Here is a 56,466-nt window from a genome sequence, read left to right on the forward strand (position 1 = left end):
ACTTCTTCCTCACCACGTTCGCCACCCAGCGGGGCAAGGACGAGTGGATGGACCAGGCGCCGGAGTACAGCCCCCACCTCGTCGGCGACATCTGGACCGCCCTCGCGCCCCGGAGCGTCCTCGACCGGCTCCGGCTGAGGATCGGCGGCGACCTCCACCTCAAGGACCACAGGGTCAAGAGCCCCGGATGAGCCCGGGCGCTATCCGGCCTGCAGGGCCTCCTCCCGGCCCTCCGACAGCCGGGCGGCCGTGCGCTCCGCCGTACGCCGGGCCCAGCGGCCGGTGGTCAGAACGGCGAGACACAGGACGAGCAGGCCGTACGCGGCGGTGATCCAGTGCCCGGTGCGTGCGGCCGGCACGAAGCGCGCGCCGGAGGCGGCGGCCACGACGGCTCCGGCGATGGCCACACCCAGCGACTGGCCGACCTGGCGGCTGGTCGAGGCGACCGCGGAGGCCACTCCCGCCTGCTCCAGCGGCATCCCGGAGACCGCGGTGTTGGTGATCGGCGGGTTCAGCATGCCGAACCCCACGCCGAAGACGACGTAGATCCCGAGCAGCAGGGGGAGGGGCGTGGTGAGCGTCACCTGGGCGAGCAGCGCCCCGGCGGCGGCCAGGCAGACGCCCCCGGCGACCAGCGGCGCGCGCGGGCCGCGCGTGCCCACGAGCCGGCCGGACAGCGGGCCGACGATCATCGTGCTCACCGCCACGGGCAGCGTGCACAGCCCGGCGTCGAGCGCGGAAAGGCCGCGGTGCCCCTGCAGATAGAGCGTGTTGAGGAAGAGGAACGCGCCCAGGGCGGCGAAGCCGGAGACCGCCATGAGGGCCGCTCCGGAGAACGGCGCGCTGCCGAAGAACCGCATGTCGATGAGTGGTTCGGGCCGGCGCAGTTCGTAGGCGACCAGCCCGGCCAGGGCCGCGACCGCGACCGCGAAGCAGACGGCGCTGAGCGCGGCGCCCGCCGACGGGCCCTCGATGATCCCGTACGTGAGCGTGCCGAGCAGGACGACGACGAGCACCTGCCCGACCGGGTCGATCCGGCGTGCCGCGGGGGCCTTCGACTCGGGCACGTACCGCCAGGTCAGGAACACCGCGAGCAGGCCGATGGGCACGTTGATCCAGAAAATCGCCCGCCAGCCCACGCTGTCGGTGAGCAGGCCGCCGACCACCGGGCCGAGCGCCATGCTGATCCCCACGACCCCGCCCCACACGCCGATCGCCTGGGCCCGCTCCCTGCGGTCGGTGAACGTGTTCGTGATGATCGACATGGCGACCGGGTTCATCATCGACCCGCCGACGGCCTGGAGGACCCGGGAGGCGACCAGCCAGGCGAGACTCGGCGCGAGGCTGCACAGCAGCGACCCGGCCGAGAAGATCACCAGCCCGGTCTGGAAGGTGCGCCGGCGGCCCACGCGGTCCGCCGTGGAGCCCGCGAGCATGAGCAGCCCGGCGAGCGTCAGCGTGTAGGCGTCGACCGTCCACTGCAGGCCGGAGATCGGCGCGTGCAGGTCCCGCCCGAGGGCGGGCAGCGCGACGTTCACGATCGTGTTGTCCAGCGACACGATCAGCAGGCTCATGCAGCAGATCAGGAGAACAAGAATCCGCCTTCGGCGGGTCATTTACGACACCCCACCACGCAACCGTACAGAAGCGGTCAAAAGCGGGCTGAGGTGGGTCGGGAGGCCGCCCCCCGGCGGCCTCCTCGCGACATCACCGGCGACTCTCGCGAGGTCAGATCTCCAGTCTGTCCTCGATCGAGCGGAGCTGGTGCCGGGCCAGCGCCAGGTTGGCCCGGCCGCGGTCCAGGGCGAGGTAGAGGAAGAGGCCCTTGCCGCCGCGGCCGGTGAGCGGCCGGATGAGGTGATACTGCGAGCCCAGCGTGATGAGGATGTCCTCGATCGTCTCGTTCAGCTGGAGCGCCTCGATCGCCCGCAGCTTGGCCCTGACCACCTCGGTGTTGGCCGCCGCGGCGACCTGGAGGTCGAGGTCCTTCGACCCGCCGAGCGCGCCCAGCGCCATCCCGCTTCCGTAGTCGGCCACCACCGCGCCGACCGCGCCGTCGATGGTCAGCATCTCCTTGAGGGAGACATCCATGTTCGCCATGCGTTCCTCTCCTGGTTCCTGTCGTGTACGCGGGCGCCGGTCGGCGCTATCCGCGTCCGGCGATGGCGGCGATCCTGTCCGCCGCCCTGCGTCCCTCGATCCGGAGCAGGCCGAGGTTCGCCCCCGGGCCTGCGAGAACGGTGAGGACGAGCGTGGGTCCCGCGGCGTAGCACGCGGTGTGCCCCTGGGCCGCGGAGATCAGCGTCTCCTCCAGCCGGCCGATCCGGGCGAGATCGGTCATCTGGCGGCTCAGCGACAGCAGCGCCGACGTGAGCGCCGCCGTCTGCTCGGTGCTGCTGATGGCGAGGTCCGTCGTCACGAGCAGGCCGTCGACCGTGCACGTGAGCGCACCGGTGATCTCGGGCGCCCGCTCGCGCAGGACGACCAGCTCCCGATGAATGTCGTGGCGTAGATCCACCGAAACATCCCTCCCGGCCCGCCTGAGCCACCCGATCACTACAGCGCCTCCAGCGCGTCACGCACTCTGAGCAGCAGCTTCACGTCGGTCACCGCGTCCGCGACCGGCGCCGTCGGCGGCCGGGGCGTGCGCCGGGGCAACGCGGCCTGCTGCTCGCCGAGCTGCTTGTCCGGCTGCTTGTCCGGCTGCTCGTGCGGCTGTTCGTCCGGTGCCGTCCGTGCCGCCGCGGGTGCCGTCGCCAGCAGGCCCGCCGCCGCGAGCTCCCGTACGGCCAGCAGCGTGGAGTAGGCCGGGTGCCCGAGGCGGCGGGCCAGCTCGACCGGCGTGGCGGCGGAGTCGGCGGCCAGCAGCAGCTCCCACTGCAACCGGGTGAGCAGCGCGTGCGTGCCGGGAATCCGCCGCAGGGGCGTCACCGGCCGCGCGTCCAGCTCGGCCGACGGCCACGCCCGCTCCAGCCGCGCCCGGCGCCTGGCGCACTCGCGCAGCAGCCCCGGCACGTCGAAGAACCAGTGGACCCCGAGCCAGTGGGCGTCGCCCGCCCTGAACCTGGTGCGGAGCGTCCTCGGGGTGAGCAGGAAGAACGCCGCGTCCAGCGTGGCCGAAAGCACGCAGAACTCCAGCTCGCCCCGGCTGAGCACGCCCCTGCTCACGAGCAGCGCGCCGCCGTCCCCGCCCGGCCCGGCCTCCTGCCGCGCGTGCCGGATCCCGGCGGCGCCGATCCGGCCCGACCCGCAGAGCAGCTCCTCCACCCCGGGCGTGGCCGCGCAGTCCACGTACGACACCCGGCCGCGTACGAGGTAGACCGTGCCCTCCTTGCCCACCCGCAGCGAGCCGGTGGCCTCGTCCTGGGCGAGGCCGGTGAGCACGGTGTCCAGAGCCGGAGCCGACACGGGCCGGGTTCCCATCAGGAGGCGACCAGCTCGTTCGTGATGGCGCGCAGCCGCAGCCGGGCCAGGGCGAGGTTCGCCCGCTCCACGTCCAGCCGTACGCACAGCAGCAGCGGGCCGTCGAACATCATCTCCATCGGCCGTACGAGGTGGTAGGACGTGCCGGTGGTCACGATCACGTCCTCGACCCGGAGGCTGGTCTCCTCGGACGCCGTCGCGACGCCGTCGAGCGTGGCGCGGTAGGCCCCGCTGAGCCCGGCGGCGGCCCGGCCGGGATCGGCGATCCCCTTCGCCGCCACGGGCATGCCGCTGGTGTGGTCGACCAGAATCGCGCCGAGCGCGCCAGGAATCGACATGGCCTCCGAGAGGCAGTCCTCTATCCCGATCAACCCGTCACTCCTCGTCGCTTCTCGTCGCTTCTCGTCGCTTCTGTCGCCTCGCCGGTGCAGCGCGGCCAACACTAGAGGAGCAGGTGGACGGGCCACCCGAGCCGGAAAGGGGCTGGGATGAATTGATTAGTCCAGAAGAATAAGAATTGTTCTCCCCGGAATGGTAATCCCGGTTTTCGTGAAATTTCCTCGTATCGAGGAGAGTCGAGGGGAGGGTACGGGGTGGTGCCGTACGGCGGCCAGAATGGGAGGCGTGGAGCGCATTCTGGTCAGCGCCTGCCTGCTCGGCCGCCGGGTGCGGTACGACGGCGGCGCCAAGACGAGCGACGACGACCTGCTCGCCCGGTGGCGCGCGGAGGGGCGGCTCGTGCCGTTCTGCCCCGAGGTCGAGGGCGGGCTGCCCGTCCCCCGCCCGCCGGCCGAGATCGAGGGCGGGGCGGGCGGCGCGGCGGTGCTGGCCGGGGAGGCCCGGATCCTGACGCCGGACGGCGCCGACGTGACCGAGGCGTTCCTGTCCGGCGCGCGGCAGGCCCTCGCCGCCGCACGATCCTCCGGCGTACGGGTAGCGGTCCTCAAGGAGGGCAGCCCGTCGTGCGGATCGCTGCGGATCTACGACGGCGCCCACCGCGGCAGGACCGTCCCGGGGCAGGGCGTGACGACCGCGCTGCTGGAGCTGAACGGCATCCGCGTCTTCGGCGAGGACCGCGTCCCCGACGCCGCCCGCTACCTCGAAGGCCTCAGGGGGACAGGGGATCCGCGGTGACGATGACAGCCTTCTCGTCCGGCTTGTACACCAGGACGTTGTCCACGTAGGACCGCACCGCCGCGTCGAGGCCGACGTCCTTGCCCGCCGCCTCCGACATGTACCAGCGGTGGTCGAGCACCTCGTGGAAGAGCTGGGCGGGCTCCAGCTTGCGCCGCAGGGCGGCCGGGACCGCGGTCACCACCGCCTGGAACACCTCGGCCAGCCACCGGTGGGCCACGATCGCCTCGTCCTCGTGCCGCAGCCCGTTCGACACGCGGAACGCGTCGAGGTCGTTGAGCAGCCGCCTGGCCTGGTTCTCCTCCACGTCGAGGCCGGTCAGGCGGAGCAGCCGGCGCTGGTGGTGCCCGGCGTCCACGACCTTCGGCCGTACGATCAGCCGGGACGTGCCGGCCTTGCGGCGCACCATCATCTCGGCGACGTCGAAACCGAGGGAGTTGAGCCGGCGGACCCGCTGGTCGACCCGATGCCAGTCGACCTCCTCGATGATCTCGTCCTCGGTCAGCTCGTCCCACAGCCGGTGATAACGCTCGACCAGCTGGTCGGCGAAGACCAGCGGGTCGATGGTCGGGTGGAGCAGCCCGCCGGCCTCCAGGTCGAGCATCTCGCCGTAGATGTTCACGTGCGCGACGTCGATGTCGTGGGCCCGCTGGCCCTCGCTGATCGCGGGGTGGAGGTCGCCCGTCTCGGCGTCCACGAGATAGGCGGCGAACGCGCCGGCGTCCCGGCGGAACAACGTGTTCGACAGCGAGCAGTCACCCCAGTAGAAGCCGCTCAGGTGGAGCCGTACGAGCAGGACGGCGAGCGCGTCGAGCAGGCGGGTCAGCGTGTCGGGCCGCACCGAGCCCGACAGCACGGCGCGGTACGGCAGGGAGAACTGCAGGTGCCGGGTGATCAGAGCCGAGTCGAGCTCCGAGCCGTCCGCGGCGGTGCGCCCGGTCACGACGGCCACCGGCTCGACCGCGGGCGCGTCGTGCCGGGCCAGATCCCACAGCAGGCGATACTCCCGCTTGGCGTACCGGGTGCTGATCTCCTTGATCGCGTAGACCCGGCCGGACAGCCGGGCGAAGCGCACGACGTGCCGGGAGATGCCGCGCGGCAGCGTCACCAGGTGGTGGACGGGCCATTCTTCGAGGGGGACGTCCCAGGGCAGGCGGATCAGGTCGGGGTCGCTGGGGGCTCCGGTGATCTGCAGGGGCACCGATTGCTCCTTATCTGGGTTGCTCCCTATCTGAGGGGCTTCCACACAAGTGTCGCGGATAGAGTCGGGCGCTATGACGCTGGTGGACGAGTTCATCGATTGGTACCTGGCCGAGAACCCGGTCATGGCCGCTCTGCTGGGGGCCGACGGGTACGACCGCACGCTGGGCGACTTCAGCGAGGCCGCCTTCACGGGACGTGAGCGGGCGGTCGAGGAATGGCTGCGCAAGCTGTCGGAGGCGGCTCCCGGCGACCCGGAGGACGAGATCGACCGCGACCTGGTCGCCGCCCATCTGCGCGGGGCCGTGGCGCTGGCCCGCTGGCCGGAGTGGCGGCGGGACCCGGCCGCCTACCTCGGACTGGTCTTCGCCTCGATGTTCACGCCGTTCCAGCAGCGCCTCAAGCCGGAGGCCGAGCTGGTCGACGCCGCCGTCGCGCGCCTCGCCGAGGTGCCGGCCGTGCTCGCCGCCTGCCGGGCGAACCTGGACCCCGACATCGCCGCCGACCTGCTGGTCCGGCGCGGCCTCGACCAGGCGCGTACGGGACGCCGGTTCCTGACCGAGACGCTGCCCGCCCAGGTCGGCGACCCGGAGCTGCGGGCGCGCCTCGCCCGGGCCGCCGAGCCCGCCGCCGACGCCTTCGACGGGCTGGTCGGCTTCCTGGAGGACTTCCGGCCCCGGGGCAGCTGGCGGATGGGCGAGGAGCTCTACTCGGCCCTGCTGCGCGAGCGGGAGATGCTCGGCTACGGCGCCCCCGAACTGCACGAGAAGGGCAGGCAGGCCTGGGCCGAGATCGACGGGCGGATGACCGAGGTCGCGTCCCGCCTCGGGCCGGGCACCTGGCGGGAGGTGATGGAGTCGCTCATGGACGACCACCCGCCGACCCTGGAGGCCATGCGGGCGGAGTACGAGGCCGAGACGCTGCGGGCTCGCGACTTCGTCCGCGAGCGGGGCCTGGTGACCTTCCCGGAGGGGGAGGAGTGCCGGGTCGAGCCGTCTCCGGAGTTCCAGCGGCCCATCATCGCCGTGGCCAGCTACCTCGCCCCGCCGCCGCTGTCGGCCTCGCGGGACGGGATCTTCTTCGTGCCGTACACGCCCGACGGCTTCACCGAGGAGCAGGTGCGGCAGCGGCTGCGGACCAACTCGCGGGCGCAGATGCCCTCGATCAGCGTCCACGAGGCCTACCCCGGCCACCACTGGCACCTCGGGTGGATGGCCGGCAATCCGCGCCGGGCCCGCAAGATCTTCCGTACGCCGTACTTCGTGGAGGGCTGGGCGCTCTACGTCGAGAAGGTGATGCACGAGCAGGGCTACTTCGACACCCCGGAGACCGAGCTCGCCCACCTCGACTGCCGCATCTGGCGGGCCGCCCGCATCGTGGTGGACACCGCGCTGCACTGCGACGACATGACGCCGGAGCAGGCGGAGGAGTTCCTCACCACGAAGGCGTCCCTGTCGCCGGGGACCGCCGCGGGGGAGGTCAGCCGCTACTGCGCCTGGCCCACCCAGGCTCCCTCGTACCTCACCGGCGCGCTGGAGATCGAGCGCATCAGGGCCGGCTACGCGGGCGACCTGCGGACCTTCCACGACACGATCGCCGGGTCGGGCGGCCTGCCGCTCGGCCTCGCCCGGAAGGCCGTGCTGGGCTGAGCTTCGGGCCTGCCCTGTGGCTGCTTAGGTTCTGGGCGCGGGCGTCAGCCGGCGAGCGCGCGTTCGATCACGGCGGTGAGCTGGTCCTCGGTGAGAACCGCGGGCCGGCCCACCCCCAGGGCGCGGACGTAGACCTCGCACAGCCATTCGAGCAGGCGGGTCGCCTCGAACGCCTGCTCCAGGCCGTTCCCGATCGTCACCGCGCCGTGACTGGCCATCAGGGCGGCCTGCCTGCCCTCGATCGCGGCGAGGACGCCCCGCGCCAGTTCCGGCGTGCCGTACGTCGCGTACGGGGCGACCCGGACCGTGCCGCCGAGCAGCAGCGCGTTGTAGTGGATCGGCGGCAGTTCGGTCATGGTGGAGGCGACGACGGTCGCGAAGACCGAGTGTGTGTGGACCACGGCCCGCGCGGAGGTCGCCTCGTACAACGCGAGATGCGTCGGCGTCTCGGAGGAGGGCCTGGTCCCGCCGTCGACGACCCGGCCGGTGAGGTCGAGGACCGGGCAGTCCTCGGGCCGGAGCCGGTCGAGCGCGACCCCCGACGGAGTGACGACGACGAGGTCACCCTTACGGGCGCTCAGGTTGCCCGAGGTCCCGATGACCAGGCCGAGATCCGCCGCCCTGCGGCCGTACTCGCACAGCTCACGCCGCAACTCGTCCATCTGCTCATTCACCTGCTCATCCACGTCGGCGAATCTACACAATCGGCCGGTTTTCGTGATGTCCTGAACCTATGTACGAGGCTTCCGAGTGGCGCCGCGAGGGTGACACGATCCGCAGGACCGTCGCCGCCCGCGACTTCCGTACGGCCATCGCGATCGTCAACGACATCGCGGAGCAGGCCGAGGCGCTGAACCATCATCCCGACATAGACATCCGGTGGCGCACCCTGCATCTGGCGCTGACCACCCACGACGCGGGCGGTCTCACCGACCTCGACTACAAACTCGCCGCCCGCATCGACGCCATAGTCGCCGACCACGAGGCGGGATCCCCTCAGACCTGAACCAGCCAGGCCGGCCGGCCTGGTGATGAGTCGTCACGGTGATGAGTTGTCGCGCCCGCACCCGTCACACCTACGAAGGGACACGACGAGGCGGAAGGACGCGAGTGATGAGTGCGGACACGCGGCTGGAGGAACTGGGCGTGAGCGGTCTGGGCGAGGTCGACGAGTCGGCGTTCTCGGGGCTGGCGGAGCGGCACCGGCGGGAGCTGCACGTGCACTGCTACCGGATGCTCGGGTCGTTCGAGGACGCCGAGGACACGGTGCAGGAGACGTTCCTCCGCGCCTGGCGGCGGCGGGAGACCTTCGAGGGGCGGTCGACGTTCCGGGCCTGGCTGTACCGGATCGCCACCAACGCCTGCCTGGACCTGCTCGCCAAGTGCCGCCCGGAGCCCGCGACCGGCGGCGAGGTGCTGTGGCTGCAGCCCTACCCGGACCGGCTGCTCGACGAGCTGCCCGCGGGCGACGCCGACGAGCCGGAGACCGTCGCCGTCGCGCGGGAGACGATCGAGCTGGCCTACCTGGTCGCCGTACAGCACCTCGCGCCGCGCCCGCGGGCCGTGCTGATCCTGCGGGACGTGCTCGGCTGGCCGGCGAAGGACGTCGCGGAGCTGCTCGGCGACTCCGTCAATTCGGTGAACAGCGCGCTGCAGCGGGCCCGCGCCGGCATGCGGGAGCACCTGCCCGCCGAGCGGCAGGACTGGACCGGCGGCGACGAGGACGCCGGGACGCGCGAGCTGGTGCGCCGCTACACCGACGCCAGCGTGGCCACGGACGTCGACCGGCTCGCCGCACTGCTGCGGGACGACGTCCGCTTCTCGATGCCGCCCACGCCGGGCCTGTACGTCGGCCGCGACACGGTGGTGAACGGCTGGGTCGCGGGCGGCTTCGAGGACATGGAGCCCATGCGCGCCGTCCTCACCTCCGTGAACCGGCAGCCCGCCGTCGCGTTCTACCTCTGGCGGAAGCGAGAGGGCGCGTACCTGCCGCTGGCGATCGACGTCCTGCGCGTCACCGGCGGGGCGATCACCGAGATCGTCACCTTCCACGACGACCGGTTCCCCGGGCTCGGGCTGCCGGAGCGCCTGCCGGCGTACGGCACCGAGTAGTCCCGGTGCGGACGCTCGCGCTGCGCGGCGGCGCGCGTGTCGCGGTGGTCGCGGCCGAGTGGCGCGACGCGTTCGGCGTCGTCACCCGCGGGCGGGTGCAACTGGAGCTGCGCGACGGCGAGCCCGGGCCGGTCCTCGGACGCGACGCCGGGTTCTGGCTCCGGGGCACCGGCGTCCGCGCCCTGCGCAACCCCGGCCGTCGTACGGCGAGGGTCCGCGTCGTCACCCTCGGAGGCCAGGACCGTCACCCGCCCGTCAACACACCCCGTACGCCGGCTACCGGACAACAGAGGAACGACATGAACAGCGTGAACGACACCGATGTCGTCGTAGGCCCGGCAGCGGGCCGGGCCGGCCACACCCACCGATTCCGCGGGCTCGCCGGCACCGGCCTCATCGCCACGCTCGCAGCGATGGCGGCCACCACCCTCGCCGCTGCGCTCGCCCAGGCCGTCGGCGTCGACTTCGCGATCCCCAATGGTGGCGAGACGATCCCGTTGCCCGGGTTCGCCGTGGTGACCGGTTTCTTCTCGGCCGTGGGCATCGTCATCGCGGTCGCCCTTCTCCGTTGGAGCGCTCGCCCCGCCGAGCGATTCGTGTGGACGGCGGTGTCGCTGACCGCGATTTCGTTGGTCCCGCCCCTCCTCTCCGGGGCGAACACAGCCGCCACCATCTCCCTCCTCGGGCTACACCTCGTCCCTGCGACGGTGATGATCCCCACCCTGGCGCGGAGTCTCCGCGCCCGGACGGATTAACGATCCCGCGACAGGCCAACGCGCGGCGCAAGGGCGTGCGCGAGCGCACCACCGTGGTCCCTGCGGCCCTGTGCGAGCGCACCATCGTGGTCGTCCCTGCGGCCCTGCGCCGCCACCCGCCACGCCGAAGCCGAGTCGCGTGGGCGAAAAAGCACACGGCACCGTGGCTTCCCCCGTGGAGCCGGCTCCTGCGCGGCGGTTTGAGCCGGATCTGGCCCCTGGGGTCGGCGTCAGGCTCAAGCCGCGCCAGGACGCGCTCGCGCCCGAGCCCTGACGCCCGAGCCCGCGCCCGCGCCCGAGCCCGCGCCCGCGCCCGAGCCCGAGCCCGCGCAAGGCTGCCACCCCCGTAGCCGCGGGGCAGGGAGCGCTGGGTGCGGCGTGGGAGATGGGAAGGAATCGGCACATACCTGTGGGGCTGGCTCGGAAGTTGACGACAATTCCTATCCGTGGGGTGACATACGCCGAATTATCCAGTTCGCTCGCGCGATATCGGCCGGTGAAAAAGCATCGCGACCTCCTCCCGGGTGGGCAGAATTTCTGCGCGCCTGTGACCCCAACAACTTGCTGCTCAGGGATGTTCAGGGAGCGGCAGCATGAGAGAATTCATACATAGTTTCGATTCTCTCGGGGAGGTGTGATGGATCTGTTTGATTCTGATCCTGGCCACCTCCAGCGTTCTAATGATATCGGCGACGATTGGTGGGATCAGCTCACCGCCGGCTCGCCCCTGTGGTCACCCGAAGACTCGCTCGCTCGCGAATATGTGCCGATTGTCGACCCTGGGACGGCAAAGCACACGGGCCGGCTCGATAACACGGCGGAATCGCCCGGACCTGCCCGTTCATTCACAACCCGTGGTGGCACGGCGTCCGATGCCGAATCCACCCACGATGAGATCACGGGTGATGCTTCTCCTGATGGCGCCGGGGGTGCTGGCAGCGGTGATCCCACTGGCATTTTCGGCGACGCGTCCGGCAGCGCTTCCGCTGATACTCCCGGTGGCGCGCCTGGTGGTGCGTCCGATGGCGCGCCCGGTGGTGCGTCTAATGGCGCCTTCGGCGGTGCTTCCGGCGGTGCTTGTGGTGGTGCTTTCGGCGCTGGGTCGTCGTCGTGGGTGGCGGTGGCGGCGGTTGTCGAGGCGGCGCGGGCGGTGGCGCTGGTGCCGGTGCCCGAGGCGGTGGAGGTGTGTCTGACCGAGGCCGAGGAGTTGCTGTCGGCGCGCGACCGGATCACTTCAGCGTTGGCCGCCCGGGTCGGCCGGGTGCACCGGGCCGGGGAGGCGAAGAGCCATGGGCATGCGTCCACCAAGTTGTGGCTGCGTAGCGCCGGGGGGATGACGCCTGCGGGAGCCGCCCGGTTGGTGACGATGAGCCTGGAACTGCACCGCCTCTCGCAGGTGCGCGAGCGCTTCGCCGAAGGCACCTTGCCCGAGGGCATTGTGGAGGCGATCTGCACCGCGACCTCCGGGCTGACCGACGACCAGGCCACCACCGCCGAGCGAATCTTGCTGGAGTTGGCGGGGTCGGCGGGTGCGGCGGAGGTGGCCAAGGCGGGGCGGTATCTGCGGGCGGTGCTGGACCCCGACGGGCATGAGAAGGATGAGCAGGCGGACTTCGACCGCCGGTTCTTCCGGGTCCGTCGGCGCAGGAGCGGCGGTGTGGAGGGGGAGTTCTACCTGCCGGTGGAGGCCGCCGCGCGGTTGCAGCACCTGTTCGACGTCTACGCCAAGCCCAAGGCGGAGGGTGATGACCGGACGCTGAGTGTGCGGAACGCCGACGCGCTGATCGCGCTCCTGGAGAACAAGATCGCCACCGAGCTTCTGGTACTGGTCAACGCCGAATCCCTCCCCGACGACCCTCCAGCCGAGGACTGCGCAACCGAGGACCCTGCAGCCGGGCATCCCGCAGACAACCTCGCCGGCACGGCCGCGTCAGGCACGGATTTCTCGGGGGACCATCCCACAGATACCGGCCCCCCGAGCGGCTTTCCCTCGGACGAGGGCGAGCCCACCGTTGAGGAGTGCGCCGGCGAAGAGGCAGCGGGTGCGGAGCCTGGCACTCGGCCATTGACCGTCAGCCCCGAACACACAGCCACAGTGCCCCCGGCGGGCACTGATAGCTCTGCCGACGATGATGGGTGCTCGGCCGTTGCGCACTCCGCAGGAGATGACACCTCCCCTGCCGCCTTCCCTGCCGCGACCTCCGCGGCCGCAGGTGCGGGCGGTGACGGACAGGAGCCCGCCACCGGCCGCCCAGCCGCCGGTAGCTCGCCCACCGACGGTCCTGTCGCCTGGCCGCACTTCGACCCAACCGAAAACGACGAGCGCGGCGACCTGCGCGACGGCGATGACATCCAGCAGGGCCACGCCAATGACCCCGACGACGACCCCGGCGCTCAAGAAGAGGGGACCGAGCAGGGACACCACAGAAACCGAGTGCGGCGGTCGCAGCAGGCACCCCCGCAGCAGGCGCATGCCCCTGATCCTCCACTGGAGCACAACGCTCCGCCGGGTGCGGATCACGGCGGCGACGCCTGGCCAGGAGCCGACGCTCGGTCGGGGTTGGGGGTGAATGGTCCGCCGGGGGTGTGGTTGCGGGGGTTGCCGGGGCTGATCCTGGCGACCGGGCATCTGCTGCCCGTCTCCAGCGTGCACCGGCTGGCTCGCACCAGCACTTTGGTGAGGATCGTCATGGATGCCGCTGGGCAGGTGCTGGACATGGGCCGCAAGGTTCGCCTGGCCACCCCGGCCCAGCGGCGGGCGGTCTTCGCCCGGTATGCCACCTGCTGGGTCGACGGCTGCCCCCTGCCCGCCACGATGTGCCAGATCGACCACGCCGACGACTGGTGCAGCGGCGGGCTTACCGACTTGAAGCTGCTCGGGCCGGCGTGCCAGTTCCACAACCGCGACCGCTACCGCCACCCCACTCGCTACACCCGCCGCAACATCGGCGACGACCGTTGGGCCTTCGCCTACCGCAATCCCCGCACCAACCGGAGACGCCTATGAGGGCGGGCGCCTTGATGCCTCTGGTTGGTCAGCCGAACAGGTCAGCCGAACAGGTCAGCCGAACAGGTCGGCCGGGGGCACGGGAGCGAGGACGGCGTCGCCGTCGTTGATGGGGGCGGCTCCGGCGACCAGCCGGGTCAGGTCCTCACCCGCGACGCATCGGGCCTGGGTGAGGCCGCCCGCGGCCCGGCGGGTCAGTGCCTCAACGGGCAACTGCCCGGGGGCCGCCGTCAGGATGACGTTGCCGAACCTGCGGCCGCGCAGAATGCCGGGCTCGGCGATCAGGGCGGTGTGCGGGAACACGCGGGCAACCGTGGAGACGACCCGTTTGACGAAGGGCAGGCCCTTGCCGTCCGCCACGTTGATCAGGGCGGTTCCGGAGGGCCGCAGCACGCGGGCGATCTCCGTCATGTATTCCGTGGTCGCGAGTTCGACCGGCATGGTCGCGCCCGTGAACGCGTCGAGCACGAACAGGTCGGCCGAGGCGTCCGGCAGGGCGGCGGTCGCCGCGCGGCCGTCCGCCACCCGGACCTTCAGCCGGGGCACGGACTTGAGACTCAGCTGGTCGCGTACGAGCTGGACCAGCCCGGCGTCCGGTTCGACGACGATGTGCCGGGACCCGGGCCGGCGGGCGGAGACGTAGCGCGGGATCGTGCAGGCCCCGCCGCCGACGTGCACGGCGTCGAGCGGGCCCTCCGGCAGGCAGTCGATCACGGCGGCGATGAGCTGCACGTAGGAGAAGTCCAGATAGGTGGGATCAGTCAGGTCCACGTACGACTGGGGCACGCCGTCCCTGATCAGCATCCATCCGTCGGGCCGGTCGAGGTCACGCAGGAGCTCCACCTCGCCGAAGGTCACTTGATAGCGGCCTGGCAACGGTTCTTTGCTCCTTGCCACCTTTGACTCCTTTCGCGTGATATGAGAACCGTATGCGGAACAGGGCCCTGCTCGCCCTCGTCACGGTCGCCGCGGCCATATTCGTCTTCGGCGTGGTCGGACTCGTGGTCTCGGGCAGGCAGGAGCCGGTGATGGTCGCCACGCCGGCCGCGTCCCCCACCATCCCGCGGACGCTCGCACTGCGTCCCGACGGCTCGCCGGACGAGACGGCCGCCGCCTACTTCGCCGCCTGGGCCAAGGGCGACTACGAGGCGATGCGCGATCTCGTCGACGAGCCGCCGGCCGACTTCGCCGACCAGCATCGCGAGTTCGAGGACGCCGCCCTGTCGAACTCGATGCGGATCACGCCCGGGGCCGTCAAACGCGACGGGGACGAGACGGCCGAGGTGCCCTTCACGCAGGAACGGGACGAGCCGGACAAGGGGCCCTGGCGCTTCGACTCGGTCCTGCGCCTGGCCGTACGGGACGCGACCTGGAAGGTGCTGTGGACGCCGGCCGTCATGTTCCCCGAGATCGAGGCCGGCGGCCGTCTCGTCAGGACCACGCCGATGACCGGGCCGCTGCGGCCGGTGACCCGGGAAGGGGAGGAGTTCCCCCAGGACTCGGACGCCGACGCGTATCTCGACGGGCTCACCGGCCATGCAGTGGTGCCGACGAACGGTGTCGAGGTGGGGTGGGAGCTGCGGGTCGAGAACCCCGGGTCGCCGTCGAAGGCCGTCCTCGCCTACACGCCCAAGGGGGAATCGACCGGCGTACGGACGACCATCGAGTGGTCGGTTCAGGCCGCGGCGGCGCGGGCGCTCGACGGGGTGCCGCAGCGGGCCGCCATCGTCGCCGTACGGCCGACCACCGGGGAGATCCTCGCGGTCGCCGACCGGCTGGGCGGACGTGGCGCGTTCGAGCGCAAGTACGCCCCCGGTTCGACGTTCAAGACGGTCACGGCCGCCGCCCTGCTCGGCGGAGGGCTGGTCCCCGACACCACGGTGGAGTGCCCGTCGGTCTACCAGATCCCCTTCCACCGGGCGATCCCGAACTACCACGACGAGGACCACGGGGCGGTCACACTGCGCCACGCCTTCGCCCTGTCGTGCAACACCACCTTCGCCCGGCTGACGATCGAGCGACTGAACGCCGACAGGCTGGTCGAGCAGGCGAGGGCGTTCGGCTTCGGCGTGGAGGGGGAGAACGGCGGCGGCCAGGGGAGTGGACAGGGCGGCGGCTACACGTGCGGCAGCCTGAAACGGCCGGAGAACCCCGACGCGCTCGCCGAGGACTCCTTCGGCCAGGGCACGGTCGAGGCGACCCCGCTGTGCATGGCGCTGGTCGCGGCGGCGGTGAAGAGCGGTGAATGGCGGCCTGCCCGCCCGCTGGCGGAGGAGGCGTCCCAGGGCGAGCTGCCGCAGAGCGTGCCCCTGCCGTCGAACGTGGCGGAAGGGCTGCGCGACCTGATGAGCGCGGTCACCGTCGACGGGACCGCCGCCGAGGCGCACCTGCCGGAGGGGGTGGCCGGCAAGACCGGCACGGCGGAGGACTGGCAGGGCGGCCAGGACCACGCCTGGTTCATCGGCTATCAGGGCGACCTCGCCTTCGCCGTGTTCGTCGAGCACGGCGGCACCGGGCGCAGCGCCGCCGTGCCCATCGCCGCCCGCTTCCTGCAGGCCCTGTAGACCAAGTAGGGCCCTCGCAGGCCCCTCAGACGCCGGGCCAGGCGAACCGGTGGGTGTGGATCCCGAAGTAGGTGAACGCCTCGGCCCTGGTCACGCCGGGAACGCGTTTGACGTGGTCGTTGAGCACCGCGAGGAGCTCGGCGGGCTCCCGGCACACCACCTCGGCGAACAGGTCGAACGAGCCCGCCGTGAGCACCACGTAGATCACGCCGGGCAGCTCGCTGATCCGGTCGGCGACCTCGTGCACGTCGCTGTCGACGCGTACGCCGATCAGCGCCATGACCGGAAGGCCCAGCGCCATCGGGTCGGTGACCCCGACGATCTGCACGACGCCCTCGTCGCGCAGCCGCTGCACCCGCTGCCGTACGGCGGGGGCGGACAGGCCGGTCGCCTCGGCGAGCGCGGTGTAGGAGGCCCGGCCGTCCCGCTGCAGCTCGCGCAGCAGGACCCGGTCGATCTCGTCGGGGATCATGCGACCAGCTCGGCGACCGCCGCCGCGAACACCTCGTGGTGCCGGTCCACGTCGGCCTCGGTGGTGGCCGGGGACATCAGCGCCATGTTGTGGAACGGCGTGAGCAGCACTCCCCGGTTGGCGAGGTGGACGTGCAGGTAGTCGTCCAGCTCGGGATCGCCGGCGGCGTTCGACTCACCGCCGTCGCGCGGGGCCGGGCTGGTGAAGCGATACTCGGCGCGCGCGCCCAACTGCGTGACCGACCACGGCAGGCCGTGCGCGTCGATGATCTCCTGAACCCCTTTGGCGAAACGGGTCGCCAGCTCGGTCATGGCGGAGAACGCGTCGTCGGTCAGCACGTGCTCCAGGGTGGCCCGCATGGCGGCGACGGACAGGGGGTTGCCCGCCAGCGTGCCGCCGACCCCGCCCATGTCGACCAGGTCGAGCCCGTCCATGGCCTCGATCCGGGCGGCGACCTCGGCCGACAGGCCGTACCCGCCGCTCGGGATGCCGCCGCCGACGGCCTTGCCGATCGTCACGATGTCGGGACGCAGGTTCCAGGCCTTCGTGCAGCCGCCGGGCCCGGCCGAGAAGGTGTGGGTCTCGTCGTTGATCAGCAGGCTGCCGTACCGCCGGGTCAGCTCGCGCACGCCCTCCAGGTAGCCCGGCTCGGGCAGCACGATCCCGATGTTGGTCAGGGCGGGCTCCATCAGGACCGCCGCGACGTCGCCGTACGCCAGCTCGCGCTCCAGCGCGGGCAGGTCGTTGAACTCCACGACGCGGGAGGTGACAGCGGGGTCGACCGGCGCGCCGACGTTGCCCTCCCGGGACTCCTGCCGGCCATCCGGGCCGACCACGATCAGCACCTCGTCCACGCTGCCGTGGTAGCAGTAGCTGTTCACCAGGATCTTCGGCCTGCCGGTGATCGCCCGGGCCAGCCGGATCGCCCACCGGTTGGCGTCGGTGGCGGTCAGCGAGAAGCTCCAGTACGGCAGGCCGAACCGGCGGCCGAGCTCGGCGCCGACCCAGGCGGCGTCCTCGGTCGGCATCATCACCGTGGCGCCGCCCCGGCGGCCGAACCGGTCGGCGACCGCCTCGACGGTGGCCTGCGGGGAATGCCCGGCCATCGCGCCCGTGTCACCGAGGCAGAGATCGACGTACTCGTGGCCGTCGAGGTCGGTGACGCGGGCGCCGTGGGCCTCGGCCAGGTACAACGGGAAGCCCGCGGCCGTCTTGTTCATCCACGTCATCGGCACGCCGCCGAAGAGATGCCCCCTCGCCTGCTCGTACGCGGCGGCCGAGCGCGGGTTCCGCTCCCGGAAGAGGCCGCGCTCGCGGTCGAGCAGCCGGGCCAGGCGAGTACGGTCGATCATGTTCCCTGCCTCAGAAAAGCTTGCCGAGCTCGGTTTCAGCCACCGAATCTGAAGCAAACGTACACAACCACGTCCGTTTCGTCAGCGCTGGGGTAGGTGCGTCTGTGGTCGGACAATATCCTTCCTGGATGGTATTAAGGCGGAAACCATTCACATAGATGACCACCTGTGAGGGAATCATCTCGTCTCCCGGCCTGACGCGGAGGCGACATGGACCCCAGCGCTGTGCACGACGCCCTCGCACGGCACCTGCTCGTCGACGGTTTCCGGCTGGTGCTCGACCTGGACCGGAGCGCGGGCTCCTGGCTGGTCGACGCCCGTGACGGGCGGAGGTACCTGGACTTCTATACGTTCTTCGCCTCGTCGCCGCTCGGGCTCAACCCCTTCGCCGGCGAGCCCGAGTTCGTCGCACTGCTCGGCCGGGTGGCGGCCAACAAGCCCGCCAACTCCGACATCTACACCGTGCACCTCGCCGAGTTCGTCGAGACGTTCCGGCGGGTGCTCGGCGACCCGGAACTGCCGCACCTGTTCTTCGTCGAGGGCGGCTCCGCGGCCGTGGAGAACGCGCTCAAGTGCGCCTTCGACTGGAAGAGCCGCTGGAATGAAGCCAACGGCCGCCATCCGGGCCTCGGCACCCGGGTCCTCCACCTGACCCGGGCCTTCCACGGCCGCGGCGGCTACGCGCTCTCGCTCACCAACACCGACGCCGTCAAGACCGACCGGTTCCCCCGGTTCTACTGGCCGCGTGTCGACGTCCCGGCGATCCATCTCGGGGACGTCGAACGCGCCGAGGAACGGGCGCTGGCGCAGGCGAGGGAGGCGTTCGAGAGGTTCCGCCACGACATCGCCTGCTTCGTCGCCGAGCCGATCCAGGGCGAAGGGGGCGACAACCACATGCGCCCGGAGTTCCTGCGGGCGATGCAGGACCTGTGCCACGAGTACGAGGCGCTGTTCGTGCTGGACGAGGTGCAGACCGGGGTGGGTCTCACCGGCACGCCCTGGGCGTACCAGCAGCTCGGGCTGGCCCCTGACATCGTGGCTTTCGCGAAGAAGGTCCAGGTCGGCGGCATCATGGCGGGCCGCAGGGTGGACCTGGTGCCGGACAACGTGTTCCGGGTGAGCGGCAGGATCAACTCCACCTGGGGCGGCGGACTGGTCGACATGGTGCGGTCCCGCCGGATGCTGGAGATCATCGAGCGGGACGGGCTGATCCCGAGGGCGGCGATCCTGGGCGAGAAGCTGCTGGGCGCCCTGCGGGGCCTGGAGTCCGACGGACTGGTCGCCAACGCGCGGGGCCGCGGGCTCATGTGCGCCTTCGACGTCCCCGACCCCGGCGGGCTGGTCACCCGGCTGCGGGAGGAGCGGGCGATCCTGGTCCTGCGCTGCGGCGATCGGTCGGTGCGGCTACGCCCTGCCCTGTCCGTCCAGCCCGACGAGCTTGAGCACGGTCTCGCCGGTCTCCGCGCCTGCCTCACCGGCGTCTGAGCACGCGGGTTTTGAGCAGCCGGTGTCTCCGGACGGGTCCGCCTCGCCGCGCCAGCGGCAGATGGCCCTGACCCGCGACTCCACGCCCAGCTTGGCGTAGATGCGGTTCACGTGGTTCTTCACGGTCTTCTCGCTCAGGAACAGCCGCTGGGCGATCTCGCCATTGGAGTGACCTGTGGCGATCAGCTCCATGACCTCGCTTTCCCGCTTACTCAACCCAAGGGCGGTGTGGTCGTCGCCTCTCATCCGGCCTCCGTCGAAGACGTCAGAGATCGCCGGGGCCCCCGCGCGGCGGTTGTCAGGCAGCATAACCCGCTACGTTCACCTTTTGGGAAAAATGCACTGACTTGCCCGGGTCAATGCCTCCCGTGAACCGTGACGGTTCCGAGATGCGGATCGGCGGCGATCTCGGCCGGGGTGAAGCGCTCGGTCACCCACCCGCCGCGCGAGAACAGCGCCGTCTGGTCGGTGTGATGCGGCGACGCGGGGTTGGCGGACAGGGAGTAGGTGAGGACGGTCCGCGTGCGGGGGCCGTCCTTGGTGAGCTCGACGGCCATCATGAAGCTGGAGCCGGTGTTCACCTCCGGATAGCGTCCGTCCGTGCTCAGCGGCCCGCCCGTGCGCACCCGGTCGAAGCAGCCCTCCCCTTCCGTGCAGCCGGGAATCGGGATCGAGGAGTAGCTCTGCGCCTGCCCGGGGGTGAGCGTCAGCGGGATCCGGTTGGACCGGAAGAAGAGCGCGGCGTCGGCGAGGGCCTGCCGTACGCCCGGGTCGTCGATCTTCAGCCCGCTCGGGGTGGTCAGCGGGCGCTCGGGGTCGAACGGCACCCGCCACGGGCTGAAGACCGGTTCTCCCGGCTTGGCAGGACGGCCCAGCCGGGCGAAGAACTCGCGCCACAGGACGGCGCCTGCACCGTCGAGGGTGGCCCGCCCGTCCCACTTCCCCAGCGTCCGGCAGGCGTCGCGTACGTCCGCCCCGGGGCCCGGGGAAGAGCGGCCCGGGGAAGAGCTGCCCGGGGAAGAGCGGTGGGTGCGGCACAGCTTCAGCAGGTCGTCGCGCATGAGCTCGAAGGTGAGGTTGCGCTTGCCGCGCACCGTGGCCTGCAGCGTCTCCAGAGTGAAGCCGGGCGCGCCGAGTCCGTCGGCGCCGGACAGCCGCTGGGCGATCATGTCGAGGCCGACCCGGGGGCGCGGCTCCAGGTCGGTGCCCGTCTCGCCGTACGCCTTGGGATAGCCGGTGAGCGGCTTCGCCGGGTTCGTCATCCAGTAGGTGTTGTTGGAGTTGGCCACATAGTCGGCGCGGGCCAGCCTCGGCTGGTTGCCCGGCCCGAAGACGCCCGGCACGACGGCGTCGCCGTCCCTGCCCCACAGGCACGCGGACGTCGAGCCGTCCAGGACGTACGCGTCCAGCCCCGGAACGGGCGAGGGCCCGGGAGAGGACGCTGCGCAGCGCTTCGCCTGGGCGTCGCTGACGTGGGGGACGAGCGAGGTGTCGGCGAAGTAGGCGGTCCCGCTCACGTCGGTGGCGAGGGTGTGGACGAACGGCATCCCCTGGTAGGTCCGCTGGGCCGCGCGCAGCTCGTCGAGGCTGCCCGCCCTGGCCATCGCCAGCCACTCGTCCGCCGCCCGCAGGTTGGCGGCGTTCGCGTCGGCCAGCGCGTACGCGGCCTCGTCCGTCTGACCGACGGCGAGCACCGGGCCGTAGCGGGAGGTGAGGAGCGTGTGGCCGGAGACGGTGCCGTCCGGCAGGGTGACCTCCACCTCCTGCCGGCCCATCGGCTCCGCCCGGCCGTCCACGGTGTAGCTGTGGCCGTCCGCGCGCTTCAGCCGGTAGACGGTGAAGTGCTGGGCGTGGGAGACGGTGTGGGTCCAGGCGACCTTGGCGTTGTGGCCGATCTGGACGACCGGGGTGCCGTACAGGCTGCCTCCGGAGACGTCGAGCACGCCCGGGATGGTGAGCTGGACCTGGTAGAAGCGGCGGATCCCTCGCCAGGGGAAGTGCGGGTCGGCCAGAACCATCCCGCCGCCCCCGCGTGTGGCCTGCCCGCCGAGCGCCCAGGCGTTGCTGCCCGCGGCCGGCTTGGGCCGAGGTCTGTCGTCCTCGGATCCGGCGATCCCGGTGATGGCGTCCTTGAACGAGGAGCTCGACGTCATGCGGTCGAGGTCGAGCAGGTTGTTCCACATGTCGGTGGCGGTGATCGGGCCGACCCACGCCCTGCCCCGGCAGGTCGGGTCGGGCAGGTTCGCCACGCCGGTGTCCTCGAGGTAGCGGTTGTATCCGGCCACGTAACCGTCGACCAGGCGGCGCAGCTCGTCGCTCGGGCCGACCGGCGCGGGCCGGGCCAGCAGCCGCCGTACGACGCCGGAGCCGGCGACGCTCTTGTGGTAGACGTCGCTGGCGAGGTTGGAGACCGGGCGGACCGGATCATCGGACTCGGCCTTCGGGCCGAAGTAGCGGGAGCGTTCGCCGCGCAGCGTCACCACCCAGGAGGCGAGCGTGCACAGGTTGTCCTGGGCGAAGGCGTAGCCGTACCCGAATCCGAGGCCGTCGTAGTCCTTGGCGGTGACGTGCGGGATGCCGTATTCGGTGCGCCGGATCGTGGCCGAGTAACTCCCGCCGGCCGCCGCGGCGGGCACGGGAGACACGGCCGGGGTGAGTAAGGCCAGCGTGATCATCAGTGGCCTGAGCTTCATCGATCTCCTATTCGAAACGCGCGTTGTCGGGCGTGGTCATGCGCCGCAGCAGCGGCAGCGTCGTGAGGATCACGAGGAGGGAGGCGGCCAGGCCACCGCCCAGGGAGGCGAAGTAGACGGGTCCCGGCATCGCGATCGACGCGCTCCTCATCGCGAGGGCGTCGATGAGCGGCTCGGCCACGCCGAAGCCGGAGCCGGCGGCGAGCACGGCGGCCAGCACGAGCGGCAGCGCCGACTCCAGCAGCACCACCGCGGCCAGGGTGCGCGTGGGCGTGCCGGCCAGCCGCAGCAGAGTGAACGGCTGCCTGCGCTCCACCAGCCCGCCGGCGGCCGCCACCACGAGGCCGCAGGCACCGGCGACCAGGGTGAGCCCGACCATGGCCAGCGCGACGTTCTCCGCCCGGACGTAGAGGTCCGCCCTGACCTCGGCGACCTCGGCGAAGGTCATCGGCGCTTCGACGGTGTAGCCGGACAGCAGGGTGCGCAGCCGCTCCAGCGTCGCGGGATCGCGTGTGGTGATCAGGACGGCCGCCAGGTCGAGCCCGTCGGTGGAGGCGGGCGGGCTGGCCGGGCCCGCCAGCGGAAGGAGTCTGTCGATGGTGAGAGGGTTGTCGGCGCCGACGATGCGGGCGAAGTTGCCCGCCACCGCCCTGGTGTTCCTGCCGTCGATGTTCACCGGACAGCGGCCGAGCACGGGGAAGCGGGCGAGGCCGGCGCACTCGACGGCGTACGGCGCGGGCGGCGGGCCGTCGGGCCGAGGGGGGACGCGTTCCATGTCCGCCCTGGCGTAGATCGGCAGCACGTCCACGCCTGGGCGGGCGTGCAGCCGGTCGAGGAGCTCCGTCCCCGCCCGCGGTGAGAGGCCGGAGACGCCCGGCCCGTCGAACCTGGCGCCCAGAACGTCGTTGAGCGTGCCCCCGGCCACCCTCTGCTGGCCGGCGACCACCGCCGGCACGAGGGCCGCGATCGTCGTTCCGACGAACACCGCCAGCACCAGCCCGCTCACCGACCTGAAGGCGGTATTCGGATCGGCGGCCAGGCGGCGCGCGGCCAGCAGCGTCACTCCGCCCCGGGTCAGCCGGGCGGCCAGCCGCGCGGCGGCCATGGTCAGCCAGGGACCGGCCAGCATCAGCCCGGCCATGACCAGCGCGAGCGCGACGACGGCAAGCGGATCGTCGGGCTTGCCGTTCCGGTACACCGGGCCCGCGAACATCCCCAGCCCCGCCAGCAGCGGGATCATCCGCCACGCTCGCGGCGGGGACGCGGCGGTCTTCCGCGCCACGCCGAGCGGCGAGATCCGCACCCGGCGCAGCGACCACAGGGCGGCACAGGCCGCCACGACCGGCACGCCGCCGAGCACGGCCGCGTACTGCCAGGCGTGCGGGGCGACCAGTTCGGGGAAGAACCGGGCACCGGTGATCCGCACCCCGGCCACGGCCGGCCGCACGAGCTGGAAGATCGCGAGACCGGCCAGCGCACCCGCCAGCCCGCCCAGCGCGGCGTCCACCGTCGCGAGCACGTTGATCTGCCGCGTGGTGGCTCCGACCAGGCGGATCGCGGCGAAGCGGGTCTCGCGGCGAGCCGCGGCCAGCCGGGTGGCGGTGCCCACGAGCACCAGCAGCGGGACGATCAGCCCGACGGCGGCGACGCCGAAGCCGAACCGGTAGACGTCCGCGCTGTCGTCGGCCGCGGGCATGGTGGAGACCGCGGAAACCGTGTCGACCTGCCTGGCACCCGGCATGGCGGCGACCTGATCCGGCGTCTGCCCCACCACGATGACGAGCTCGTCCGGCCCGGACAGCGCCGCGTCGCCGATCAGCCCGGTGCGCGTGCCGGGGAAGCGGGCGGCCAGCTCCTCACGCGGCGCCGAGTCCAGCAGCGCGGCGAGCGCGGGCGAGGCGTAGTACTGCCCCGGGCTCGGCATGCGGGACAGGCCGGGGACGACCGGCGCCCGCGTGCCGAGCGCGGCGGCGTCGAGCCTCTTGATCGTCCGGCCCGCGTAGAAGTCCTCGTGGTAGTTCCACAGCGCGCCGTCGGCCGTCGCGTCGAGGGCCCAGCCGCTGGGCGCCGAGCCGGTCACGCACTCCCAGCAGGGACGGCCGTCGGTGGCCTGGAAGGCGTTGAACAGCGACAGCGTGGCCAGCAGCACCGCGACGCCGGCCGCCACCCCGACGACGATCAGTGCCAGCCTGGCCGCCGCCTCCCTGCCGCTGCTCAGCGACAGCCGCAGGCCCAGCCGGATCATCGGGCGGCCCCGGTCGTGTACGGGTCGGAGACACGGCCGTCGCGCACCACGACCTCCCGGTCGGCGCAGGCGGCCACCCGGGCGTCGTGGGTCACCACGACCACGGTGGCGCCCTCCTCGCGGGCCAGGCCCACCAGCAGGTCCATCACGTGCTCGCCGGTGAGCGTGTCCAGCGCGCCGGTCGGCTCGTCGGCGAACACGACCCGCGGCCGGGTGACCAGCGCCCTGGCGATCGCGACGCGCTGCGCCTGCCCGCCGGACAGCTCCCCGGTGCGCCGGCCCCCCAGGTCGGCCAGCTCCAGCCGCTCCAGCCATTCGGCCGCCCGCCGCTCGGCGTGCCTTCTCCTGGTACGGCCCAGCAGCAGCGGCAGCATGACGTTGTCGGCCGCGGTCAGCTCCGGCACGAGCTGGCCGAACTGGAAGACGAAGCCGAAGGCGGTGCGCCGCAGCTCGCTGCGACGGCCGTCGTCCAGGGTGTCGAGGCGGCGTCCGTCGAACCAGACCTCGCCGCTGTCGGGCGTGAAGATGCCGGCCAGGCAGTGCAGCAGCGTCGACTTTCCGGAACCGCTGGGACCCATGATCGCCACGACCTCGCCCGCGGCCACCGACAGGTTCGCCTCGCGCAGTGCGGGCGTGCTGCCGTAGGAGCGGCTGACCCCCCGAGCCTCGACGATCACGATGCGCGCACCATCTCGGCCAGGGCCCCCAGCCGGGCCTGGGTGACGTCGATCCACCGCAGGTCCGCCTCCAGGTGGAACATGGCGTGGTCGGCCAGCAGGGCGTCGGTCAGGGAGCCGCCGCGCCTGACCTCCGTCAGTTCCCGCATGCGCCGCATGTGCGTGGCGCGCTGCGCGTCCAGATAGCCGGCCGCGTCACGGCCCAGCATCAGCGCCAGCACGACCTTGGTGAACAGCACCGTCTGCAGGTAGGGCTCGGCCGCGACCGGCTCGGCCAGCCACGTGGCGACCTCCTGCCTGCCCAGGGGGGTGATGGCGTAGCGCTTGCGGTCCGGCCCGTCGCCCGGTTCGCTCTGCCCGGTGACCTTGCCGTCCCTGGCCAGGCGGCCGAGCGTGGAGTACACCTGCCCGAAGGGCAGCGGCCTGCCCCGGCCGAAGAAGGCGTCGTAGTCGCGTTTCAGGTCGTATCCGTGGCTCGGCTCCCGCTCCAGCAGGCCGAGCAACGCGAGGGGAACGGTCATGCCCGCACTGTATACCTTGAGTGTATATACGCGGGGGATAAGTACCGATGAAAAAGGAACGGCCGGTCCATGAGGACCGGCCGTTCGCTACTGGGGTGAGTGATGGGACTTGAACCCACGACATCCAGGACCACAACCTGGCGCTCTGCCAGCTGAGCTACACCCACCATGTCCGCCGCTCGCGGCGTACGAAGAAAGTGTAGCGGTATTTTCGAGTCCTCCGCGCCCTCGATACCTGTCTGCCTACGATCCGGAGACGGCCTCGGCGACCTCGCGGGCGGTGGCCGAGTCGGGGCCCGGCTGCGGAACGAATACCGCGGCGCGGTAGTAGCGCAACTCCCGGATGCTCTCGGTGATGTCGGCCAGCGCGCGGTGCCCGCCCTGCTTCTCGGGGGAGGCGAAGTAGACCCGGGGATACCAGCGGCGGGCCAGTTCCTTGATCGACGAGACGTCGATCATCCGGTAGTGCAGGTGGCCGTCCACGAGGGGCATGTCCCGGGCGATGAAGGCACGGTCGGTCGCGATGGAGTTGCCGCACAGCGGCGCCCGCTTGGCCTCGGGGATGTGGGACCGGATGTAGTCGAGCACGACCGCCTCGGCCTCGGCCAGCGTGACCCCCGTCGAGAGGGCTCGCAGCAGTCCCGAGGCCGTGTGCATCTCCCGCACGACGTCCGACATCTGTTCCAGCGTCTCGGCGGGCGGCTTGATGACGACGTCAACGCCCTCGTCCAGCTGGTTCAGCTCGCCGTCCGTGACGATGCAGGCCACCTCGACCAGCGCGTCACGGCCCAGGTCGAGCCCGGTCATCTCACAGTCGATCCAAACCAGCGGGTCAGTCATGCCTCAAGCGTAATAGGGACGTCACTGGGCTTGGAGCGAGTTCAGCACCCGCTTGACGACCGACTGGTCCAGGTTGTCGGGCACGGAGACGTACAGCATCGCCGGTTGGACGCCCTGGCCGCGGTCCACGAGGACGAACGCGCCCCGCTCCGTCTTCCAGTCGAGCTTCTGCGCCGTGGCCGCCTGGGAGAAGTCCATCTCGAACTCGATGATCCAGCCCTGCTTGCCGCTCACCTTCAGGGCCTCGCTGCGCAGGACCCTGCGCTTGTGCGGGAGGCCGTAGAAGGCGGGTTCGTACGCGACGAGCATCGCCTGGGACAGCCGCTCGAAGTCCTGGGGGCCGGTGTAGGGGATGACCTTGGGCAGCTCGGCGGCGAAGACGCTGCCCACCCAGCTGGCGCCCTTGCCGTCGTAGTTCTGCTGGGACATCGCCTGGTAGCCGCTCGTCCACAGCGGGAACTGGTCGTTGGACGGGTTGTTGATCTCCTGCGACTTCGGCACCACCCACTTGCCGCCCGGGAAGGCGTAGGACAGCCCGGTCACCGAGTCGTTGATCCGCCCGCCGGTCGGCTCCGGCAGCGTGGGCAGCGGCCGGGTCGACTGCTCCGGGCTCGGCTCGGGCGGCACGGTCTGGTCCAGCGGCGGCGGGGCCGTCGTTACCGGCTCCGGCCGGGCGGTCACCGTTCCGGCGCGGTCGCGCAGCAGGACGAACGCGCCGCCGACGAGGAGCGCCAGCACGACCACCGCCGCGATGCCCCCGACGATCCAGGGCCACACCGCCGTGCTCCGCTGCTGCGTGCCGAACTCGGGCACGGGAAGCTGGGCCGTGGGCGCCCCCTGCCCTCCCGGATAGCCCGGCTGGCCCCACGGCGCCTGGCCTCCGGGACCGTAGCCCCCAGGGCCTCCAGGACGGGGGCCGCCGGGGCCGTAGCCTCCGGGACCGCCCGAGGGCTGGGTCCACTGCTGCGTCGGCGCCGTCTGTGACGGCACAGTCTGTGACATCTGGGCCGGCGGGGCCGGCGCTGTCTGGTCGGGCGCGGCCGCGGCCTCCTGCCCCGGCTGTCCCGGGGAGTGGGTGGCGTCGGTCCACTGGTTGCCGTCCCACCATCGCAGGAGGGGGGAGCCGTACGGGTCCGGATACCAGCCGGCAGGGGTCGTCATCATGCGCGCCACACTAATGAAGTCAGCATTTGTAGGTAAAACTTGCCGTGTCCTGAATCGGTTTTCCGGTCGTCGTGGGAGACAGGACACGGAGCGTCGCCGATCCCTTGAACGATCCGGGGCCGGTCACATTCCAGTGCAGGGGGAGCTGTACCGACGTGTCCCCGGAGGATACCCGCTGCTCCTTCTCCTGCCGTTTGCGGACGTCGCTGCGGATCCAGAGGTAGCGGATCGTCCCGGCCCCGCCGTTGGTCGTGACCACCCCGACGAAGTCGGCCGTGCCGTCGCAGCGCACCGTCTTCTTGGCCACCTTGACGTCCACGCCGCTCACCGCGGCCTCCACGGCGGGCGGTTGACGCAGCCACAGGAACACCGCCGCGATCAGGATCGCGAGCAGCACGGTGCCCGCCCAGGCCGTCGTACGCCGGCGGCGCCGGGGCGGGGCGGCGGGCGGGCGGGCCTGGGTGACGGCGGAGGTCCGGCCCGACCGCCAGATCTGCGCCGCCGTGGTCCTGCTCGGGGTCTCGGTCGGCACGCCCGGCCCGAACCGCATCATCACGTCGTCGTCCGCGCCGGGGGGCAGATCGGAGGGAAAGTCGAGCAGGGTCACCGCCTCACCCGCGGCGGGCACGACCGGCACAGGTACAGGCGCAGGGCCGGGACCAGAGACAGGCGCAGAGCCGGGAACAGGGCCGAGGAAGTCGCGCGCGGCCCGGGCGAGCCGGTCCCGCGTCATGAACCCGGGCGGCAGCCCCTCGCGCCCGGCGAGCAGGGTGTCGCGGGCGGCGGCCAGTCCGTGGGCGGTGGCGGCGGTGATCGCCCGGTGCAGCAGATCCGCCTCGGGCCCGTTCATCTGTCCGGCGGCGAGTTGCCGGGCGAGCGTCACCCAGGCCGCGACGTCGCGCTCCGGCGGCACGTGCTCGCCGCGGAGCGCCGCCACCAGGCCGCGCTCGGCGAGCAGCGCCGCGCCGTCCTCGGCGACGACGACCGTTCCGGCGCCGAACGCGCCGTGTGTCAGCCCGGCGGCGTGAACGGAGGCGAGCGTCTGCGCCGTCTCCAGGAGGACGGCCGCCACGCTGCCCGCGTCGAGATGCCCGCCGTTCCGCCGCAGCAGTTCGTCGAGGGCCGGCATCGCCCGGCCGGTGATCAGCCACACCTCGTCGCGCGCGGCCACCAGGTCGACGACGGGCAGCAGCCCCGCGGCCCCGCCGCGCTGGAGGCGCAGGTCGTCGGCGACCGTCGCGACCAGCCGTTCCCTCGCCCGGGCCGCCGCCGTGGGATCGAACCGCAGCACGCCGGACGGCCTGCCGCCGGGGGAGACCGCGTCCGTCCAGACGCCCGCCTCGCCGACCCGGGTGCGGCCGGTGAGCCGGTGCCCCGCGACCGTCACGCCTTCTCGCATCTGTGCCGCCTCCGGTGCCGTCCGCGCGTACGCTCCACGGCAAGTGTGGCGGGAACGAGGCCGGTCGTCACCGGGGAACATCCTGCGGCGGCGAACTGCCGCCGGGCTCGCTCACGGTCGGGGTGGGCCGCGTCGTGGGCGGCGCGGTGGTGCGGGTGGCGGTCGGCCGGGAGGTCGGACGCGTCGTGGGCTGCGGGTTTATCGTCGCGGTGACCGTGGGGTCGGGCTGCGAGGTGGGCTTCGCCGAGGGCTTCGGCCGCGTCGTGGGCCGCACAGTGGGCCTGACGGTGGGCTTGATCGTGGGCTTGACGGTCGGCTTGGTGGTGGGCTTGACCGTCGGTCTCACGGTCGGCCTGAGGGTCGGGTTCGCGGTGGGCCGCACGACCGGCGTCGGCGAGGCGGCCGGCTTCGGGCTGGTGGAAACCGGGGAGGGCTCGGGAGAAGGCTCAAGGTCCTCCGTGTCCTCCGGCTCCTCCGTCGGAGCGTCGCCGGCCGACGAGGGATCGAGGCCGAGAGGGCTCGGCGTCTCGATCGACGTGCCCGCCTGCAGGGTGGTCCCGCTGACCGTCTGCACCAGCGCCACGGTTCCGGCCGCGATCACGACCATGCCGGCCAGGGTCAGGCCGATCTTCATCCGGGCCTGGCCCAGCAGGCCGCCCAGCCGGGTCTCGGCCAGGGTCGTGCCCGCCTCGGGAACGTCCTTCTTGAGAGGGAAGAACGGCACCAGCAGCCCGGCGAGCGCCGCGAGCCGCCGCCGTCCCCTCTCCTCCCAGGCCGGGCCGTACGCGCCGGCGGCGACCGTCTCCAGCTCCCGCAGGAACTCCTCGGCGGAGCCGTACCGGTCCTCGGGCCGCTTGGCCATGCCGCGCTCCACGAGCTCGCGCAGCGGCGGCGGCACCTCGTCGACCGGCGGAGGGGTGGCCTGGTGCTGGCGGGCCAGCGCGGCGATGTTCTGGGCGCGGAACGGCCGGCTGCCGGTGAGGCACTCGAAGAACACGACGGTGGCCGCGTAGACGTCGCCGGCCGGGCCGGCCCTGCCGCCCGACCACTGCTCCGGCGCCATGTACGGCGGGGTGCCGGAGGCGCTCACGCCCTCCCCGGCCTGGACGGCGATGCCGAAGTCGACGAGCTTGCTGTTGCCGTCGGCCTCGACCATGACGTTCTCGGGCTTGTAGTCCCGGTGAACGACCCCGATCTCGTGCGCCGCGGCCAGGCCGAGCAGCGAGCCCTTCAGCACGGTGAGCGCGGCCTCGGGGCCGGTGGGCCCCTCCGAGCGCAGCATCGCGCGCAGCGAGACGCCGTCGACCAGTTCCATCACGATGGCCGCGCCGCGGGAGGTCTCGGCGTACTCGTAGAAGCGGGCCGCGTGCGGGTTGGGATCCATCGCCGCGAGCAGCCGGGCCTCGTGCCGGAACCGGGCGACGAAGTGGAGGTCCGTCATCAGCTGGTCGGACAGATACTTGATCGCCACAGGGATGTCGTCGGCGTCGTGCCGGGCGAGAATCACCCGCCCGCCGCCCCCTACGCCGAGTTCCCTGATCTCGGTGTAGCCGGGGACGCGCCAGGCGTCCGTATGGCCGTACATAACGGTCTCCTCATCGCCCGGGGCCCCCGCCGAATCCGAGACCGTAGCTTAGTGACGACCCAGCCATTAAGATGAAAAGTCACGATTTAGTCAGACTTGGTTGTCAATAATCACCTGAGGTTATTTGATGCACGAATCCGTCTGCCGGGTGATCGTGGAGGCACCGCCCGCCGCGGCCGGGGAGGTCGACGCGGTCACCGCATAAGAGTCGCAGGGCCATCGGGAGTAGGTGTACGAGGCCGTGACCGTGTAGCTGGTCTTGCCCGACAGGTTGTAGGTCTGGGTGGACACCCGCTCACCGCCGGACAGCCAGGTGAGGTTCAGCCGTACGGCGGAGGTGTTGCCCGCGGTGACGGCGATCGTGGCGGTCGCGGTCGTGCCCGTAATCGACAGGTTCTGCACGCTCACCCGGCTGACCGAGGCGGGGCAGCTCGCCGTGACCGACCGCGCCACCGAGCCGCCGGAGGCGGCCGGGCTGGTCGAGGCCGTGATCGTGACGGTCCCACAGGGGCGGCTGGAGAAGGTGTACGACAGCGTCCGCGTGTAGGACGTGGCCCCGGACAGGTTTACCGTCCGCGTGCCGCCGGTCGCCGAAGCCGCGGCGAACCGGCCGGTCAGGGTCACCGGGCCGGTGCCGTCGGTGGTCACCGTCACCGAGGCCGCCGCCGCTCCGGTGGAGGACACCGTCAGCGTGCCGACCTTGATCGCGGTGACGGTCGTCGGGCAGGCCGGCACCTTCGCCGTGGCCTCGCCGGCGCCGCCCGCCGCGGCCGGGCTGGTGGACACGCTCATGCCCCAGGTGCCCGAGCAGAGGCGGCCGAGGTCCGCGGACACCGTACGGGTGTAGGTCGTCGCGCCGCTGAGCGTGAGCGTGCGGGTGGCCTTCACCGTGCCGTCCGCGGTGAAGCGCACGGCGAGCCGCACCGTGCCGGGGCCGTTGGTCTTGACGGTAACCGTTCCGCTGCCCGCCCCGGCCTTGTACGTCAACCCGCTCACCCCCAGATCGGCGACCTTCAACGCGGCCGTGGAGGGTGTCGGTGACGGCGTGCGTGACGGCCTCGGGGTGGGGTGCCCGGTCGAGCCGGGCGCCGACGCGGACGGCCGCGCGGTGCGCGTGTGCGACGGCGTCGCCGAGGGCCGCCCCGACGGCGACGCGGGTGACGGCGTATGCGACGGTGTGTGTGACGGTGTGTGTGATGGTGCCGCGGAAGGGCTCTCGGCGGGCGTCTCCTCCGGTGTCGTCTCCGGTGTCCCTTCGGGGGCCGTCTCGGGAACGACCGGCGTCCCCGGCCCCGTGGCCGCCACGACCGGGTCCCCGATCGGGGTCTCGTACCCGGCCGAGCCCAGGGCGTACGCGCCGATGCCGCCGCCGGTGAGCACCAGCAGCACCGCTCCGGCGGTGAGCAGGAATCCCTTGCTCCGCACCGAGCGCAGTGAGCGCAGCGCCGTCGTGAACAGCGAGGTGCCGGCCTCCAGGGGACGCACCCGGTTCAGCGGGAACGTCGCCGCGAGGGCCGCGGCGAGGGCGGCGAGCCTGCGACGGCCGCGCTCCTCCCAGGCCGGGCCGTACGCGGCGGTCGCGGCCTCCTCCAGTTCGGCGACGAATGCGGCGGCGCCGGAGGGCCGCGACACCGGGTCCTTCGCCATCCCCCGCTCGACGAGACGCCGCAACGGCTCGGGGACCTCCTCGACCGGCACCGGCGCCGTCTGGTGCAGGTGGCGCAGCACGGCGTGCTCGGTCGCCCGATACGGCCGGTGTCCGGTCAGGCACTCGAAGAAGACCGCGGTCGCGGCGTACACGTCGGAGGCGGGCGAGGCGGGCACGCCCGCCCACTGCTCCGGCGCCATGTACGGCGGCGTGCCGGCCGCTTCGCCCCCCTCCCCGGCCCGTACGGCGATGCCGAAGTCGGCGAGCTTGCTCGTCCCGTCGGCCGTGACCAGAACGTTCTCGGGCTTGTAGTCACGGTGCACGAGGCCGGTCGCGTGCGCCGCGGCCAGGCCGAGCAGCGAGCCCTTCAGCACGGCGAGCGCGGCCTCGGGGCCGGTCGCGCCCTGCTCGCGCAGCAGTGCCCGCAGCGTGGGGCCGTCGACGAGCTCCATGACGATGGCGGCGCCCCGCGCGGTCTCCAGGTACTCGTAGAGCCGTACGACGTGGGAGTTGTCGAGCTCCACGAGCAGACGGGCCTCCCGCCGGAACCGGGCGACGAAGCCCTCTTCCCGGCGCAGCTCCTCCGAGAGATACTTGATCGCCACCGGGGCGCCGGACCGCTCGTGGACGGCGAGGACGACGCGGCCGCCGCCCCCCGCGCCCAGTTCGCGGGTCACCGTGTAACCGGGCACGTCCCAGTGCTCGGCGGAACTCATGAGGCCTCCCCAGGTCTGACAGGTGGGCCGCAGTGTCGATGAAACCGCTTGCAAAGCGCTTAACAGCGGTCTCTGACGTGCGGGGGGACCGGGATGCCGGGGGTGAGGCGCGGGTCGGGCTCGGGGACGCCCCAGGAGACGGCGAGCGGCAGCACGCCCGCCCAGACGGGCAGGTCGTAGTCTTCCTCGTCGTCCTTCGGCGGTCCCTGCCGCACCTTCACCGACGCCTCCTCCAGCGACAGCGCGAGCACGGCCGTGGCGGCCATCTCCTTGCGGTCGGGCGGGCGGACGACGTCCCACTGGCCGGGCGCGAGCTGCTCGGTGATCGCCCGCAGCCCCGCGAGCCGCTCCTCGGGGTCGTCCACGAGCCGGGCCGTGCCGTAGACCATGGCGCAGCGGTAGTTCACCGAGTGGTGGAACGCGGAGCGGGCCAGCACGACGCCGTCGAGGTGGGTCACGGTGACGCAGACCTGGCCGCCTGAGCCGGCCCGGAGCGAGGTGGCCCCGGTGGAGCCGTGCAGGTAGAGGGTGTCGCCGATCCGCCCGTAGCCGGTGGGGATCACCATGGGGGAGCCGCCGGCCAGCACGCCGAGGTGACAGACGAGACCGGCGTCCAGGATGGCGTACAGGTCGGCGCGGTCGGTGCGGGCGCGGTCCTTCGCGCGGTTCAGGGTGGTGCGGGTGGTCGCGGAGAGCATGTCCGTTACGTTATGTCCAGGGTGGACTGGTGGAACATGTCCACTTCTGGCCGCCGGGGGGAGACCACTTTTGCGGACAACACTGTTTTTGCGGAGAACACTGTGCGCCTGACCATCGACGTGCCGGTGACGGTGGACCGCGCCGGGCCTGTGCCGCTCGCCGTCCAGGTCGCCGCCCAGCTGCGGGAGGCCATGCGTACGGGCGGGCTCAAGGCGGGGGAGCGGCTGCCGTCCACCCGGAGGCTCGCGGTCCTGCTGGGGGTCAGCAGGACCGTCGTGACCGACGCCTACCAGCAGCTCTACGCGGAGGGGTGGCTGGAGGGGCGGCACGGCTCTGGCACCTACGTCGCCGAGGACGCGCTGCCGTACGAGTACCCGTCCCCGAACCACGCCTCCCCGGCGCCGGCCGCTCCCGGCGGCCCCCCGGTGATCAGCACCCCGGTGATCGGCGACGTGGTGATCGGCGACATGGTGGACCTTCGGCCGGGGCGGCCGTGGGTGTTCGGCTACGACCGGGCGGCCTGGCGGCGGGCCTGGCGATCCGCCGGTGACCTGCCGCTGAACGCCTTCCCCGACCCCTACGGCCACCCGGAGCTGCGCGAACTGCTGGCCGGGCACCTGCGCAGGGCCCGGGCGGTGCCGGTGGACGCGGGGAACGTCATGGTGACCCGGGGCACCGGCAACGGCCTCGACCTGGTCGCCGCCACGCTGCTGGGCCCGGGGACCCGGGCCGGGGTCGAGGAGCCGGGCTGGGGGGCGGCCCGGCGCGTGTTCGCCTCGCGGGGGGCCGAGGTCGTGCCCTGCCCGGTGGACGAGCAGGGCGTGATCGTCGAGGCGCTCCCCGACGACCTGCGGGTGCTCTACACCACCCCCGCGCACCAGTTCCCGCTGGGCGGCAGGCTGCCGATCCCCCGCAGGGAGCGGCTGCTCGCCTGGGCCCGCAGGACCGGCGCGATCGTCGTGGAGGACGACTACGACGCCGAGTTCCGCTACGACGTCGCGCCGCTGCCCGCGCTCTACGGGCTCGATCCCGCGCGGGTGGTGCTGCTCGGCACGCTGTCGAAGTCGCTCGGCCCCGACGTGGGGCTCGGCTGGCTGGTCGCCCCGGCGGACCTGCTCGCCAGGGTCGCCGAGCGCCGGGCACGGGTCGCCGACCGCACGTCGGGGCCGGTCCAGCGGGCCGTGACGACCCTGCTGGAACGCGGCGACCTCGACCGGCACCTGCGCAGGATGCGGCTGGAGTACGCCCGCCGCAGGGCCGCCATCGTCGAGGCGCTCGGGCCGTACGTGCGGGGCGACACGGCCGGGCTCCACGTGATGGTCGCGCTGCCCGCCGCGGTCGTCCCCGGCCTCGTACGGCGGGCCGGGGACCACGGCGTGCTCCTGGACACGACCGAACGCCACCACCACGGGCCGCCCCGGGTGCACGGCCTCGTGCTGGGGTACGGCTCCGCCTCCCTCGCCGGGGTGCGGCGCGGATGCGCGGTGATCCGGTCGCTCATACCTCCTGGAGAAGCCTGAGCCCGCCCCGGGGGAGGGAGTCCTCCAGGCCGGGCGCGTCCTCTCCGATGATGCGGCCGATGTCGATCGACCCCGGGTCGCCCTCCCGGGTGCCGGGCACCTGGGAGTGGCCGAAGTGCCCGCCCCGTGCCCACAGGCGCCTGCTGCGCTCCGCCGCCAGGGAATGGGGATAGGGCAGCGGGGGGCCGGCCGGCCAGCGGCGCGGCACCCCCCAGGAGTCGAGCCAGGCCAGGATGTCGTCCAAGCCGTCGAGCTTGGTGTCGGTGAACGGTTCCCTCGCCGAACCGATGACGTGGATCTGCACGCAGACCCGTCCGTTCCTGCCCCGGTCCGCGGCCAGCGCGCCGCCCGCCCGGGTGGGCGGGAGCAACTGGACGATCTCCCCGGTCACCGGGTTCCACACCAGGTGGGAGGGCCGGCGGAGTTGGAGCAGCCGCTGGGCGACGGATCTGGCCGAAACCCCGTGGGGATCGGCGGGCCAGATGAACCAGACGGTCCTCGGGGCTCCTCCGAGCATCGATCCGGAGTCCCCGGGGGAGGGAAGTCGGCTTGCGCCGGGCAGCCATGCTTGGGCCACAATGCCCCCTCAAATCCTCGGTCGCGTCGTTTTTCCCCTTTCAAACTTTCATCGACACCTCAGGACGCGTGATTGTTACCGCCCGGTGCGGATCTCCTCACGGGGAGGGAGAGGGTGCCGGATCGCCGGCGGGAGACGGGCCGGTCGTGGCCCCGTCGCCGTGGCCGTCGTCGGGGTCGTCCGGCCGGGTGGTCGGCCCGGGCCCGCCGTCGCCTTCCTGCCCGTCCCAGGAGAGCCGGCAGGACGGCCGGCCCGCGGCCGACTGGAAGGTCACCACACCGCTGCCCGGGACCGCCGGATCGGCGACGGCGAGCGTGATCCGGCCGCTCGCTCCCGCGCGCAGCCTGCCCTGCCGCGGGGAGACGGTGATGCCGCCCGACGTGCCGGCCGACCACTCGATCGCCGAGCCGCGCGCGGCCAGCGTGATCGTCGCGCCGGTGGCCCCGCCGAGGTCGCCCGGGCACAGGGCGGTCAGCGACGGCTTCGGCGCGCGGGTCGTACGGGTGGATGTCGGCCGCGACCGCCCCGGCGGTGGGAGGGTGTGGGGCGGGGCGGTCGCGGCCGGGTGGGGGGACGACTGGGGGGAATCGGGAGAACCGGGGGAACCGGGGGAATCGTCCGAAGGGGCGGAGGGCTCGTTGGCCTGCTCGTCCACCGGGTCCTCGCCAGTTGGCGGCTCGCCCTCGTCCAGATCCAGCGTGGGGTCCAGTGCGGGGTCCGGCGCGGGAGAGGCCGCAGGAGAGGTGGTGGGGGGCACGCGCACCGCCTCCAGGCGATCGGCGGGGGACTCCCCGGAGACCAGCGCGAGCCCGCCCGCGGTGGCGAAGACGCAGGCGGCGGCGAGCAGCACCGGGGCGACCTTGAGCGGACGAGGCCGTCTGCGCACGCGCCCACCCCCATGCTCACCGCGGCGCCTGCGCCCGGCGCGCCCCTGTGCCCGGCCCGGCGACACGGCGGCCGGGAAGCCGCGGTCGTCGAGGGGAGCGGTGGCATCAGGCGGGGGGTCGGCGCGCAGGATCGAGTCGATCACCTGGCGGCGGGCGGACAGCGGCGGATACGCGACGGGGATCATGTCGAGCAGCCGCTCGGCCGACACGTGCCTGCCCCGGCCCTCCCTGCAGATCTCGCAGCCGGCGACGTGCCTGCTCAGCCGCTTGCGCAGCGTGTCGCTCAGCGGCCCGTCCCGCCAGTCGGCGCCCACGCCGTTGTCCACCAGCGCCGACAGGCCCGGGCAGTGGGCCCGGCCCACCCGGGCCAGCACGAGGGCCGCCGCGCCGTTCTCCAGGTGGTCCTGGGCACGGGTGAGCCTTGCCGACACCTGCCGGGAGGAGAGCCCGAGGACCGATCCGGCCTCGGCGGGCGTCAGGCCGTGCCGTACGGCGAGGGTGAGCACCTCGCGCTCGGCGGCGCCGAGTTCCCCCAGCACCTCCTGCACGAGCGCCGCGAGCGGGGGATCGGCCGACTCGTCGAGAGCGATCACCGGTCCGGCGTGGCCTCCCGTGGTGCCGGGCGCGGCGCACTCGGACCGGGTCAGCGCGTACAGCCACGCCCGCAGCCGGGCGGGCTCGGTCAGCCGCTCCGCGTAGCAGGACCCGGCGACCAGCGCGTCGTGCATGGCGCGCGCCGCGGCCTCCAGGTCGCGAAGCAGGGTGTAGGCGTAGTCGCTCAGCCGGTCGGCGTACGCGTCGTACAGGGCGGGCGCCGCCTCGGCGTCGCCGCGCCGCAGCGCCTCCAGCAGTCGATGGTCGTCGGCTCGCCCGACGCCGGGCCATTCGGGCAACGGATGTTCCTCCCCGTGTGACGGAACCGGATATCGCCGATCCCCACACGAGTGGGACGCCGCCCTGACGGGCGCCGTTTACGGGTCGCGCGGCCGTGCCCGAAGCCATGCCCAACCGGCATGACCTGCGAAAACAGTGACTCCTGCGGCCCTTGTGAATCAGGAGGTCACCGGGAGATCACTGCTGGCCGCCGTCCCCGCAGTCGGGCGCGCAGAGGCGGCGCGCGATGCCCTTGAGGAAGATGTTGCGGATCTCCAGCACCGTCTGCGGGAAGAACGCGGTGCCGCCCGTGGCCTTGGCGATGGAGGTCATCTGCGTCCGGTCCTCGTCCTTCTGGGTGTTGTAGGAGATGATCAGGAGGCTGACCGGCCGCTTGGGATCGAAGGCGCCCTTCAGCTTCCGCAGGATCTCGGTGTTGGAGATGCCGCCGTTCGGGTCGTCGTTGCCGACGCCGTCGGTGAACAGCAGGATCGTGTTGACCTTGTCGGGCTCGTACTCCTTGGTCATCTTCTGGTAGGCGGCCCACAGCGTGTCGTTCAGGCCGGTGTTCCCGGTGGGGATGGCCCGCGACTTCTGCAGCGCCTGCGTGATCACGTCACGGCGGGTCACGCCGTTGATCTGCTGGGCCAGCGGCCCGATGTGCACGATGGGCTTCCAGTCGACGCCCTCTCCGCGCAGGTTGTCGGAGAAGGCCCAGATGCCGATCTCGGCCTTGTCGGGGAACAGCTTCAGGCCCTCGACGCTGATGTCGGTGATCGCGCGCATCCGGGTGATGCCGCTCTTGTCGGCGGGCAGCGCCATGGTGCCGGAGATGTCCATCAGCGCGAGCAGCTTGGTGCCGAGCTTGATCTGGTGCCAGGCCTGGGAGAGGCGGGCGACGGCCGCCGCGTCCGGCAACGGGATCGTGGCCGGCTTCTTGGCGCTGACGCCGTTGTCCGGCTTGAGCAGGCTGCCGCCCTTGCCGTCCGGCGTGCGGAAACCGTAGTCCTGGACGGTCTTCCTCCCGCTGGGCGAGGAGACCTCGGTCGCGAAGGCCTGCGCCGCCCTGCGCGCCGCGGTGTCCCCGGCCGTGACGACCATCGGGTAGTCGAGGCTGACCGTGCCCTCGGCCGGGTAGAGCGCGACCGCCGGGTTCGAGGGGGTCGTCGTCGTGTTGTACGACCAGACGGCCTGCTCGGAGGTCACGCCGACGGGAATGCGGGCCGTGGCCTTGGTCAGCGTGGCGAACAGGCTGTCCGGCGACGGCACGGTCGACTCCGAGAGCCGCCGCAGCACGCCGACGAGCGTCTCCTCGCTCCCGCCTCCCTGGTTGAGCACGGCGGCCCCGGCCAGCAGCGCGCCGAGACCCGCGGCGTTCTGGGTGGGGTCGAGCGCGAGCACGCGCACCTTCTTCGCCAGGCCGTCGGGGTTGGCGGCGTTCGCGGCGCTCATCAGGCCGGTCCAGCTCGGGCTGAAGGCCGACTGCAGCTTGTCCGCGCCGGCCCTGGACGCGGCCAGCACGACGGGGGTGCTGGCGGCGTTCGCCGCGGGCTTGGGCGCGCTCTTCAGGCCGGACAGCCAGAGGCTGGAGTCGGGGATCCACAGGTCGGGGTCGAGCTTGCCGCTGGTGGGCCCGGTGCCGGCCAGCCCGTTGGCGACGTCGGCGGACTGGGCGGCCTTGACCGTCACCGCGACGCACCTGCCGTCCACGGACTTGCCCGCCTGGCCGAACCTTGAGGCGATCTTCTTGATGGCCGGCTGGATGTCGGGTGAGGCCACGACGGACAGCGACACCTTCTCACCGGCGCAGCCGGGGCTCTTGTTCACCACCACGTACGCCGCGACGCCGAGGAGCACGGCCAGGGCGACCGCCCCGGCCAGGGGGACCAGCACCGAGCCCCGCCCGGCCCGCCGCCGCGGCGGCGGCTCGTACGGCTGCTCATACGCGGGCCCATACGCGGGCCCATATGGGGGCTCGTACGGGGGCTCGTGCGGTGGCTTGTAGGGGGGTTCGAAGCCGCCATCCAACTCGTCTGTGCGGTGCCGTCCGCCCACGGTGCCCTCTTTCTCCGTATTGCTAACGGGAAGATACTGGCAGGGCGAAGCACGGTGATACGGCCGTTTCTCCGTCTGGGCATGGTTCTGTCAGGCATGGTTCGGGGCAGGGCCGGCGGACGGCGTACCCTGGGCCGGTGGTCATCCCGGTCGAGGACGCCGCCGACGCCCGTCTGGCGGACTACATGCGGTTGCGCGACGTCGACCTGCGCAGGAGCGTGGAGAGCGAGCGCGGGCTGTTCGTCGCCGAGGGCGAGAAGGTGATCAGGCGCGCGATCGGGGCCGGACATCCGGTGCGCTCGGTGCTCACCACGGCCAAGTGGCTCGACGCGCTGGCCGACGTCGTCGAGGGTGCCGCTGGGGAGACCACCGTCTATCTCGTCTCCGACGAGGTGATGGAGGGGGTCACCGGCTTCCCGGTGCACCGGGGCGCGCTCGCCGCCATGGAACGGACGGAGCTGCCCTCCGTCGGCGCCCTCCTGACCGGCGCCGAGAGGATCCTCGTCCTGGAGGACCTGGTCGACCACGGCAACGTGGGGGCGATCTTCCGCTGCGCGGCGGCGCTCGGCGTCGGCGCGATCGTGCTGTCCCCGCGCTGCGCCGACCCTCTCTACCGCAGGGCCGTCAAGGTGTCGATGGGCGCGGTCTTCGCCATCCCGTACGCCCGGATGACCGACTGGCACGGCGGGCTGGCGGAGGTCAGGGCGGCCGGGTTCCGCCTGCTGGCGCTCACGCCGGACCAGTCGGCCGTGCCGCTCGACGAGGTTCCGCTGTCCGGCCGGGTCGCCCTCATGCTCGGCTCCGAGGGCGACGGGCTGTCGTCCCACTGGCTGCGCGAGGCCGACCAGCCCGTCTGCATCCCGATGAGCCCGCGCGCGATGGACCTCGGCGTCGACTCGCTCAACGTGGTCGCCGCCGCGGCCGTCGCCTGCCACGGCCTGCTCAGGAACCAGGTCCCAAACCGGGTCACGGGCTGACTCACGGGGTGAATCAGGGAAGCGCGAGCCCTTCCTCGTCGATCCAGTCGAGGAGCTTGCGCGCGGTGGTGTAGCGCGCCTTGTCGCTGCGCTCGCCCAGCAGCACCCCGACGTACGTGCGATCGTCGCGGGTGACGGCGAACGACAGGCAGTATCCGGCCTGGCGCGTGTAGCCGGTCTTCAGCCCCACCGCGCCGTCCTTCAGCAGTTCGTTGGTGTTGCGCCACACGTGCGCCCGGTGGAGGCGCGACTTCGTCACCGCGCGCTTGGGGCTCCTGGCGACGGACGCGATCACCGGGTCCCGCAGCGCGGCCACGGCCAGCGTGGCCTGGTCGCGGGCGGTGGAGTAGCCCTTTGAAGGCAGCCCGTCGGGGTTGGCGTAACGGGTGTCGCGCAGCCCGAGACGCTTCGCCGTGTCGTTCATCTGCCCCACGAACTTCGCCGTTCCCGGGCCGTACCGCTCGGCCAGGGCGTGCGCGGCGTCGGCGCCGGAGGGCAGCATGAGCGCGTAGAGCAGGTCGCGCACGGTGAGCCGCTCGCCCGCCCGCAGCCCCGCCGCCGAGGCCCCGCCGGCCAGGGCGTGCTTCACGTCGGCCTTGGTGATCGTCACCACGTCGTCCAGTCGGGCCCGGCGGCGGACCACGTACGCGGTCATGACCTTGGTGAGGCTCGCGACCGGCACCCGCCGCGTCTCCCGCTTGGCGAACTGGATCGTTCCCGTCGTCACGTCGACCAGATAGGCCTCAGTGGCCGTCACCGACGGCCCCGCGGCCTGTGCCGTGGACACCGTGGCCGACACCGGGCGGGCGTCCGCGGGCGGAGCGGCGGCCCCTGCCGTGACGAGGGCGGCGGCGGTCAGCGCGATGAGTACCCCGTTACGCATCCCGACATGATCGCACGGCTTCGGGGGCGGGGGCGCCGCGCCGGTTCCTCCGGCGCCGCAGGAGCAGCGCGACCCCCACGGCCGCCGCCAGCACGGCCGCGGCGGCCAGGGCCGGAGACCGGGCCGCGAGCGACAGCCAGGCCCACAGGAGCGAGTAGAGACCGAAGGAGGTCACCGGCACCCAGGTCAGGCAGCCGAGGGCGCTCGCCACCAGATACCAGCGGTAGTCCACCCGCAGCGCGCCGGCCACCCACGGCAGGGTGTGCCGGAGCCCCGGCACCCAGAAGCAGCCGTACACGGCGAGCGCGCCCCACCGGCGCACCACGCCCTCCACGCGCTCGATCCGCTCCCGGCCGATCCTGCGGCCCATCCGGGAGCGGTAGAGGGCGTCGCCGAGCCTGCGGCCGATCCAGTAGTACGCCTGGAACGCGCCGAACAGGGCGACCGCGCCGACCGCGACGACCAGCCACAGGGGCAGGCCGAACACCGAGGCCGCCGTAGGGTCAGGAATTCGCACGTGGCCACACCTTAGCGTCACCGAACGCCACGTTTGCAAGCAGATGGCAACTCACGGTCAATCCACCCTCCGTACACCTGAGAGTGACGAAACACGAGGCGAGGGGTTCGCGAAGTAGTGCGGTGTGACGCGATCGGGGGACGCGCCCACCACCGACAGGGGCCTTCGCGAACTCGCCTCCCTCACTCCGGATCACGACCGGGGCTCATCGGCCGAGCGCCGCGCCGGCCTCGGCGACCCAGCGCGGCACGCCCACCCGTTCGGCCACGGCCAGCGCCTTCTCGTAGTGCTCCCGGGCCGGCAGGCCGAGGCGTACGGCGAGGTCCCCGAGGGTCCTGGCCACCGGCCAGAGGGCGACCACGCCCGTGCCCGCCCCGGCGATGCGGTCGTGGAAGGGGGTGAGCTTCTCGTACGCCTCGCGCATCCTGCCCTCGTCGTCGAGCAGCATCCCGGCGAGGGCGCGCCAGATGAGCGTCAGCTCGTAGAGGAAGTCGGTGCGGACCGGCTCCCGGCTCGCGGCGACCACCCGGGCGTCCCTGTCGTGACCGGCGGCGGCGAGCGCCACGGCGTAGGCGTCGAGCGTCCACTTGGCGCCGCGCTGGTGGGCCTCGCTCAGCGGATCGACCATCTCCGCGGCCCGCCCGTCCACCAGGTGCAGGCAGAACGTGGCGATCAGCGGCAGGTCCTGGCGGCCTTCGAGCATGCCCGCCCGCGCGGTCAGCCGCGCCGCGTTCCGGTAGGCGCGCTCGGCCCCCGCGTAGTCGCCGGTGATCATCAGCCGCTGCCCGGCGTACCACGCGCCGACGGCGGCCGGGGCGGGCAGGTCGTAGCGCCGTCCGAGCCGCTCGGCCTGCGCGAGGTGCTCGTCGGCCTCGGCGAAGGCGCCCCGCGCCGCCGCGCACTCCAGCAGCACGAGGTGCGCCAGCGTCTGCACGGCGATCTGGCCCGACTCCGCGCCGACCCGCAGCAGTTCGCGGCCGATCGTCTCCCGCTCGTCGACCTGCGTCAGCGTGTACGACTGCCGCAGCCGGCCGCTCAGCGCCATGGCGAGCAGCGCGGGGTCGCCGCTCGACCTGGCCAGCTCCTCGGCCTCCAGCGACGCCTGGTAGCCGCGCTCGGTCGCCGACCCCTCCAGTTCGAGGGCGAGCGTGGCGAGCAGGCTGGCCCGCAGCGACTGCTCTCCCGCGGGCAGTTCGACCAGGGCCTTCTCGGTGACGTCGACGATCTCCCAGGCTGTACGGGTGAAGTCGCGGGCGATGCCCTTGTGCGGCACCGCGAGGGCCGCCGCGACGCGGGCGGTCAGCTCCAGGTCGCCGAACGGCAGCGCGACCGCCATCGCCTCTCCCCGGTGCGCGCGGGCGGCGGTCATGTCCCCGCACAGCGCCAGCGCCCTGATCAGCCGCAGCTGTAACTCCAGCCGGTTCCGTACGGGTTCCCGGCCCGCTTGCGCACGGCTTGTATGGGCACGGTCGAAGGCGGCGATGGCCTGTTGCCACAGCGTGGCCGCCTCCCGGTGGGCGAACCTCCGCTCGGCCTGCTCGGCCGCGAGGCCGGCGTAGCGCACGGCCTTGGCGGCGGTCTCCACCGTGCCCGCCGCGTCGTAGTGGTGGGCCAGCGCGGCGACGTCGTTCGGGCTGCGCTGCTCGATGACGGAGGCGACGGCCGCGTGCAGCCGCGACCGGCGCAGCCGGGAGGCGTCGGAGTAGATCGTGTCCCTGACCAGGTCGTGGTCGAACCTGAGCTTCCCGGGGCCGGGCTCGGTCACGAGGCCGGCGAGCAGCGCGGCCTCGACCGCGTCCACCACCGCGTCCTCGTCGCCGGAGACGTCGACGAGCACGTCCACGTCCACGTCGCGGCCGATCACCGCGGCCTGGAGCAGCACCTGCTGGGCCCGCTCGGGGAGCCGGGCGATCCGCCGCCGCAACACGTCGCGCACGCCCGAGGGCACCACGGAGATGTCCGACTCGGCCTCGAACAGGCGGGCCGTCTCCTTCACGAAGAACGGGTTGCCCCCGGCCCGCTCGACGATCGTGCTGACGACCTCCTCGTCCACCTCGTGCACGCAGGTCGCCCGGACCAGCTCCGCCACCGCCGCGTCGTCGAGGCCGCCGAGGCCGACCCGCACCGGGTCGAGCCGCGCGAGCGCGGCCAGCACGTCCTGCTGCTGGTCGTTCAGCTCACCGTCGCGGCAGGTCACCACGACCAGCACCCGGCTGGCGGCGAGCAGGCTCGGCAGCGCGCGCAGCAGCGCGAGCGTCTGGTCGTCGGCCCAGTGCAGGTCCTCCAGGAGGATCAGCAGCGGGGCCTCCCTGGCGACCGCGGAGAGGTAGCCGCCGACCGCCCGGTGCAGCCGGAAGCCCCCCGACGTCTCGTCGTCGCCCGTGTCCGGGGCGGCGTCGTCCAGCAGCGGCGCGAGCAGCGCGGCGTACTCGCCCGCGCCCCTGCGGGAGATGAGCGTGCGCAGCACCTCCACCCAGGCCCAGCCCGGCGGGGTCGCCGTGCTGTCGGGGCAGCCGCCGGTCGCGCCGATCCAGCCCTCGTGCTCCAGCCGCTCGAACAGCCGCCGTACGAGCGTGGTCTTGCCCGCGCCGGGGTCGCCGCTGACGACGGCGACGGTGAACCGGCCCGCCTGCGCGCGGGGCACGGCGGAGCCGAGCGCGGCCAGTTCGGCGTCGCGGCCGACGAACGGCTCGGGCTCCAGCGGCGGCGCGTCCCCGGTCGCGACCGGGCGCGGCGGCCAGGTCGCGGTGATCTCGACGGGCCTGCGGGGCGCGGGCAGCACGAGGTCGAGCCCGGGATCCTGGGCGAGGATGTCCGACTCCAGCTTCCGCAGCGCGGGGCCGGGGTCGATGCCCAGCTCGTCGTCCAGGATCGTGCGGGCCCGGCGCAGGGCGGCCAGCGCGTCGCCCTGGCGCCCGCACCGGTACAGGCCGAGCGCGAGCAGCCGCCAGCCCTCCTCGCGCAGGGCGTGCTCGGTGGTCAGCGCCTCCAGGTCGGGCACGGTCTCGGCGTGCAGGCCCATCCGCAGCCCGGCGTCGGCGTGCCGTTCCCTGGCCACCAGGCGCAGCTCGCTGAGCCGCGCCACCTCCGCCTCGGCCCACGACTGGTCCGCGAAGTCCGAGTAGGGCGTGCCCTGCCACAGCGCGAGCGCCGACTCCAGCCGGGCGCGGGCGGACTGCGGGCTCTCCTCCAGCCGCTCTCCGGCCGACCGGACCGTGGCCTCGAAGCGCAGCGCATCGACCTGTTCGGGCGCGGCGCGCAGGGCGTAGCCGGACGCGACGGTCACGAGCAGCCGGTTCGGCCCGCCGCGCGGGCGGTTGGGCTCCAGCACCCGGCGCAGCCGGGAGATGTACACCTGGAGGCCCGACTGCGCGCCCTTGGCGGCGTCGTCGTCCCACAGGTCGAACAGCAGGGTGTCCACCGGCACGACCTGGCCACGCGCGGCGAGGAGGCGGGCCAGCACCGCCCGCTGCCGCAGCCCGCCGAGGTCGAGCTCGGCGGCGCCGTCGTGCGCCCCCACCGGCCCGAGGACCCGGAACGTCACCGGGCTCGTCGGGGGAGTCATGGGGCGCTCCTCTGCTGCTGTCGGGTGCCGGATGTCCGGCCTGTGCCGGGGACGTGCTGGGTTGCCGGGTGGTTCTTACGGGCGGTTGTTACGGGCGTCTTTCAGGCGTCACCGTATGCGCGCCCCGAAGCGGGCACAAGACTTTCCCCAAGCCGTGCGCCCTCACCTTCTCGCCCTGCGATATTAGGCGATCAACCGGGTGATCACGGGCGATATCCGGGTGAGTCTCGCGTGAGACTCAGAGGGCGCTGGAGCGCCGCGCGGCGGCCGTGCCCGGGCCGGCGTCGGGGCCGGCGTCCGAGCCGGTGTCGGGGTTCGTGCCCGGGCCCGCGGCCCGCGCCTCCCGCCTGCGCAGCAGCGCCCAGCCGCCGAGCGCGAGACCGCCCCAGGGGATCTCGATCGTGTACGTCCAGAAGCCGAACAGCACGGCCGCGGCGGTGGCCCCGCCCGCGGGCTGGCCGAACGCCCCGATCAGCAGGGTGGCGACGCCGCCCTCCATGATCCCCGCCCCGCTCGGCGTGACGAGGGCGGTGGTGAGGACGCGGCTCAGCGCGAACACGGCGACGGTCTCGGCCGGACCCGGATAGGAGTCGGTGGCGACCATGCAGGCGGCCATGATCAGGCACTGCAGCGCCAGGAACGCGACCATCCCGAGCGACAGCCCGGCCCACCGGGTGTGGATGATGCCGGCCGTGTCCCTGCGCAGCCGTTCGATCGCCGCCGACACCGCGTGCTCGGCCGGGCGGAACCGCCGGGGCGCGAGCCGTACGAGCCGGTCGAGCGCGCGGCCGAGCACGGCGGCGGCGCGGTCCCAGTAGAGCGCGGCCGCCACCACGGCCACCAGCGCGAGAATCGAGACCGCGCCCACCCAGCCCGCCTTGGCGACGGTGGGGTTGGTGGCCTTGCCCGCGATCAGCAGGCAGGCGATGCCCACGGCCGGCAGGATGAACCGGAACAGCGAGTTCCAGATGCCGGTGACCAGCGTGTAGACGACGATCGGCCGGTTCGCGAAGCCCCAGCCGCGGGTCATGCCGAACGTCAGGGCCACCCCGGCCGCGCCGCCGAACGGCAGCAGGTTGCTGACCGCGCTGCCGGCCGCGTTGAGCGTGAGCGCCTGCGGGTGGGTGAGGCCGGGCAGGGCAGAGGTCATCACGTACGTGTACGCCCACAGGCTGGCCAGCCAGAGCAGGGTCATCAGCGCGATGGTCTGCCAGCCGAGGCCGCCGAACCGCTGGCCGATCTCGTGCCAGCTCACGGTGGCGCCGGTCAGCGTGTGCACGATCTGCGGCAGGTAGACCACCAGGGCCACGGCCAGCCCGAGCGACACCGCGGACAGCGCTATCTGCAGCCACTTCCTGTTCACCCGCGAATGCCCCCAGTCCGGTCTCCGGTCGCCTCCAGTCTGCCGGTCCGCGAGAGCGCCCGGCTCCTCCTGACGGAGGATCACGTCCCTTAGGGGGAGTCGAACGGATGCCGGAGGCGGGTGCCTCTGGGCAGCCCCCGGCGGACGTACCACTCGGTGCCGAAGACGAAGCGGTAGGCGGGGCCGGGGATTCTCAGCATGGCCCCCAACGTGCGGTCGCCGTCGCCGCCGGTCGCCTGGCTGGCGTGGGCCGCCATCGACGCCCGCTTCGCCTTGGCGTACCTGCGTACGCTGACCCGGTGGGTGATCGCCTCGCGCGGCGAGTACGCCCGCTCGAAGCTCCGCACGTCGATCGCCGGGTAGAACCGGGCGGCCAGCCGTACGCCCCTGAGCAGCAGGTCGCGGTCGACCGTCGCCTCCAGCACGATGGACGTGCCGGCGATCTCGGCGGCGCGGCTGCCGACCCTGTAGACCTGCACGTGGTCGGGGTGGCCGTAGCCCCCGGCCGGGTCGTAGATCGTGAGCAGGTCGGCCGCCTCCTCCTTGAGGACCGAGGCCAGCCGCTGCGCCGCGTCCTCGACGTCGGCGTCGATGAACGCGTTGTCGGGCCGGTCGTCGGCCACGCCGCCGTCGATCGCGAGGCCGGAGTCGCCGTAGCCGAGCAGCACGACCCGGGCGCAGCCGAGGGCCGCGGCCGACCGGTACAGCTCGTCCATTCTGGTCCTGCCCAGCTCCTCGCCTCTGGGCAGCTCGGCGAGACCGCGCTCTCCTGCGGTCGCGACGACGAGCACCACCCGGTGTCCCTCGTCGGCCAGCATCGCCATGGTTCCGGCGGTCAGCAGCGCCTCGTCGTCGGGATGGGCGTGGAAGAACACCGCTGTGCTCATCGCGCCCCACGGAACGTTGTCATAGTGTGCTCCACCACGTGTCGTCCTCGTGCCATGATCCCACGTGGTCCGCGTCCCGCGACGCCACCCCTGCCGGGGAGCGGCCGGTTTGATGGGCATCGCGCGCTCTGTCAGGCTGACCCGGTGAGGATTCTCCACGTCAGCGACTGCTACCTGCCGCGGCTCGGAGGCATCGAGGTGCAGGTCGCCGATCTCGTCAGGGCGCAGCGTGAGGCGGGTCACCTGGTCGAGGTGGTGACGGCGACGCCCGGGGAGCCGCTGCCCGGCGTGCACCGGGTGGTCGCGAACCTCCCGTTCGACCTGCCGGTGCACCCGCGCGGGACCGCCCACCTGCTGCGGATCATGGCGAGCGGGCGGTACGACGTCGCGCACGTCCACACCGGGGCCGTCTCGCCGTTCGCGTGGATGGGGGTGCGCGCGGCGGTGCGGGCCGGGCTCCCGGTGGTCGCGACCGTGCACAGCATGTGGGACCCGGTCACCCGGGGGATGTACCGGGCGCTGCAGGGCGCCTTCGGCTGGCGGCGCTGGGGGCTGGTCGTCAGCGCGGTCAGCGAGGCCGCCGCCCGGCCCATCCGCGAGGTGGCGGGCCCGCGCGTGCCGGTGCAGGTCGTCTCCAACGGGCTCGACGTCACCTCCTGGCGGCCCGGCCCGGACGGGCCTGTTAATGGGCAGGTGGACAGGGCCGTGCACGTGGTGGCGGTGGGCAGGCTCGCGCCGCGCAAGCAGCCGCTGCGGCTGCTCAAGCTGCTGGAGGCGGCGCGCTCGCGGGTGCCGGGGGACATCGCGATGCGCGCGACGATCGTGGGGGACGGCCCCGCCCGCGGGCGGATGGAGCGTTATCTGCGGGAGCGGCGGATGGGCTGGGTGTCGCTGCCGGGCAGGTACACCCGGGAGCAGATCAGGGCGCTGCTGGCGGTGGCCGACGTGTTCGTCGCCCCGGCCCCGCGCGAGTCGTTCGGGCTGGCCGCGCTGGAGGCCCGCGCGGCGGGGGTGCCGGTCGTGGCACGGGCGCAGAGCGGGGTGGCCGACTTCGTCAGGCCCGGCAAGGAGGGCCTGCTGGGCCGCACGTTCGACGACCTGGTGGCCTCGGTCGTCCGGTTGACCCGCGACTCCGCCCTGCGGCAGTCGATCGCCGAGCACAACCGGGAGACCGAGCCGGTCAGGTGTTCCTGGCCCGCCGTGCTGGAGGGCTTCGCCCGCTGCTACGAGCTGGCCAGGGGCTGACCAGGACCGTGCTCAGAACGGGAGGACCCTTCCCGAAGGGGTGCGCAGGTCGACCGGGGCTGGCGTTCTCGGCGGCCGCGGTCGCTGCACGATCTGCACCTTCTTCATCCGGCCCTCCTTTCGGCGGTGTCCGCTCGGCTGGTGCCGTCATGATTCCCATGATTTGGCCAGGATTACCCTCCGTGCGTCAGTTCTTGTTCTTGTAACATGCGCCGTCCGGTCACCCCGGCGTCTCGTTGAAGGACGGGGCGTTGAAGGACGGGGCGTTGAAGGACGGGGCGCGCTTCTCGAGGAAGGCACGCATGCCCTCCGACTGATCCGGGCCGGCGAACAGCGCGTGGAAGACGCGCCGTTCGAAGAGCACACCCTCCCGGAGGGAGGTCTCGTCCGCCCGGTTAACCGCTTCACGGGCGGCGACGATTGCCGGCTTGCTGAACGAGGCGATGGTGCCGGCGATCTCCACCGCCTCCTCTATCAGGCGGTCGCCGGGGACCACCCGGGAGACCAGGCCGGCGCGCTTGGCCTCGTCGGAGCCGAGCGTGCGCCCGGTGAGGATGAGGTCCATCGCCTTGGCCCGGCCGATCAGCCGGGTGAGGCGCTGGGTGCCGCCGATGCCGGGGATCACGCCCAGCCGGATCTCGGGCTGGCCGAAGGTGGCCGTGTCGGCGGCGATGATGATGTCGCACATCATCGCCAGCTCGCAGCCGCCGCCGAGCGCGTGCCCGGCGACCGCGGCGACCTTCGGGGTGCGCAGCGCGGCGAATTCCTCCCAGCCGGCGAAGAAGTCCTCCTCGGCCATGTCGGTGGCGGTCCTGGCCGCCATCTCCCGGATGTCGGCCCCGGCTGCGAACGACCGGCCGGAGCCGGTGATCACGAAACAGCCGACCCCCGGGTCGCGGTCCAGCGGTCGCAGCGCGTCCATCAGGTCCGTCATCAGCTCGGTGCTCAGCGCGTTCAGCACCTCGGGGCGGTGCAGGCGCGCGATGACGACACGGTCCTCGCGCTCGATCTTCACGTTCATCGTCGCCCTCTCAGGAGTCCCAGATCGCGCCGTAGGCGGGGATCCCACGGCGCTCCAAGCCGTGCACGACCTGCCACGTGAGCTGCTTGTTCGAGATGCAGATGACGGCCTCGGCGCCGAAGCCGGCATACGCTTCGTAGGCCAGCCGGACCATGTCGGGCTTGCCGTGCTCGGCGGTGTCCCACAGGACCGCGTCGGGCTGGACGGCAAGGATCTCGTCGACGAGCGTGTCGCCGTAGGTGTCCCGGTGCCGGCGCGCCGACCACACCAGCCGCGAGGGGACCGCGGCCGCAAGGAGGTGGGGCAGGCAGGGCCCGATCCCGCTGCCGGTCGCGACGTACACCACCTTGGTGAACAGGCTCTCGACATTGGCCACGCCCGCGGTGGTGATGCCCTTGACCCATACGTGCGACGGCAGGTCGTCGATGAAGGACCCGGTCCAGTCACCGGCACGGGAGATCGTGAGTCTGAACCCCGGCCGGCCGGGGGCCGGGACGTTGGCGAAGGAATGCCACTCCAGCAGCGGGCTGCGGCTGACCGCGGTGGACGAGCCCGCGAACGGGGTGACGCCGTGGTCGAAGTGGACCAGCGCCACGTGCGAGGAGGGTCGTTCGACGACCACCGGCACCCGGCGCAGCCGCAGCCACGGCAGTGCGATGCTGAACGTGATCACGGTCAGGATCCAGACGCTCGGCGCCGTGGCCAGGTCCTCCCCCGTCGCCACTGCGAAGAGCACCGCCTGAACCCAGAAGAGCGCGAGCGCGGTCCAGCCGCCGAAGCGGTGCACGCGCTCGAAGAGGTCGTGGAATCTGGATCGCAGCGGTGGTGACGCCGTGACCACCATGCCCGTCAGCAGCGCCACCAGCGCGTACGAGACCGCGACGGTCCCGGCCGACGCGCCGCCGCCCAGGCCGTTCACGGCGTGGTAAGTGAGCCCGCCGACCAGGGCGAGGAACCAGAGCGTCCCGGCCAGGACGCCGCCGACGTGCAGTCCGCCGAAGTGGTAGACCTTGGCCAGCGTCCACCGGACCCGTAACGGCCAGGTGGTGGGCGCCAGCGTGGCGAGCCTGAACAGCAGGTTGATGACGTACTGCTGGCGGATGACGATGCCCAGTGCGAAGTTGCCCAGCGTGGCGTACGAGAGGGCGCGCAGATCGACGCCGCCGCTCGTCCACCAGCCTCCCCGACCCAGGCCATGCGCGAGCACGGCCAGGTTCGCCACGAGCACGAGGGCCGCCAGCCGGTTGTGGTGCATGAGGCGCGGATGTTTGAGGAGGCGCCGTGGCGGTGAGATCAGCTCGGGCAGTTCGATCTCATGCGCTCGACGCGCGGCGTCGATCGTCATGACGCCACCTCCGCCAGGGCCAGCCTGAGCAGGGCATCCTTGTCGACCTTGCCACGGCTGGTCATCGGCAGCGCGACCATCGGATGGACAGCGGCCGGAACGCAGTAGTAGGGAAGCGCGTCGGCCACCGCCTTCCTGGCCGCTGCCTGATCCAGATGGGCTGGGGCGACGAACGACACCAGTGTCCTGTCGTCAAGCTTGAGCGTCGCCGCGCGGCTGCATCCCGGCAGGGACTCCAGCACGGCCGAGACCGAATCCAGCTCGACCCGGAAACCTCGGATCTTGACCTGATCGTCGGTTCGTCCTAGATGTTCCAGTTCCCCGTCGGGTGTCCAACGCCCCAGATCCCGAGTCCTGAACATCATCCGGCCTCCGCCGAGGAACGGGTCGGGCGCGTAGCGTTCGCGGGTCAGCTCGGGATTCCGCAGATATCCGGCCGAAACGCACCCGCCCCCTGCCCACATCTCGCCGGCCTCGCCGATCGCGCACGGGTGGCGGTTCTCGTCGAGTACGTACACCGTGTTGTTGGGGGTGGGCCGGCCGATGGTGAGCCGGATCGCTGCCGGGTCGTGGCGCTGCATCGTGTTGACGATGGTCGTCTCGGTTGGGCCGCACGCGTTGTAGAAGGCGCCGACGCCGGCCCACCGGTCGGCGAGCGCGCGCGGGCAGGGCTCCCCTGCCACGGCCACGACCTCCACCCGGCGGCAGCGCCCGGGGTCCACCGAGGCCAGGATGGTGGGGGTGGCGATCACCACGTCGACGCTCTCCACGGTCTCCGCGATGTCCTTGCCGCGGATGACGAGCGTGGCGCCGTGGCTGAGGGCGCCGAGGATCTCCCAGGCCGCCATGTCGAACCCGATGTTGAGGATCTGCCCGACGAGCAGGCCCGGGCGCATGCCGAGGTCGCCGGGCTCGGTGAGCAGGAGGTTGCAGACGTTGCGGTGGGTGACCACGACCCCGTTGGGCGTGCCCGTGGTGCCCGAGGTGAACAGCACGTAGCAACCGCCGTCCGGATCGATGCCCTCGGCGTGGAACGCGTCGTGGCCGTCTCCGAGGGGCTGGTCCATGACGGTGTCGACCGGGATGCACACCTGCCCGTCCGTCGCCGGGATGGTGGCCGCGACGTCCGACAGCGTGAGGATCACGCGCGTGTCCGCCGTCGCGATGACCTGGCGCAGGTGGGCTACGGGGGCGATGCCCACGTCCTGCGGCACGTACGCCGCGCCTGCCTTGAGCGCGGCCAGCAGCCCGGCGACCATGGGGATCCCGCGCCGGGCGAAGAGCCCGACGTTGTCCCCCGGGAGGACGCCGTGCCGGGCCAGCAGCTCCGCCAGCCGGTTGGCCTGGCGGTCGAGCTCGCCGTAGGTGATGGTCTCGCCGAGGTGGGTCGCGGCGACCACGTGCGGGGTCGCCGCGGCCCATCGCTCGAACGCGTGATGGATGTGCGAATGGGGGACCGCCCGGCTCGGGCCCTGCCCGAATCGCTGGAAGAGACGGCGGTCCTCAGCTGACAGCAGGTTCAGCAGCGGCGTGGACCAGGGTCGCTCGCCGGCCTGCGGGTGAGCTGTGGCCCGGTCTTCTGGTTGGCGACCTTCTGGTCGGCGACTCGGATCACTCATATCCCAGCCTTCACATCGGGAAACAGAGATCGCCATGAGACCAGAGGATTGATCTTCAAACACTTTCGATTTGCTTACGGGAACTCGTCCGTCGCAGAGGCCTGAGGGTGCGGACTCCGACCGGCCCGCGCCGGCCCGGTCCGCGGAGGAGACGCGGAGGAGACAGGGTACGGCGGACCGCCCGGCATGAATGATCTATCTGATAAGCACGGGGTGCTCGATTTGGGAGCGATTAGCGAGCGTCGTCTCGATGTGCTGTTCCATGGCCCGCGCGCGATCGTGATCACCCTGCCGGGCGCTGGCGGAGGCGAGATTGCGAACCACCCGCAGCACGGCTCCCGCGACTTCCTGCAGATGCGTTTCCCGATGCCAGTTCGCGCTGAGCGGGTCGAGACCGAGGACATTCAGCATGGCCCGGGCCGAGCGGCATTCCCGCGCCGCCCTCTCGCGGTCCCCGGCGGCCAGGGCGGCGTTGCCGTCCGCCACCGCCGCGTGGACGGCCGCCAGGGCCTGCGGCACGTTCAGGTCGCTGTCCATCGCCGCGCTGAACTGCGCGGGAAGGGGGGCGGGAAGGGGGCCGGACGGGGGAGCGGCGTCGGAACCCGCCCGCACCACGAACCTCTCGACGCGCCGGTAGGCCGCGGCCGCCTCGTCCAGGGCGTCGAGGCTGAATTCGACCGGAGACCGGTAATGGGCGGCCGCCAGGTAATAGCGGAGTTCGGCCGGCCGTACGCGGTCGAGCAGGGCCGGGAGGGCCAGCGGGTTGCGCAGGTGTTTACGCACTTTCTCGCCGCCCTGGGTGACCGGGCCGTTGTGCAGCCAGAATCGCGCGAACGCGTCCCCGGCGGCGCGTGACTGGGCCATTTCGTTCTCGTGGTGCGGAAATATCAGGTTGACCCCGCCGCCGTGGATGTCGAATTCCGTGCCGAGATACCGGCGGGCCATCGCGGAGCATTCCAGGTGCCACCCCGGACGCCCCTCGCCCCAGGGCGAGTGCCACACCGGCTCGCCGGGCTTGGCGCTCTTCCACAACGCGAAATCGCGCGGGTCGCGTTTTCCGCGTTCGTTTTCCTCGGCCCCCCGCAGATGCCGGGCCTGCTGCCGGGAAAGGGACCCGTAGTGCGGATAGGAGTCGACCGAGAAATAGACGTTGCCGTCTGCCTCGTAGGCGTGCCCGGCCGCCACGAGTTCCTCGATCATCTCGATCATCTCGGGGATGTGCCCGGTCGCCCGAGGCTCCACGCTGGGCGGAAGGCAGCCCAGGGCGGCGTAGGCGCGTACGAAGGCGCGGTGCACGGGATCGGTGACCCGCCACCACGGAATTCCCTCGGAAAGTGACCTGCCGATTATCTTGTCCTCGATGTCGGTGACGTTCCGGCAGAGCAGGACCTCATATCCGCTGCTTTTCAGCCAGCGGTGCAGAATATCGAAGTTCACCTGCGACCTGAGTTGTCCCACGTGCGGCGGAACGACGACGGTGGGACCGCAGAGATAAATCGACACCTTTCCGGGAATTCGGGGGACGAAATCGCGGACGGCGCGGCGATGCGTATCGTAAAGGCGAAGACCCACCTAGCCGAGGGTAAGCGACTAATCCGCTCGCTGTCGATAGTGCGGGCCGACCGGGGTTCGCACACCGGGAAATGTCGATTGTGAGGATGTGTGCGGGCGGGGGAATAAGGACGTCTCGCCCGCTCGTTGCCGCTGCCATGGAGCCGACGAAACGGGGCCGTGTCCGGGTGGAGCCGACGGCCAAGCGCGTGCGCGTCTATGTCGAGGGACTGCCGGTGGCCGACACCACCCGCGCCCTGCTGGTCTGGGAGGGTCCCTACTACCCGACGTACTACTTCCCGGCGGAGGACGTCCGCATGGACGCGCTCAAGGCCACCGGCGAGACGCGGCACTCGCCGAGCCGGGGCGACGCGCCGGTCCACGACGTGGCGGGCAGGCCGGGCGCCGCCCTGGTTTACGGCGACGACGCGCCGCTGGAGGAGATCCGCGGGCACGTCCGCTTCGACTGGGACGCGATGGACAACTGGTTCGAGGAGGACGAAGAGGTCTTCGTGCACGCACGCGACCCCTACACCCGCGTGGACGTCCTGGCCAGCTCGCGCCACGTCCGCGTCGAGGTGGGCGGCGTCACCGTCGCCGACTCGCGCAGTCCGCGCGTCCTGTTCGAGACCGGCCTGCCCCCGCGCTACTACCTGCCCAAGACAGACGTGCGGCTGGACCTGCTCCGCCCGTCGGAGACCGTGACGCGCTGCCCGTACAAGGGACGGGCGGAGTACTGGTCGGTCGGCGAGGACGAGCCGGGCAGGGACCTCGTCTGGTCGTATCCCACTCCGCTCCCGGAGTCACAGAAGATCGCCGGCCTGGTCGCCTTCTACGACGAGAAGGTGGACGTCTACATCGACGGCGTCCTCCAGCCCCGCCCGAAGACCAAGTTCGCCTAGAGACCGGGTTCGCCTGACCCCGCCGGTCAGCTGTGAAGGCCGAACGGATCGAGCACGGAAACTCCGGTGCCCTCGAAATCCTTGACGTTCCGGCTGACCAGGGTCCAGCCGTTCACTCTCGCCGTGGCCGCGATCAGGCCGTCCGCGGTCGGCAGTGTCCGTACGGCGTTGAGCCGTCCCCACTCCTCGGCCACCTCAGGAGTGATCGGGACGATCCGGTCACCGAACTGACGGAGCAGGGCGTGCAACCAGCGTTCGAGCACCGCCGCCTGGGCAGGGTCGTTGCGCCTGCGGAGTTCGACCCCGCAGCGAATCTCGCCGATGGTGAGGCTGCTCAGATACAGCGTGGGACCGTGTGCGGCACCGATCCAGTCTCTTACGGCGACGCTCCCGTTGCGCTTGCGCACCTCTGACACCACGCTGGTGTCCAGCAGATAGCCGGCTGCCATCAGCCGAGATCCACCTCTCGCGGCAGGTCCTTGTTGCGAGGGAACTCGGTGTCGTCGTTCCAGTCGGGATCCGCGAGGAGGAAGCGGGCGAAGTCGGGAGCGTCCCCATGCAGGCGGCGATATTCGGCGATGTCGATGACCACCGCGACCTCCTCACCGTGCCGGGTGACCACCTGGGGGCCCTCGTCCAGCGCGCGGCGCACCACTTCGCTGAATCGTTGTTTCGCCTCCTGCACTTGCCAGGCGGTCATGGCGTGCTCCTGTCTAGTCTGTCCAGACCGAATTATAGGAGCCGGCGGACGGCGGCGCGGTCGATGTGGAGGCGTTCGATCAGTTCGGCGGCCGGGTCGGGGCGTTCGAGTTCGAGCAGGGCGGTCAGCAGGTAACGGGGCGCCAGGTCGCGGCTCCCGGTCGGACTGGAGTCGACGGCCCGGTGGACAGTGGCGCGGGCCCCGGTGGTGAGCGTGCCCACGGACAGGGCCGGATGGCGGCGAGGGCTCGCCGACGGCGGGAGGTTCGCGACGCGGACGCCGATGGCCTCCAGTGCCTCGCGGTCCATGCCGTCGAGGGCGGCGCGGGCGTCGTCGAGGCCCGCGCCGAGGGCGCGGGCGGGCTCGGCCGCGGGCTCGGCCGCGGGCTCGGCGAGCAGGCCGAGCAGCAGGTGCTCGGTGCCGACGCGCCGGTCTCCCCGCCGCCTGGCCTCCTCCAGGGCGGCGGTCACCACCCGGGCGAACGGGCTCTTCTTCGTGAATCGTCCGAGCATCGCATCCTCACTTCCCGTACTTCGCGTGCACCGACTGCCGGGACATCCCGAGGGCGTCCCCGATCTGCTCCCATGTCCAGCCCTGTTCGCGGGCCCGTGCGACGGACGCCGCCTCGACCTGCTCGGC

At 72.2% G+C, this 56,466-nt stretch carries 50 protein-coding genes and 1 tRNA gene (2 of these 51 cut by a window edge); 13 read left to right on the forward strand and 38 right to left on the reverse strand.

All coding sequences use genetic code 11. From position 1 onward, the window contains the following. Positions 1-191: the 3' portion of a hypothetical protein gene (locus Mam01_RS06340; protein WP_204284472.1), read on the forward strand. 220 nt of this gene lie to the left of the window's left edge; the window shows 191 of its 411 coding nt (coding positions 221-411); its start codon lies beyond the left edge, outside the window; its stop codon occupies positions 189-191. A gap of 9 nt (positions 192-200) precedes the next feature. On the opposite strand, the gene Mam01_RS06345 is transcribed toward Mam01_RS06340, so the two are convergent. The 5 genes from Mam01_RS06345 to Mam01_RS06365 all read right to left on the reverse strand — a co-directional run bounded on the left by Mam01_RS06345 (position 201) and on the right by Mam01_RS06365 (position 3,794). Further along, positions 201-1,616 (reverse strand): MFS transporter, encoded by a 1,416-nt coding sequence (locus tag Mam01_RS06345; RefSeq protein ID WP_204284473.1) that lies wholly within the window; start codon positions 1,614-1,616, stop codon positions 201-203. A gap of 112 nt (positions 1,617-1,728) precedes the next feature. Further along, entirely contained in the window at positions 1,729-2,100 is a 372-nt protein-coding gene (locus Mam01_RS06350; RefSeq protein WP_150935318.1) for a hypothetical protein, read from the reverse strand. Between the two features lie 46 nt (positions 2,101-2,146). Continuing rightward, positions 2,147-2,518 (reverse strand): roadblock/LC7 domain-containing protein, encoded by a 372-nt coding sequence (locus Mam01_RS06355; RefSeq protein ID WP_204284474.1) that lies wholly within the window; start codon positions 2,516-2,518, stop codon positions 2,147-2,149. Positions 2,519-2,556: 38 nt separating this feature from the next. Beyond that, a complete protein-coding gene (locus Mam01_RS06360; RefSeq protein WP_204284475.1) occupies positions 2,557-3,408 on the reverse strand; it encodes a hypothetical protein in 852 nt (283 codons plus the stop codon). Positions 3,409-3,422: 14 nt separating this feature from the next. Then, positions 3,423-3,794 (reverse strand): roadblock/LC7 domain-containing protein, encoded by a 372-nt coding sequence (locus tag Mam01_RS06365; RefSeq protein ID WP_204284476.1) that lies wholly within the window; start codon positions 3,792-3,794, stop codon positions 3,423-3,425. Positions 3,795-4,047: 253 nt separating this feature from the next. Between Mam01_RS06365 and Mam01_RS06370 the strand changes: the two genes are divergently transcribed. Beyond that, positions 4,048-4,557, forward strand: a complete 510-nt coding sequence (locus Mam01_RS06370) for a 2-thiouracil desulfurase family protein (protein WP_204284477.1) — start codon at positions 4,048-4,050, stop codon at positions 4,555-4,557. Here Mam01_RS06370 and Mam01_RS06375 read toward each other — a convergent pair. Next, complete coding sequence (locus Mam01_RS06375) at positions 4,532-5,758, reverse strand: DUF4032 domain-containing protein (protein ID WP_191910245.1); 1,227 nt, start codon at positions 5,756-5,758, stop codon at positions 4,532-4,534. The two genes, Mam01_RS06370 and Mam01_RS06375, sit on opposite strands and share 26 nt — an antisense overlap. Positions 5,759-5,831: 73 nt before the next feature. Here Mam01_RS06375 and Mam01_RS06380 point away from each other — a divergent pair, with 73 nt between their 5' ends. After that, a complete protein-coding gene (locus Mam01_RS06380) occupies positions 5,832-7,406 on the forward strand; it encodes a DUF885 domain-containing protein (protein ID WP_239101079.1) in 1,575 nt (524 codons plus the stop codon). Between the two features lie 44 nt (positions 7,407-7,450). Here Mam01_RS06380 and Mam01_RS06385 read toward each other — a convergent pair whose 3' ends face one another. Next, entirely contained in the window at positions 7,451-8,092 is a 642-nt protein-coding gene (locus Mam01_RS06385) for a class II aldolase/adducin family protein (protein ID WP_239101080.1), read from the reverse strand. Positions 8,093-8,139: 47 nt separating this feature from the next. On the opposite strand from Mam01_RS06385, the gene Mam01_RS06390 reads away from it, so the two are divergent. The 4 genes from Mam01_RS06390 (at position 8,140) to Mam01_RS06405 (ending at position 13,280) form a co-directional block, all read left to right on the forward strand. Then, positions 8,140-8,412 (forward strand): 4a-hydroxytetrahydrobiopterin dehydratase, encoded by a 273-nt coding sequence (locus Mam01_RS06390; protein WP_204284478.1) that lies wholly within the window; start codon positions 8,140-8,142, stop codon positions 8,410-8,412. Between the two features lie 107 nt (positions 8,413-8,519). Further along, complete coding sequence (locus tag Mam01_RS06395; protein ID WP_204284479.1) at positions 8,520-9,518, forward strand: RNA polymerase subunit sigma-70; 999 nt, start codon at positions 8,520-8,522, stop codon at positions 9,516-9,518. A gap of 5 nt (positions 9,519-9,523) precedes the next feature. After that, positions 9,524-10,273 (forward strand): DUF6069 family protein, encoded by a 750-nt coding sequence (locus Mam01_RS06400; protein WP_204284480.1) that lies wholly within the window; start codon positions 9,524-9,526, stop codon positions 10,271-10,273. A 637-nt stretch (positions 10,274-10,910) separates the two neighbouring features. After that, complete coding sequence (locus Mam01_RS06405; RefSeq protein ID WP_204284481.1) at positions 10,911-13,280, forward strand: HNH endonuclease signature motif containing protein; 2,370 nt, start codon at positions 10,911-10,913, stop codon at positions 13,278-13,280. Between the two features lie 54 nt (positions 13,281-13,334). Here Mam01_RS06405 and Mam01_RS06410 read toward each other — a convergent pair whose 3' ends face one another. Beyond that, positions 13,335-14,177, reverse strand: a complete 843-nt coding sequence (locus Mam01_RS06410) for a spermidine synthase (protein WP_239101082.1) — start codon at positions 14,175-14,177, stop codon at positions 13,335-13,337. Between the two features lie 32 nt (positions 14,178-14,209). Between Mam01_RS06410 and Mam01_RS06415 the strand changes: the two genes are divergently transcribed. Continuing rightward, positions 14,210-15,844 carry a penicillin-binding transpeptidase domain-containing protein gene (locus Mam01_RS06415; protein ID WP_204284482.1) on the forward strand — a complete coding sequence of 545 codons (1,635 nt, stop codon included), beginning with the start codon at positions 14,210-14,212 and terminating at the stop codon, positions 15,842-15,844. A gap of 25 nt (positions 15,845-15,869) precedes the next feature. Here Mam01_RS06415 and Mam01_RS06420 read toward each other — a convergent pair whose 3' ends face one another. Both Mam01_RS06420 and Mam01_RS06425 read right to left on the reverse strand, forming a co-directional pair. Next, a complete protein-coding gene (locus Mam01_RS06420) occupies positions 15,870-16,316 on the reverse strand; it encodes an Lrp/AsnC family transcriptional regulator (RefSeq protein WP_150935307.1) in 447 nt (148 codons plus the stop codon). Then, on the reverse strand, positions 16,313-17,668 hold the full coding sequence (locus Mam01_RS06425; protein ID WP_204284483.1) for a transaminase: 1,356 nt from the start codon (positions 17,666-17,668) through the stop codon (positions 16,313-16,315). Before Mam01_RS06425 ends, Mam01_RS06420 begins: the two co-directional genes overlap by 4 nt. A 210-nt stretch (positions 17,669-17,878) precedes the next feature. On the opposite strand from Mam01_RS06425, the gene lat reads away from it, so the two are divergent. Then, complete coding sequence (lat, locus tag Mam01_RS06430; protein ID WP_204284484.1) at positions 17,879-19,153, forward strand: L-lysine 6-transaminase; 1,275 nt, start codon at positions 17,879-17,881, stop codon at positions 19,151-19,153. Here lat and Mam01_RS37230 read toward each other — a convergent pair. The 12 genes from Mam01_RS37230 to Mam01_RS06490 form a co-directional block, all read right to left on the reverse strand. Next, positions 19,073-19,399: a helix-turn-helix domain-containing protein gene (locus Mam01_RS37230; RefSeq protein WP_204284485.1), complete on the reverse strand. Its 327-nt coding sequence runs from the start codon at positions 19,397-19,399 to the stop codon at positions 19,073-19,075. The genes lat and Mam01_RS37230 overlap by 81 nt on opposite strands. Before the next feature lie 110 nt (positions 19,400-19,509). After that, positions 19,510-21,846, reverse strand: a complete 2,337-nt coding sequence (locus tag Mam01_RS06440) for a penicillin acylase family protein (protein ID WP_204284486.1) — start codon at positions 21,844-21,846, stop codon at positions 19,510-19,512. 7 nt (positions 21,847-21,853) lie between these two features. Next, entirely contained in the window at positions 21,854-24,091 is a 2,238-nt protein-coding gene (locus tag Mam01_RS06445; RefSeq protein ID WP_204284487.1) for an FtsX-like permease family protein, read from the reverse strand. Continuing rightward, on the reverse strand, positions 24,088-24,768 hold the full coding sequence (locus tag Mam01_RS06450; protein ID WP_239101083.1) for an ABC transporter ATP-binding protein: 681 nt from the start codon (positions 24,766-24,768) through the stop codon (positions 24,088-24,090). The genes Mam01_RS06445 and Mam01_RS06450 overlap by 4 nt, the downstream gene beginning before the upstream one ends. Continuing rightward, positions 24,765-25,289, reverse strand: a complete 525-nt coding sequence (locus Mam01_RS06455) for a PadR family transcriptional regulator (protein ID WP_204284488.1) — start codon at positions 25,287-25,289, stop codon at positions 24,765-24,767. The genes Mam01_RS06450 and Mam01_RS06455 overlap by 4 nt, the downstream gene beginning before the upstream one ends. Positions 25,290-25,380: 91 nt before the next feature. Beyond that, positions 25,381-25,456 (reverse strand) — tRNA-His (locus Mam01_RS06460). A gap of 76 nt (positions 25,457-25,532) precedes the next feature. Beyond that, the gene (gene orn, locus Mam01_RS06465) at positions 25,533-26,129 is read right to left on the reverse strand and encodes an oligoribonuclease (RefSeq protein WP_150935300.1); all 597 of its coding nucleotides are present in this window, start codon (positions 26,127-26,129) and stop codon (positions 25,533-25,535) included. Between the two features lie 21 nt (positions 26,130-26,150). Continuing rightward, positions 26,151-27,293 carry a DUF2510 domain-containing protein gene (locus tag Mam01_RS06470; protein WP_204284489.1) on the reverse strand — a complete coding sequence of 381 codons (1,143 nt, stop codon included), beginning with the start codon at positions 27,291-27,293 and terminating at the stop codon, positions 26,151-26,153. A 19-nt stretch (positions 27,294-27,312) separates the two neighbouring features. After that, a complete protein-coding gene (locus Mam01_RS06475; protein ID WP_204284490.1) occupies positions 27,313-28,692 on the reverse strand; it encodes a protein kinase family protein in 1,380 nt (459 codons plus the stop codon). Between the two features lie 67 nt (positions 28,693-28,759). Beyond that, positions 28,760-30,277 carry a serine/threonine protein kinase gene (locus Mam01_RS06480; protein WP_239101084.1) on the reverse strand — a complete coding sequence of 506 codons (1,518 nt, stop codon included), beginning with the start codon at positions 30,275-30,277 and terminating at the stop codon, positions 28,760-28,762. A gap of 120 nt (positions 30,278-30,397) precedes the next feature. Further along, the gene (locus tag Mam01_RS06485; RefSeq protein ID WP_204284491.1) at positions 30,398-32,641 is read right to left on the reverse strand and encodes a serine/threonine-protein kinase; all 2,244 of its coding nucleotides are present in this window, start codon (positions 32,639-32,641) and stop codon (positions 30,398-30,400) included. Positions 32,642-32,700: 59 nt separating this feature from the next. Beyond that, the gene (locus tag Mam01_RS06490) at positions 32,701-33,339 is read right to left on the reverse strand and encodes a pyridoxamine 5'-phosphate oxidase family protein (protein ID WP_204284492.1); all 639 of its coding nucleotides are present in this window, start codon (positions 33,337-33,339) and stop codon (positions 32,701-32,703) included. Between the two features lie 102 nt (positions 33,340-33,441). Between Mam01_RS06490 and pdxR the strand changes: the two genes are divergently transcribed. Next, entirely contained in the window at positions 33,442-34,860 is a 1,419-nt protein-coding gene (pdxR, locus tag Mam01_RS06495) for a MocR-like pyridoxine biosynthesis transcription factor PdxR (RefSeq protein WP_239101085.1), read from the forward strand. On the opposite strand, the gene Mam01_RS06500 is transcribed toward pdxR, so the two are convergent. The 3 genes from Mam01_RS06500 to Mam01_RS06510 form a co-directional block, all read right to left on the reverse strand. After that, positions 34,838-35,377 carry a hypothetical protein gene (locus Mam01_RS06500; protein ID WP_150935294.1) on the reverse strand — a complete coding sequence of 180 codons (540 nt, stop codon included), beginning with the start codon at positions 35,375-35,377 and terminating at the stop codon, positions 34,838-34,840. The two genes, pdxR and Mam01_RS06500, sit on opposite strands and share 23 nt — an antisense overlap. 157 nt (positions 35,378-35,534) lie before the next feature. Beyond that, entirely contained in the window at positions 35,535-37,217 is a 1,683-nt protein-coding gene (locus Mam01_RS06505) for a sigma factor-like helix-turn-helix DNA-binding protein (RefSeq protein ID WP_204284493.1), read from the reverse strand. 178 nt (positions 37,218-37,395) lie between these two features. Next, positions 37,396-39,090 carry a substrate-binding domain-containing protein gene (locus tag Mam01_RS06510; protein ID WP_204284494.1) on the reverse strand — a complete coding sequence of 565 codons (1,695 nt, stop codon included), beginning with the start codon at positions 39,088-39,090 and terminating at the stop codon, positions 37,396-37,398. A gap of 347 nt (positions 39,091-39,437) precedes the next feature. Here Mam01_RS06510 and Mam01_RS06515 point away from each other — a divergent pair, with 347 nt between their 5' ends. Beyond that, entirely contained in the window at positions 39,438-40,229 is a 792-nt protein-coding gene (locus Mam01_RS06515; RefSeq protein WP_204284692.1) for a TrmH family RNA methyltransferase, read from the forward strand. Between the two features lie 13 nt (positions 40,230-40,242). On the opposite strand, the gene Mam01_RS06520 is transcribed toward Mam01_RS06515, so the two are convergent. From Mam01_RS06520 to Mam01_RS06540, 5 genes are all read right to left on the reverse strand, one after another. Then, positions 40,243-41,112, reverse strand: a complete 870-nt coding sequence (locus Mam01_RS06520; protein ID WP_204284495.1) for a D-alanyl-D-alanine carboxypeptidase family protein — start codon at positions 41,110-41,112, stop codon at positions 40,243-40,245. Further along, a complete protein-coding gene (locus Mam01_RS06525) occupies positions 41,105-41,629 on the reverse strand; it encodes a DedA family protein (protein WP_239101087.1) in 525 nt (174 codons plus the stop codon). The genes Mam01_RS06520 and Mam01_RS06525 overlap by 8 nt, the downstream gene beginning before the upstream one ends. Positions 41,630-41,834: 205 nt before the next feature. After that, a complete protein-coding gene (locus tag Mam01_RS06530) occupies positions 41,835-45,194 on the reverse strand; it encodes an ATP-binding protein (RefSeq protein WP_204284497.1) in 3,360 nt (1,119 codons plus the stop codon). Positions 45,195-45,432: 238 nt separating this feature from the next. Then, on the reverse strand, positions 45,433-46,557 hold the full coding sequence (locus tag Mam01_RS06535; RefSeq protein ID WP_204284498.1) for a lysylphosphatidylglycerol synthase domain-containing protein: 1,125 nt from the start codon (positions 46,555-46,557) through the stop codon (positions 45,433-45,435). Between the two features lie 89 nt (positions 46,558-46,646). Then, a complete protein-coding gene (locus Mam01_RS06540; RefSeq protein WP_150935287.1) occupies positions 46,647-47,444 on the reverse strand; it encodes a PIG-L deacetylase family protein in 798 nt (265 codons plus the stop codon). 144 nt (positions 47,445-47,588) lie between these two features. Here Mam01_RS06540 and Mam01_RS06545 point away from each other — a divergent pair, with 144 nt between their 5' ends. Continuing rightward, complete coding sequence (locus Mam01_RS06545; RefSeq protein WP_239101088.1) at positions 47,589-48,689, forward strand: glycosyltransferase family 4 protein; 1,101 nt, start codon at positions 47,589-47,591, stop codon at positions 48,687-48,689. Between the two features lie 220 nt (positions 48,690-48,909). On the opposite strand, the gene Mam01_RS06550 is transcribed toward Mam01_RS06545, so the two are convergent. The 4 genes from Mam01_RS06550 to cysS form a co-directional block, all read right to left on the reverse strand. After that, a complete protein-coding gene (locus tag Mam01_RS06550) occupies positions 48,910-49,710 on the reverse strand; it encodes an enoyl-CoA hydratase-related protein (protein WP_204284500.1) in 801 nt (266 codons plus the stop codon). A 10-nt stretch (positions 49,711-49,720) separates the two neighbouring features. Next, positions 49,721-51,055 (reverse strand): FNR domain-containing protein, encoded by a 1,335-nt coding sequence (locus Mam01_RS06555; protein ID WP_204284501.1) that lies wholly within the window; start codon positions 51,053-51,055, stop codon positions 49,721-49,723. Then, positions 51,052-52,674 (reverse strand): amino acid adenylation domain-containing protein, encoded by a 1,623-nt coding sequence (locus Mam01_RS06560; RefSeq protein WP_204284502.1) that lies wholly within the window; start codon positions 52,672-52,674, stop codon positions 51,052-51,054. Before Mam01_RS06560 ends, Mam01_RS06555 begins: the two co-directional genes overlap by 4 nt. Positions 52,675-52,869: 195 nt before the next feature. After that, positions 52,870-54,246, reverse strand: a complete 1,377-nt coding sequence (gene cysS / locus Mam01_RS06565) for a cysteine--tRNA ligase (protein WP_204284503.1) — start codon at positions 54,244-54,246, stop codon at positions 52,870-52,872. A 137-nt stretch (positions 54,247-54,383) separates the two neighbouring features. Between cysS and Mam01_RS06570 the strand changes: the two genes are divergently transcribed. After that, on the forward strand, positions 54,384-55,127 hold the full coding sequence (locus Mam01_RS06570) for a DUF427 domain-containing protein (RefSeq protein WP_204284504.1): 744 nt from the start codon (positions 54,384-54,386) through the stop codon (positions 55,125-55,127). Positions 55,128-55,153: 26 nt separating this feature from the next. On the opposite strand, the gene Mam01_RS06575 is transcribed toward Mam01_RS06570, so the two are convergent. The 4 genes in view from Mam01_RS06575 to Mam01_RS06590 are tightly spaced (at most 32 nt apart) and all read right to left on the reverse strand, a layout consistent with a single transcriptional unit that may run on beyond the window. Beyond that, a complete protein-coding gene (locus Mam01_RS06575; RefSeq protein ID WP_204284505.1) occupies positions 55,154-55,576 on the reverse strand; it encodes a type II toxin-antitoxin system VapC family toxin in 423 nt (140 codons plus the stop codon). Continuing rightward, positions 55,576-55,827, reverse strand: a complete 252-nt coding sequence (locus tag Mam01_RS06580) for a type II toxin-antitoxin system Phd/YefM family antitoxin (protein ID WP_204284506.1) — start codon at positions 55,825-55,827, stop codon at positions 55,576-55,578. The genes Mam01_RS06575 and Mam01_RS06580 overlap by 1 nt, the downstream gene beginning before the upstream one ends. A gap of 32 nt (positions 55,828-55,859) precedes the next feature. Beyond that, positions 55,860-56,339 (reverse strand): Clp protease N-terminal domain-containing protein, encoded by a 480-nt coding sequence (locus Mam01_RS06585; protein WP_204284507.1) that lies wholly within the window; start codon positions 56,337-56,339, stop codon positions 55,860-55,862. A 7-nt stretch (positions 56,340-56,346) separates the two neighbouring features. Then, on the reverse strand, positions 56,347-56,466 hold the 3' portion of the coding sequence (locus tag Mam01_RS06590; protein WP_150935277.1) for a helix-turn-helix domain-containing protein. Its footprint extends 84 nt past the window's final position; 120 of the gene's 204 nt are visible here — the last part of the coding sequence; its start codon lies off the right edge, out of view; it ends in the stop codon at positions 56,347-56,349.

The sequence above is a fragment of the Microbispora amethystogenes genome (assembly GCF_016863015.1).
Taxonomy (GTDB): domain Bacteria; phylum Actinomycetota; class Actinomycetes; order Streptosporangiales; family Streptosporangiaceae; genus Microbispora; species Microbispora amethystogenes.

Excerpts from the sequence above, each read along its gene's own strand:
- Mam01_RS06455 (WP_204284488.1), bottom strand. The coding sequence starts at position 25,289 with ATGACCGTTCCCCTCGCGTTGCTCGGCCTGCTGGAGCGGGAGCCGAGC.
- Mam01_RS06530 (WP_204284497.1), bottom strand. The coding sequence starts at position 45,194 with ATGACTCCCCCGACGAGCCCGGTGACGTTCCGGGTCCTCGGGCCGGTG.
- Mam01_RS06395 (WP_204284479.1), top strand. The coding sequence starts at position 8,520 with ATGAGTGCGGACACGCGGCTGGAGGAACTGGGCGTGAGCGGTCTGGGC.
- Mam01_RS06540 (WP_150935287.1), bottom strand. The coding sequence starts at position 47,444 with ATGAGCACAGCGGTGTTCTTCCACGCCCATCCCGACGACGAGGCGCTG.
- Mam01_RS06415 (WP_204284482.1), top strand. The coding sequence starts at position 14,210 with ATGCGGAACAGGGCCCTGCTCGCCCTCGTCACGGTCGCCGCGGCCATA.
- Mam01_RS06520 (WP_204284495.1), bottom strand. The coding sequence starts at position 41,112 with ATGCGTAACGGGGTACTCATCGCGCTGACCGCCGCCGCCCTCGTCACG.
- Mam01_RS06425 (WP_204284483.1), bottom strand. The coding sequence starts at position 17,668 with ATGATCGACCGTACTCGCCTGGCCCGGCTGCTCGACCGCGAGCGCGGC.
- orn (WP_150935300.1), bottom strand. The coding sequence starts at position 26,129 with ATGACTGACCCGCTGGTTTGGATCGACTGTGAGATGACCGGGCTCGAC.
- Mam01_RS06480 (WP_239101084.1), bottom strand. The coding sequence starts at position 30,277 with ATGTACGGCCATACGGACGCCTGGCGCGTCCCCGGCTACACCGAGATC.
- Mam01_RS06585 (WP_204284507.1), bottom strand. The coding sequence starts at position 56,339 with ATGCTCGGACGATTCACGAAGAAGAGCCCGTTCGCCCGGGTGGTGACC.
- Mam01_RS06490 (WP_204284492.1), bottom strand. The coding sequence starts at position 33,339 with ATGCTCTCCGCGACCACCCGCACCACCCTGAACCGCGCGAAGGACCGC.
- Mam01_RS06570 (WP_204284504.1), top strand. The coding sequence starts at position 54,384 with ATGGAGCCGACGAAACGGGGCCGTGTCCGGGTGGAGCCGACGGCCAAG.
- Mam01_RS06550 (WP_204284500.1), bottom strand. The coding sequence starts at position 49,710 with ATGAACGTGAAGATCGAGCGCGAGGACCGTGTCGTCATCGCGCGCCTG.
- Mam01_RS06580 (WP_204284506.1), bottom strand. The coding sequence starts at position 55,827 with ATGACCGCCTGGCAAGTGCAGGAGGCGAAACAACGATTCAGCGAAGTG.
- Mam01_RS06420 (WP_150935307.1), bottom strand. The coding sequence starts at position 16,316 with ATGATCCCCGACGAGATCGACCGGGTCCTGCTGCGCGAGCTGCAGCGG.
- Mam01_RS06475 (WP_204284490.1), bottom strand. The coding sequence starts at position 28,692 with ATGCGAGAAGGCGTGACGGTCGCGGGGCACCGGCTCACCGGCCGCACC.
- Mam01_RS06440 (WP_204284486.1), bottom strand. The coding sequence starts at position 21,846 with ATGAAGCTCAGGCCACTGATGATCACGCTGGCCTTACTCACCCCGGCC.
- Mam01_RS37230 (WP_204284485.1), bottom strand. The coding sequence starts at position 19,399 with ATGAGAGGCGACGACCACACCGCCCTTGGGTTGAGTAAGCGGGAAAGC.
- Mam01_RS06560 (WP_204284502.1), bottom strand. The coding sequence starts at position 52,674 with ATGAGTGATCCGAGTCGCCGACCAGAAGGTCGCCAACCAGAAGACCGG.
- Mam01_RS06515 (WP_204284692.1), top strand. The coding sequence starts at position 39,438 with ATGCGGTTGCGCGACGTCGACCTGCGCAGGAGCGTGGAGAGCGAGCGC.
- Mam01_RS06470 (WP_204284489.1), bottom strand. The coding sequence starts at position 27,293 with ATGATGACGACCCCTGCCGGCTGGTATCCGGACCCGTACGGCTCCCCC.
- Mam01_RS06390 (WP_204284478.1), top strand. The coding sequence starts at position 8,140 with ATGTACGAGGCTTCCGAGTGGCGCCGCGAGGGTGACACGATCCGCAGG.
- Mam01_RS06485 (WP_204284491.1), bottom strand. The coding sequence starts at position 32,641 with ATGAGTTCCGCCGAGCACTGGGACGTGCCCGGTTACACGGTGACCCGC.
- Mam01_RS06575 (WP_204284505.1), bottom strand. The coding sequence starts at position 55,576 with ATGGCAGCCGGCTATCTGCTGGACACCAGCGTGGTGTCAGAGGTGCGC.
- Mam01_RS06345 (WP_204284473.1), bottom strand. The coding sequence starts at position 1,616 with ATGACCCGCCGAAGGCGGATTCTTGTTCTCCTGATCTGCTGCATGAGC.
- Mam01_RS06350 (WP_150935318.1), bottom strand. The coding sequence starts at position 2,100 with ATGGCGAACATGGATGTCTCCCTCAAGGAGATGCTGACCATCGACGGC.
- Mam01_RS06405 (WP_204284481.1), top strand. The coding sequence starts at position 10,911 with ATGGATCTGTTTGATTCTGATCCTGGCCACCTCCAGCGTTCTAATGAT.
- lat (WP_204284484.1), top strand. The coding sequence starts at position 17,879 with ATGGACCCCAGCGCTGTGCACGACGCCCTCGCACGGCACCTGCTCGTC.
- Mam01_RS06500 (WP_150935294.1), bottom strand. The coding sequence starts at position 35,377 with ATGCTCGGAGGAGCCCCGAGGACCGTCTGGTTCATCTGGCCCGCCGAT.
- Mam01_RS06445 (WP_204284487.1), bottom strand. The coding sequence starts at position 24,091 with ATGATCCGGCTGGGCCTGCGGCTGTCGCTGAGCAGCGGCAGGGAGGCG.
- Mam01_RS06555 (WP_204284501.1), bottom strand. The coding sequence starts at position 51,055 with ATGACGATCGACGCCGCGCGTCGAGCGCATGAGATCGAACTGCCCGAG.
- Mam01_RS06380 (WP_239101079.1), top strand. The coding sequence starts at position 5,832 with ATGACGCTGGTGGACGAGTTCATCGATTGGTACCTGGCCGAGAACCCG.